This is a genomic window from Bradyrhizobium sp. RP6 (genome assembly GCF_003837805.1).
Classification (GTDB): Bacteria; Pseudomonadota; Alphaproteobacteria; order Rhizobiales; family Xanthobacteraceae; genus Bradyrhizobium.
The window spans coordinates 110,146-167,816 of the sequence record NZ_RQIT01000009.1 but is presented as its reverse complement, the minus strand read 5'-3'; the positions used below and the strand labels follow the sequence as shown (position 1 = coordinate 167,816).

General features: G+C 64.0%; 49 protein-coding genes and 1 tRNA gene (2 of these 50 only partly in view). 18 read left to right on the top strand and 32 right to left on the bottom strand.

Annotation, left to right across the window (positions count from 1 at the left end; all coding sequences use genetic code 11):
- The 3 genes from tssG to EHH60_RS18895 all read left to right on the top strand — a co-directional run.
- On the top strand, nt 1–758 hold the 3' portion of the coding sequence (gene tssG, locus EHH60_RS18905) for a type VI secretion system baseplate subunit TssG (protein WP_124160951.1). Its footprint begins 307 nt before the window's first position; only the last 758 of its 1,065 coding nucleotides appear in the window; its start codon lies off the left edge, out of view; its stop codon occupies nt 756–758.
- A 96-nt stretch (nt 759–854) separates the two neighbouring features.
- Nucleotides 855–3,494, top strand: a complete 2,640-nt coding sequence (gene tssH / locus EHH60_RS18900; RefSeq protein WP_124160950.1) for a type VI secretion system ATPase TssH — start codon at nt 855–857, stop codon at nt 3,492–3,494.
- Nucleotides 3,495–3,499: 5 nt separating this feature from the next.
- Nucleotides 3,500–5,086 carry a class I SAM-dependent methyltransferase gene (locus tag EHH60_RS18895; protein WP_199751564.1) on the top strand — a complete coding sequence of 529 codons (1,587 nt, stop codon included), beginning with the start codon at nt 3,500–3,502 and terminating at the stop codon, nt 5,084–5,086.
- A 120-nt stretch (nt 5,087–5,206) separates the two neighbouring features.
- On the opposite strand, the gene EHH60_RS18890 is transcribed toward EHH60_RS18895, so the two are convergent.
- From EHH60_RS18890 to EHH60_RS18850, 9 genes are all read right to left on the bottom strand, one after another.
- Nucleotides 5,207–6,343, bottom strand: coding sequence for a matrixin family metalloprotease (locus EHH60_RS18890; RefSeq protein ID WP_158626749.1), 1,137 nt, complete (start codon nt 6,341–6,343; stop codon nt 5,207–5,209).
- A gap of 256 nt (nt 6,344–6,599) precedes the next feature.
- Nucleotides 6,600–7,619 (bottom strand): OmpA family protein, encoded by a 1,020-nt coding sequence (locus EHH60_RS18885; RefSeq protein ID WP_124160947.1) that lies wholly within the window; start codon nt 7,617–7,619, stop codon nt 6,600–6,602.
- Nucleotides 7,620–7,927: 308 nt separating this feature from the next.
- Entirely contained in the window at nt 7,928–8,956 is a 1,029-nt protein-coding gene (locus tag EHH60_RS18880) for a hypothetical protein (RefSeq protein WP_124160946.1), read from the bottom strand.
- Between the two features lie 81 nt (nt 8,957–9,037).
- Nucleotides 9,038–9,601: an OmpA family protein gene (locus tag EHH60_RS18875; protein WP_124160945.1), complete on the bottom strand. Its 564-nt coding sequence runs from the start codon at nt 9,599–9,601 to the stop codon at nt 9,038–9,040.
- A 266-nt stretch (nt 9,602–9,867) separates the two neighbouring features.
- Entirely contained in the window at nt 9,868–10,683 is an 816-nt protein-coding gene (locus tag EHH60_RS18870; RefSeq protein WP_124160944.1) for a hypothetical protein, read from the bottom strand.
- An 88-nt stretch (nt 10,684–10,771) separates the two neighbouring features.
- Nucleotides 10,772–12,064, bottom strand: a complete 1,293-nt coding sequence (gene fsrB / locus EHH60_RS18865) for a siderophore utilization protein FsrB (RefSeq protein WP_124160943.1) — start codon at nt 12,062–12,064, stop codon at nt 10,772–10,774.
- Between the two features lie 58 nt (nt 12,065–12,122).
- Nucleotides 12,123–14,111 carry a TonB-dependent siderophore receptor gene (locus EHH60_RS18860; protein ID WP_199751596.1) on the bottom strand — a complete coding sequence of 663 codons (1,989 nt, stop codon included), beginning with the start codon at nt 14,109–14,111 and terminating at the stop codon, nt 12,123–12,125.
- Between the two features lie 577 nt (nt 14,112–14,688).
- Nucleotides 14,689–16,683, bottom strand: coding sequence for a primary-amine oxidase (locus tag EHH60_RS18855; RefSeq protein WP_124160942.1), 1,995 nt, complete (start codon nt 16,681–16,683; stop codon nt 14,689–14,691).
- 15 nt (nt 16,684–16,698) lie between these two features.
- Nucleotides 16,699–17,895, bottom strand: a complete 1,197-nt coding sequence (locus tag EHH60_RS18850; RefSeq protein ID WP_124160941.1) for a serine hydrolase domain-containing protein — start codon at nt 17,893–17,895, stop codon at nt 16,699–16,701.
- A gap of 356 nt (nt 17,896–18,251) precedes the next feature.
- Here EHH60_RS18850 and EHH60_RS18845 point away from each other — a divergent pair, with 356 nt between their 5' ends.
- Nucleotides 18,252–19,064, top strand: coding sequence for a helix-turn-helix domain-containing protein (locus EHH60_RS18845; RefSeq protein ID WP_502697412.1), 813 nt, complete (start codon nt 18,252–18,254; stop codon nt 19,062–19,064).
- Between the two features lie 6 nt (nt 19,065–19,070).
- Here EHH60_RS18845 and EHH60_RS18840 read toward each other — a convergent pair whose 3' ends face one another.
- The 3 genes from EHH60_RS18840 to EHH60_RS18830 form a co-directional block, all read right to left on the bottom strand.
- Nucleotides 19,071–19,736 (bottom strand): methionine ABC transporter permease, encoded by a 666-nt coding sequence (locus tag EHH60_RS18840; protein WP_124160939.1) that lies wholly within the window; start codon nt 19,734–19,736, stop codon nt 19,071–19,073.
- Nucleotides 19,726–20,877: a methionine ABC transporter ATP-binding protein gene (locus EHH60_RS18835; protein ID WP_199751562.1), complete on the bottom strand. Its 1,152-nt coding sequence runs from the start codon at nt 20,875–20,877 to the stop codon at nt 19,726–19,728. Before EHH60_RS18835 ends, EHH60_RS18840 begins: the two co-directional genes overlap by 11 nt.
- A gap of 242 nt (nt 20,878–21,119) precedes the next feature.
- Complete coding sequence (locus EHH60_RS18830) at nt 21,120–21,926, bottom strand: enoyl-CoA hydratase/isomerase family protein (RefSeq protein ID WP_124160938.1); 807 nt, start codon at nt 21,924–21,926, stop codon at nt 21,120–21,122.
- Nucleotides 21,927–22,045: 119 nt separating this feature from the next.
- On the opposite strand from EHH60_RS18830, the gene nthA reads away from it, so the two are divergent.
- Genes nthA through EHH60_RS18815 form a run of 3 tightly spaced genes read left to right on the top strand, consistent with a single transcriptional unit; the run spans nt 22,046 to nt 23,705 of the window.
- A complete protein-coding gene (gene nthA, locus EHH60_RS18825) occupies nt 22,046–22,669 on the top strand; it encodes a nitrile hydratase subunit alpha (RefSeq protein ID WP_124160937.1) in 624 nt (207 codons plus the stop codon).
- Nucleotides 22,666–23,325 (top strand): nitrile hydratase subunit beta, encoded by a 660-nt coding sequence (nthB, locus tag EHH60_RS18820; RefSeq protein ID WP_124160936.1) that lies wholly within the window; start codon nt 22,666–22,668, stop codon nt 23,323–23,325. Before nthA ends, nthB begins: the two co-directional genes overlap by 4 nt.
- Nucleotides 23,325–23,705 (top strand): nitrile hydratase accessory protein, encoded by a 381-nt coding sequence (locus EHH60_RS18815; RefSeq protein WP_199751560.1) that lies wholly within the window; start codon nt 23,325–23,327, stop codon nt 23,703–23,705. Before nthB ends, EHH60_RS18815 begins: the two co-directional genes overlap by 1 nt.
- Nucleotides 23,706–23,858: 153 nt before the next feature.
- Here the strand turns inward: EHH60_RS18815 and queC are convergent, their stop codons facing one another.
- Nucleotides 23,859–24,575 carry a 7-cyano-7-deazaguanine synthase QueC gene (gene queC, locus EHH60_RS18810; RefSeq protein WP_124160934.1) on the bottom strand — a complete coding sequence of 239 codons (717 nt, stop codon included), beginning with the start codon at nt 24,573–24,575 and terminating at the stop codon, nt 23,859–23,861.
- 126 nt (nt 24,576–24,701) lie between these two features.
- Here queC and mazG point away from each other — a divergent pair, with 126 nt between their 5' ends.
- The gene (gene mazG / locus EHH60_RS18805; RefSeq protein WP_124160933.1) at nt 24,702–25,556 is read left to right on the top strand and encodes a nucleoside triphosphate pyrophosphohydrolase; all 855 of its coding nucleotides are present in this window, start codon (nt 24,702–24,704) and stop codon (nt 25,554–25,556) included.
- A 38-nt stretch (nt 25,557–25,594) separates the two neighbouring features.
- Here the strand turns inward: mazG and hflX are convergent, their stop codons facing one another.
- The 4 genes from hflX to EHH60_RS18785 form a co-directional block, all read right to left on the bottom strand.
- Nucleotides 25,595–26,974: a GTPase HflX gene (gene hflX / locus EHH60_RS18800; protein ID WP_199751558.1), complete on the bottom strand. Its 1,380-nt coding sequence runs from the start codon at nt 26,972–26,974 to the stop codon at nt 25,595–25,597.
- 11 nt (nt 26,975–26,985) lie between these two features.
- Entirely contained in the window at nt 26,986–27,234 is a 249-nt protein-coding gene (hfq, locus tag EHH60_RS18795; protein ID WP_007591126.1) for an RNA chaperone Hfq, read from the bottom strand.
- Nucleotides 27,235–27,544: 310 nt separating this feature from the next.
- The gene (ntrX, locus tag EHH60_RS18790; RefSeq protein WP_124160932.1) at nt 27,545–28,915 is read right to left on the bottom strand and encodes a nitrogen assimilation response regulator NtrX; all 1,371 of its coding nucleotides are present in this window, start codon (nt 28,913–28,915) and stop codon (nt 27,545–27,547) included.
- Between the two features lie 17 nt (nt 28,916–28,932).
- Entirely contained in the window at nt 28,933–31,341 is a 2,409-nt protein-coding gene (locus EHH60_RS18785) for a sensor histidine kinase (RefSeq protein WP_124160931.1), read from the bottom strand.
- A gap of 173 nt (nt 31,342–31,514) precedes the next feature.
- Between EHH60_RS18785 and EHH60_RS37595 the strand changes: the two genes are divergently transcribed.
- Nucleotides 31,515–31,661, top strand: coding sequence for a hypothetical protein (locus tag EHH60_RS37595; RefSeq protein ID WP_199751557.1), 147 nt, complete (start codon nt 31,515–31,517; stop codon nt 31,659–31,661).
- Between the two features lie 168 nt (nt 31,662–31,829).
- Here EHH60_RS37595 and ntrC read toward each other — a convergent pair whose 3' ends face one another.
- From ntrC to dusB, 3 genes are read right to left on the bottom strand one after another with little or no spacing between them, the layout of a single operon-like run.
- Nucleotides 31,830–33,272 (bottom strand): nitrogen regulation protein NR(I), encoded by a 1,443-nt coding sequence (gene ntrC, locus EHH60_RS18780; protein WP_025036261.1) that lies wholly within the window; start codon nt 33,270–33,272, stop codon nt 31,830–31,832.
- 9 nt (nt 33,273–33,281) lie between these two features.
- Nucleotides 33,282–34,457: a two-component system sensor histidine kinase NtrB gene (locus EHH60_RS18775; RefSeq protein ID WP_028179545.1), complete on the bottom strand. Its 1,176-nt coding sequence runs from the start codon at nt 34,455–34,457 to the stop codon at nt 33,282–33,284.
- Nucleotides 34,454–35,455, bottom strand: a complete 1,002-nt coding sequence (dusB, locus tag EHH60_RS18770; protein WP_199751593.1) for a tRNA dihydrouridine synthase DusB — start codon at nt 35,453–35,455, stop codon at nt 34,454–34,456. Before dusB ends, EHH60_RS18775 begins: the two co-directional genes overlap by 4 nt.
- 278 nt (nt 35,456–35,733) lie before the next feature.
- Between dusB and EHH60_RS18765 the strand changes: the two genes are divergently transcribed.
- Both EHH60_RS18765 and EHH60_RS18760 read left to right on the top strand, forming a co-directional pair.
- Complete coding sequence (locus EHH60_RS18765) at nt 35,734–36,930, top strand: bifunctional 2-C-methyl-D-erythritol 4-phosphate cytidylyltransferase/2-C-methyl-D-erythritol 2,4-cyclodiphosphate synthase (protein WP_124160930.1); 1,197 nt, start codon at nt 35,734–35,736, stop codon at nt 36,928–36,930.
- Nucleotides 36,931–36,933: 3 nt separating this feature from the next.
- Nucleotides 36,934–37,542, top strand: coding sequence for a CinA family protein (locus EHH60_RS18760; protein ID WP_124160929.1), 609 nt, complete (start codon nt 36,934–36,936; stop codon nt 37,540–37,542).
- Between the two features lie 21 nt (nt 37,543–37,563).
- On the opposite strand, the gene EHH60_RS18755 is transcribed toward EHH60_RS18760, so the two are convergent.
- Both EHH60_RS18755 and EHH60_RS18750 read right to left on the bottom strand, forming a co-directional pair.
- A complete protein-coding gene (locus EHH60_RS18755; protein WP_124160928.1) occupies nt 37,564–38,343 on the bottom strand; it encodes a mechanosensitive ion channel family protein in 780 nt (259 codons plus the stop codon).
- A 164-nt stretch (nt 38,344–38,507) separates the two neighbouring features.
- Nucleotides 38,508–38,687 carry a hypothetical protein gene (locus tag EHH60_RS18750; protein WP_124160927.1) on the bottom strand — a complete coding sequence of 60 codons (180 nt, stop codon included), beginning with the start codon at nt 38,685–38,687 and terminating at the stop codon, nt 38,508–38,510.
- Nucleotides 38,688–39,662: 975 nt separating this feature from the next.
- Here EHH60_RS18750 and EHH60_RS18740 point away from each other — a divergent pair.
- The 6 genes from EHH60_RS18740 to EHH60_RS18715 are packed head-to-tail and all read left to right on the top strand — an operon-like array spanning nt 39,663 to nt 44,814.
- Nucleotides 39,663–40,364 (top strand): c-type cytochrome, encoded by a 702-nt coding sequence (locus tag EHH60_RS18740; protein WP_245454523.1) that lies wholly within the window; start codon nt 39,663–39,665, stop codon nt 40,362–40,364.
- Between the two features lie 46 nt (nt 40,365–40,410).
- The gene (locus EHH60_RS18735; RefSeq protein ID WP_245454522.1) at nt 40,411–41,628 is read left to right on the top strand and encodes a cytochrome c; all 1,218 of its coding nucleotides are present in this window, start codon (nt 40,411–40,413) and stop codon (nt 41,626–41,628) included.
- A gap of 19 nt (nt 41,629–41,647) precedes the next feature.
- Complete coding sequence (locus EHH60_RS18730; protein WP_124160925.1) at nt 41,648–41,827, top strand: hypothetical protein; 180 nt, start codon at nt 41,648–41,650, stop codon at nt 41,825–41,827.
- Nucleotides 41,824–42,390 carry a cupredoxin domain-containing protein gene (locus tag EHH60_RS18725; protein WP_124160924.1) on the top strand — a complete coding sequence of 189 codons (567 nt, stop codon included), beginning with the start codon at nt 41,824–41,826 and terminating at the stop codon, nt 42,388–42,390. The genes EHH60_RS18730 and EHH60_RS18725 overlap by 4 nt, the downstream gene beginning before the upstream one ends.
- Entirely contained in the window at nt 42,377–43,999 is a 1,623-nt protein-coding gene (locus tag EHH60_RS18720) for a b(o/a)3-type cytochrome-c oxidase subunit 1 (protein WP_124160923.1), read from the top strand. The genes EHH60_RS18725 and EHH60_RS18720 overlap by 14 nt, the downstream gene beginning before the upstream one ends.
- A complete protein-coding gene (locus EHH60_RS18715; RefSeq protein WP_199751556.1) occupies nt 43,999–44,814 on the top strand; it encodes a c-type cytochrome in 816 nt (271 codons plus the stop codon). The genes EHH60_RS18720 and EHH60_RS18715 overlap by 1 nt, the downstream gene beginning before the upstream one ends.
- A gap of 124 nt (nt 44,815–44,938) precedes the next feature.
- On the opposite strand, the gene EHH60_RS18710 is transcribed toward EHH60_RS18715, so the two are convergent.
- Both EHH60_RS18710 and lipA read right to left on the bottom strand, forming a co-directional pair.
- Nucleotides 44,939–45,421, bottom strand: a complete 483-nt coding sequence (locus EHH60_RS18710; protein WP_124160921.1) for a type II toxin-antitoxin system RatA family toxin — start codon at nt 45,419–45,421, stop codon at nt 44,939–44,941.
- A gap of 6 nt (nt 45,422–45,427) precedes the next feature.
- Entirely contained in the window at nt 45,428–46,384 is a 957-nt protein-coding gene (lipA, locus tag EHH60_RS18705; protein WP_124160920.1) for a lipoyl synthase, read from the bottom strand.
- A 130-nt stretch (nt 46,385–46,514) separates the two neighbouring features.
- On the opposite strand from lipA, the gene EHH60_RS18700 reads away from it, so the two are divergent.
- On the top strand, nt 46,515–47,117 hold the full coding sequence (locus tag EHH60_RS18700; protein WP_124160919.1) for a DNA-3-methyladenine glycosylase: 603 nt from the start codon (nt 46,515–46,517) through the stop codon (nt 47,115–47,117).
- 108 nt (nt 47,118–47,225) lie between these two features.
- Here EHH60_RS18700 and EHH60_RS18695 read toward each other — a convergent pair whose 3' ends face one another.
- The 8 genes from EHH60_RS18695 to EHH60_RS18650 form a co-directional block, all read right to left on the bottom strand.
- Entirely contained in the window at nt 47,226–50,102 is a 2,877-nt protein-coding gene (locus EHH60_RS18695) for a valine--tRNA ligase (protein WP_124160918.1), read from the bottom strand.
- A gap of 128 nt (nt 50,103–50,230) precedes the next feature.
- Nucleotides 50,231–51,010, bottom strand: coding sequence for a PopZ family protein (locus EHH60_RS18690; protein ID WP_199751555.1), 780 nt, complete (start codon nt 51,008–51,010; stop codon nt 50,231–50,233).
- Between the two features lie 303 nt (nt 51,011–51,313).
- Nucleotides 51,314–52,699, bottom strand: coding sequence for a TolC family outer membrane protein (locus EHH60_RS18685; protein WP_124161028.1), 1,386 nt, complete (start codon nt 52,697–52,699; stop codon nt 51,314–51,316).
- Nucleotides 52,700–52,904: 205 nt separating this feature from the next.
- Nucleotides 52,905–53,567, bottom strand: coding sequence for a protein-L-isoaspartate O-methyltransferase family protein (locus EHH60_RS18680; RefSeq protein WP_124160916.1), 663 nt, complete (start codon nt 53,565–53,567; stop codon nt 52,905–52,907).
- Between the two features lie 139 nt (nt 53,568–53,706).
- The gene (locus tag EHH60_RS18675; RefSeq protein ID WP_124160915.1) at nt 53,707–53,886 is read right to left on the bottom strand and encodes a hypothetical protein; all 180 of its coding nucleotides are present in this window, start codon (nt 53,884–53,886) and stop codon (nt 53,707–53,709) included.
- A 212-nt stretch (nt 53,887–54,098) separates the two neighbouring features.
- Nucleotides 54,099–54,173 (bottom strand) — tRNA-Asn (locus EHH60_RS18670).
- An 831-nt stretch (nt 54,174–55,004) separates the two neighbouring features.
- Nucleotides 55,005–55,388, bottom strand: coding sequence for a RidA family protein (locus EHH60_RS18655; RefSeq protein ID WP_124160914.1), 384 nt, complete (start codon nt 55,386–55,388; stop codon nt 55,005–55,007).
- Between the two features lie 13 nt (nt 55,389–55,401).
- Nucleotides 55,402–57,671, bottom strand: partial view of an acetamidase/formamidase family protein gene (locus EHH60_RS18650; RefSeq protein WP_199751591.1) — the 3' portion only. It continues 61 nt past the right edge of the window; only the last 2,270 of its 2,331 coding nucleotides appear in the window; the start codon falls outside the window, past its right edge; its stop codon occupies nt 55,402–55,404.

The following is a 57,671-nucleotide window of genomic DNA, read 5'->3' as shown; positions in this document are numbered from 1 at the left end:
AAAGTCTCAGCTGGTGGCTGATGCGGGATGATGCTTTCCCGCGATTTCTCGACCTGCTCAACGGGCGGTTCCTGCAGCTGTTCTTTCGCGCCTGGGCCGATGCGCGGCCGATCGCGCAGCACGATCGGCCGGCAGAGGATCGCTTCATCGCCTATGTCGGCTCCTTCGCGGGCCTAGGCTCCGACGTCTTCGCCAATCGGGACACGGTACCGGACATGGCGAAGCTCGGCTTCGCCGGGCTTATCGCCCCAAGGGCGAAATGCGCGTCACGGCTGACGCGGTTCCTGCAGGGGCTGTTCGATGTCAAAGTCGAGATCGACGAATTTGTCGGGACCTGGCTCGCGTTCGACCCAAGTCACTGCAGCCGGATCGGACAGGCCCATGCCAGCCTCGGTCGAGACGCTCTTCTCGGCTCACGGGTGTTCAGCGTCGAGGACAAGATCAGGGTTCGGGTCTTCGTCAAGAATTTTGCTCAATACGAGCAGTTCCTGCCGACCGAAAGCCGCAACTTGTCGGAGCCGCTGGCGGACGCCGTCTTCTTTTATATCGGCGACGAACTGGAGTGGGAGGTTGAACTCGCCATTCCAGCGGGAGAGGTCGTCCCGGTCAGACTCGGCCAGAGCGGACGACTTGGATGGACCACCTGGGTCTCGCCGAACTGGACGTCCACGGAAGAATATCGCCGCGATGCCCGCTTTCAGCTTGGCGAGCGCTTGAGAGCCCGTCGGAGCAGCGCAGCGGATGCAGCGGCGATTTGAACCTATCGGCCGCACCTGTTGTCCTAACATCATGGGATTCGAGGCAATTCCGCCAGGTGCGAGGCATCCGCGGAGCAATTGAGCAGGAGGGCCGCCGTGACCGACATCAGCCTTGAAGCGGTAACCGGCAAGCTGAACCGGGCTGGCTATGACGCCTTCATACAGGCCCTCCGCCACGCCAAGAGCGCTGGCAACCGCAACGTCGAGCTTGCGCACTGGCTCTTTCATATCCTGCAGCAAGACCGCACCGACCTCAGCCTCTCGGTCGACCACTACAAGCTCGACCGGTCACGGTTGCTGTCGGACCTTGCTGGCGTGATCAACGGCTTCCGCAAGAACGAAACCGATATGCCGGGCGTCGCCAATCCGGTCATCGATCTTCTCGATCGCGGCTGGCACTACGCCACGCTCTTCTTCGGCGAAACCCAGATCCGCACCGGCCATCTGCTGGTGGCCGGGCTCAAGTCGAATGACATCCGTCGCACGCTGAACAACCTCTCCCAGGAATTTGCAAAGGTGAACGTCGACGCATTGGCCGCGGAGCGCCGCGCCATCTGGGCCGGCTCCGACGAGGAATCCATGCGTCCGATGGACGGCTCGGGGCTAGTCGGCGCCGGCGCGGAGGGTGCGGATCAGGCAAGCCCCAAGGGCACGACGCCGCTCGACCGGTTCTCGCAGGATCTCACAGCCAAGGCCAAGTCGGGCGAGATGGACCCGATCCTGGGTCGGGACGAAGAGATCCGCCAGCTGGTCGACGTTCTGATGCGGCGGCGGCAGAACAATCCGATCCTCACGGGCGAAGCCGGCGTCGGCAAGACGGCCGTGGTCGAGGGATTCGCCCAACGAATTGCCGCCGGCGACGTGCCGCCACCGCTACGCGGTGTCAGGCTCTGCGCGCTCGACATCGGCCTGATGCAGGCCGGCGCCTCGATGAAGGGCGAATTCGAGCAGCGGCTGCGTTCGGTGATCGATGAGGTGCAGAGTTCACCGACCCCTATCATCCTGTTCATCGATGAAGCTCACACACTGATCGGCGCCGGCGGCGCGGCCGGCACCGGTGATGCAGCCAACCTCCTGAAGCCTCCCCTCGCCCGTGGCACGCTGCGCACGATCGCCGCCACCACGTGGGCTGAGTATCGCCAGTACATCGAGAAGGATCCCGCGCTCACGCGGCGCTTCCAGCCGATCCAGATCGACGAACCTGACGTCGAGACCTGCTGCGTGATGCTACGGGGTCTTCTCGGCCCGATGGAAAAGCACCACGGTGTTCGCATTTCCGATGCTGCAATCGTTGCAGCCGTCAACCTCTCGCACCGCTACATTCCCTCGAGACAGCTACCGGACAAGGCCGTCAGCCTGCTCGACACCGCTTCGGCCCGCGTGGCGATCAGCCAGAGCGCGACACCGGCCTTGATCGAGGATACGCGCGTCGCGATCACCGCTCGCGAAGCTGAGAAATCGGCGCTGGTCAACGACAGCGACCTGGGCATCGAGGACAACGAGCGCGCTGCCGCGATCGACAGCGATATCGCAGCACTGAAGGACAAGTTGACGAATCTCGAGGCCGACTGGGCCAAGGAGCAGGAGCTAGTCAAGGACATCCGCAGCATTCGTGACATCCTGTCCGAACCCAAGGAAGATCAGGATCCGGCCGCCAAGCGCGCTGAGCTGCGCGGCAAGTTCGAGACGCTGGAGGGCATCAATCCGGAAAAACGGATGGTCTACGCCCATGTGGACCAGCAGTCGGTGGCGTCCGTGGTGTCCGACTGGACCGGCATCCCGGTCGGCCGGATGATGCGGGACGAGATCGAAACCGTGCTGAAGCTGCCGGAGATCCTCAACCGCCGCGTGGTCGGCCAGTCCCACGGCTTGACGATGATCGCCAAGCGAGTTGAGACCAGCCGTGCCAAGCTGGACAACCCGTCGAAACCGATCGGCGTGTTCATGCTGGCCGGACCGTCCGGGGTTGGCAAAACCGAAACCGCCCTGGCGCTCGCCGAAACCCTCTACGGCGGCGAGCAGAACATGATTACGATCAACATGTCCGAGTTCCAGGAGGCGCATACGGTCTCGACCCTCAAGGGAGCGCCTCCCGGCTATGTCGGGTATGGCGAAGGCGGTCGCCTCACGGAGGCTGTCCGGCGCAAGCCCTACAGTGTCATCCTGCTCGACGAAGTGGAGAAGGCCCATCCCGACGTCCACGAGATCTTCTTCCAGGTGTTCGACAAAGGAGTCATGGAGGACGGCAACGGGCGACGGATCGACTTCAAGAACACCTTGATCATCCTGACCACCAACGTCGGCACCGATCTGATCATGGGGCTTTCGCGCGATCCGAAGTATCGTAGTGAGCCGGAAGAACTCGCCAGGATGCTGAGGCCGGAATTGCTCAAGGTATTTCCTGCCGCACTGCTCGGGCGCATCGTTTCGATCCCCTACTTCCCACTCTCGGACGAGATGCTCGCCGGCATCGCCCGGCTGCAGCTCGACCGCATCGGACGGCGACTGCGCGACAATCACAACGCGGCCTTCAGCTACGACGATGCAGTCGTGGAGCACATCGTGTCACGCTGCAACGATCCGGACTCCGGCGGACGCATGATCGACAACATCATCACCAATACCCTGCTGCCGGAGCTGTCGCGCGAATTTCTCAGCAAATCGCTTGCCAAGGAAGAGATCAGGCAGACACGCGTCTCGATCGCGGACGACAAGTTCGCATATTCGTGGAGCTGAGCGCGATGAACATTCAGTCGCAGCATCGCCATCCGGTTACCGGCCCCACACCGTATGATGAGGTCTACTACCCGGGCCACGTCTACGGGCTCACCCACCCCAATCATCTCGCAACGATCGCCACCGTTTACGGCATGCAGCCTGCTCCGGTCGAGCATTGTCGGGTACTGGAGCTCGGCTGCGGCGTTGGCGGCAACCTGTTGCCGATGGCCTTTCAATACCCGGACAGTGAATTCGTCGGCGTCGACCTGAGCGGCGTGACGATCGAGCGCGGCCAGCAGAATATCGCGACCTTGGGTCTGAACAACATCAAGCTTCTGCACTGCGACATCATGAATGTCGACGCAAGCTTCGGGAAGTTCGACTACATCATTGCGCACGGCGTTTACTCCTGGGTACCGCCCCACGTGCGCGAGAAGATCATGGCGATCTTCAAGCAGAATCTGGCGCCGCGCGGGGTCTGCTATGTCAGCTACAATGCGCACCCATTCTCCCATCTTCGCGACATGGTCCGCGACATGATGCGGTATCACACCCGCCGCCTCACCGGCATGAAGGAGAAGGTCGGACAGGCCCGCGCGATCCTGAAGTTCCTGAGCGAGGGCTCCAAGGCCAACACGGTGCATGGTGCGATCATGCGGGACCAGTACAATCGTGTCCTCAAGGCTCCGGACGAATTGTTGTTTCACGACGACCTCGACGACGACGCAACCGCCTTCCTGCTGCACGAGGTCGCCGAGGATGCCGCCCGCCACGGCCTGCAGTATCTCGGCGATTCCCATTTCGCGCGCCGCTATCTCGCCGGCCATTCCGAGGAGGTCCGCGCCACGCTGCAGCGCTTCCCGGAGAGCGAGTTCATGGCGCGCGACCAGTATCAGGACTTTGTCGACGGCAACGGCTTCCGTCGTACCTTGTTCTGCCACGACGACGTTTCCCTCAACCGGCAGATCGACGTGGATTTCGTCAAGCGATATCACCTCCTGAGCACGACCAGCCCGCTCGATCCCCAGGCGTGCCTGACCGACGATTCCCCGATGGAGTTCGAGAACCACGATGGCAGCAGGATTACGGTGACCAATCCGATTCTGAAGGCCGCGCATTTGTGCCTCGGACGGGCCTGGCCGCGGGCGCTGTCATTCAGCGAGTTGCTGGATGGTGCGCGCGCGCTGCTGGACGGCCGCCGAGCCGATGATGACGAACGGGTACTGACGGATGCGATGTACATCCTGGCCTGCAGCGGCGAGGTCTCCTTCCTGGTCTCGCCGCCCTTCCTCTTGACGGAGGTTACCGACCGCCCGCAGGCGAGCTTGCTGGCCCGCAAGCAGTCGCAGACAGGTCCGCTGGTCACCAACCTGCTCCATCAAACGGTACAGCTGGAGGACGACCGTACGCGGCATTTCCTGCAACTGCTCGATGGCGCTCGTACCATCGACCAGATCACGGCCGAAATGGCCGCAGCATTCGGGTCGACCGTCCGGGTCGAACAAAAGGACAAGGACGGAAATCCGGCCGAACCGCTGTTGCTGTCAACCCGAGAGAGCGTCGAACGCTCGCTCGCGATGGTTGGCAAGCTGGGCTTGCTGGTCGCGTGATGCGATAGCGATCCAACTCAAGACGACGGCGCCAGACCACCGCCGGGGACGACGAGATACGCGCCTGACCTTCCGAGCTTGGAATTTTGCTATTGCTACATCAAAGGTAGGCGTGCGTTGTCACGACGGGAGCTGGACCAGCGTCTCGCATGGGATGATTATGTTGTTCAACTGCACGGTCGGGTTCATCAGGAAGCCCGTGTTGTTCTTTGTCGTGATGTGGCCCAGACCGAGGGCATGCCCGATCTCGTGCGCGGGCACAATATTGGTGTTCACGCTTCCGGGCGTTGCGGGATTGAACCATAGCATCCGATTGCCGGGATCGCCGCGCCCGGCAACGTTCGAGTCCTCGTCATCGATGATTTGGGTTGAAATGAACATGGTGATCGCCGCACGATTAGTGACGAGCGACTTGAGATCGTCAAATCGGAAATCCTGTGCCGTGGTCAGTGGGCCGAAGCCGGAGCGGATGCTGAGCTTCTTGTTCGGATCGATCGGCACTAGCCGGCCTTCGGCGGTCACGGCATCGACGATTCGGCTTGTGCCAGATGTGAACGTCAGGTTTGCCTGATTGTCGTAGATCCGACTGACGACGGTGGTAACGGCGCGCTGCGTAGCGATCATGAGACCGTTGGCGAGCGTCGCCCGACCGAGATGGACCACGTCGATCGGAATCGAAGACGCCTTGCGCACCTGGAGGCGAACCGGGATCGGACCCCTCTGGCCTTCGACGATGACGCTCAAGGCGGCATCACCCTCCAGACGTCCGATGACCGTGACGGTGTCGCTCGTTCGTTCGAGGATTTCCACCTTAGGACTCTCGAGGGCAAATCCCACCGCGGCGCCATTTGTCCCTTTCAACTTCAGCTTCCGCGTCTTGCCGATCGGAACCATCTGGCGAACCGGCGCAAGGCCGTCGAATGCCGACCATTCGCCGCCGACCAGTCTGAGCCTTGCGGCGCTGAAGCCGCGCGCATCGCATGGTCCGAATATCGGACCGTCCGGCGTGATCGTCACGTTCACGTCGAGCCCGCCGCCCTTGCGACGGTTGAACATCAGACGCATGCGCTTGATCGTATTCTTTTCAGGGTCGACGCGACCGTCGTGCAGCAGGCCAGTTTGGGCATTCTGAAACACGAGTATCGCGTCGATCACCGGCTCCATGGCGTCCGGCGTGTTGGTCAGATCGTTGATATCGAGCGTTCCGTCGGCCCCGCCGTCCTGGGGCGCGATGCCGTTCAACAGCGTCTTGATCACGAAGATATCGTCCGGCTGGTTCGAACCCTTCAAGCCAACGGATTCCGCGATGGAGAAGCCGACCAAGTTGACGGGTTTCAGGTTGATCACCATGGTCCGCTCCGTCCGATGATCTCCGCGTTTTCCGATGGGTCTCATCGGGGCTTATGAGGTTCAAAGGATACGGCGGCGATCGCGACGACTTCCCATTCTACCGTACCTTTCCCGCCTCTGACCAAACCTGCGACATGAACAGCATCGCATGCTGCCCGAGCCTTCAACTCGGTCCAGTCCAATGGGAAGGATTCGAGACGTACATCTTTCCTCGCGTCACGAAAGCGGACAATTCAAGTCCAACACCCAAAAGCGGCAAGTCAAGCACAATGACGCCCGAGCCCTTGGCTGCCTCGAGTCCTCCGTACAGCGTGTGAAGTGCATTTCTCACGTTCTGAAGTATTCCAACAGCCGTAAAGGCGTTTCGCGCATTTAGCGTGGGCGCGACGTATTTACCGTTTTTCAAGCCATCGACGAAGTACTTGCTGTGATGGATGGATTGCAGTGCCGATTTCGAGATCAGCTTTTCGGTAAATGCGACATTGACGCCCCAGTCATTCAAGGATTCATGGTCCAACTCATATGGAACCCTGAACCCAAAGCCGATGACAGCAACGGCCCCTCCGCTGCCTCCAAGACCCAGTCCCCACCGACTGCTAACAATCTGGAGATCAAAGGTCTCCAAATCTCCCAAGTTCACGACGTACGCGGTCGTGCTCTCGACGCCGCCGATCAACAACTGCCCACCAGACTTGACGCCGAAACCGAGCCAACGCTTGAAGAATTTGCGTTCCGCCGGATAGTATTGAGGTCTCGTTTGAGGCGGCGGTGGCGGCGGTGGCGGCGGTGGGTTTGGTCTATTCCAAACTGAGATGATGACACCACGCCAGGTCTCGTTTTCCACCCCATCCATTTCACCTGCATACATGGCCGCGCGTTCCCCTTTCGCCACCTCGGACGCGACTTTGAAATTGTTGGGCACTTGCTTGCGAAGCAAATCAACTACGGCCCGTAACCTGTTATGCGACAATAGCATGTTGAACTCGTCGCTACCGGTACGACTTGCAAGTCCTATGATTGTAAGGCTTCCTCCGTCCCTTAATTTCGGAGCGACGACATTATTCAGCCAATTGGAATGTTCCGGCTTTATGGCGAACTTGCCGACGTCAAAGTTGAACAACTTCGCCGCAATCGTATCCGATGCCTGAGATCCGTACTCCTGGATTTTTCCGGGTGATGCCATGTTGTTTATCTCCCAACGGAGAGACCGACTGCGAACGGGTAGAACTCAGATTGAAAGATCCGCCTATCAATTAATGGGTCGCTCCGGACGTTTTGGCGGTTCATCGTCGCCCTCAGATATCCCGTCGGGTACTTGGAGGTGCCATCGACGCCGTCGAGGTAGGTGAAGGCGAAGCCATAGGACACTCCGTGGTTTTGAGCGGAATGAGCGTACGCGGCGCTGGCTTCATCGCGATGTCGTAGCGAAGCCGTTCGGTACCGTCTGCAATCGCGAGAGGACCCTGCAGCTTCCATGCGATCTTCCGAGTGTTAGCCGGGGAAGTCGCGGAACTCCTTGACGAGATTGAACGGAATTTTCCACCCGGCGCCTCCCGCGCGCATCAGCATCTTGATGTCTTCCGCCCTGTTTTCTTTTCTGGTGTTCGGATCGGTCTCCAACGTGTGGCCTTGGCTGTCCCAAGGTTTGCTCGCGCTCTTCGAGTAGTAGCCGAGAAAATGCCCGGCTTCATGGGCAGACGTGTTGGGCCCGCGTTGTGAGCTGATGAAGGCAAGGTCTAACGATCGAGCAAACGATCCATTGGGGAACGAGCCATTGGATCGAAGCTTATCGACGCAGAAAATGGTTAGATGGGCGCCCTTTACTTTGTGTTGGACGAAGAAGCTCTTCAGTTTCTCGACCTCGATCACATCGGGAAAAGCTGCCAGGCTCGCATCCTTCATGCCAGTGGCATTGGCGAGCTCCCGTTTGACGGCAGCCTGCGAGTCGTCGATGACCAGCCAGTCGCTTGGCACTCGCTCGAAACGGATGTTGGCCTGTGGCCTCCATATACTGTTCATCGTCTGCAATTCATCTTGCTCGTTGCAGGGCTTCTTGGCGTGAAACGCCGGAGCGCCGCCGATCCCCGGAACCATGACGTTGCGGAACGCCACCTTGATCTTGATTTCCGGCAGCACGGCCACATGGAGCCTGGCTTCGATCTTCCGGCCAGCCGACCGAGCCACCACCTCCAGGCCGGGAAAGCCAATCGGCTTGATCCGGCCATTGATTTCGAAGAACCGTGCATCGCCGTTGAAGGTGGCAGGAAGTGACGCCGCCCTGAGCTGCGGATCGATATCGGGTCCGGAGAAGGTGTCTCTGGCTTGCACTATGCGTCTAAGGGTATCGGCGCCATCGATCTCCTTGATCCCGAGGGCATGGGGATTGGGATCGACTTTGAGCTTTCTTCCGGGGTCGATCAGCGCCACGATGTTGGAGCCTCCGAACGGCACAACCATGCCCGGCGGGCTGCGGCGCTCATCGACGCCGGAGCGGCGGAAGACCTCTTGAAAGGCGGCCATGTCTAGTTCTCCTGTCCTCGTCCGGTCCGACAACGGGAAACTCGGGCCCGAAAATGAGAGCCTCCGTCCTGTAGGAAGTGGCTAGATCGTCCCGCCGCCGGCGAAGATTTCGACGACCACGGCGCGATTGGCGGCCCTGTTCATCACGGTCGTGTTGTCCTTCAGATACTCGTAGTGTGAAGCGGGCTTGACGGAGAAGACGCGCGAGCGGGCGCTTGGGCCGAACAGGTGAAAGACGTTCCTGGCCCGGCCCGTGCGCAGGAAGACGTTGTTCCGTTCGCCCCCGGCGCTGTCGCTGTATCCGATGATCTGAAACTGCAACGACTTGTCGGTCTCGAAGCGGACGAGCTGCGCTGCCAACAGCGCATCGCGCTTGGCAATGTTCTTGAGATGCCGCCAGTCGACGCCGAAATCCCAGATGACGAGATACTGGCAGATGCCGGTCGGCGGGACCAGACTGACGTCCACACCGAGATGGCCGACCTCAGTGCGGGACGTTGCGACTTCATTGGCCACGTAGGGAAAGACGGCGGCGCTGTGAACCTTGGCAAGCGGCGAGCACTGCGGTTGCATCGCCATATTCGGCATCTGTTCCACCGGGCCCGGCGGCGTGTATTGCGGCAGTGGTTGCGGCGCGCGTCCCATGGCCATTTCTCCCGTTACTGGCGTGTCCTGCGCAAAGCCGAGCACTGGAGGGAGCCTCGGTTCCCACCACGGCTATGACTAGTAGTGACGCGAGCGGTCGGGAAAGTTCAAAGGCGAGGTGTGAGGCCCTCAACAGTCATTTCGGGGCGATGCGCAGCATCGAGCTATTGTTCCGGGCCAGCCCGGCTCGCCCACAGCGGCTGAGCCGGCCGCCTTGCCTGTGAAGGTCCAGGCGGAGGATTCGCCAGACGCTCGGGCTGCGGCGCCTAGCGCAATGGCAGCAGATCCAGCTGGCTCTGCGCCTTCTTGACGGCGGCCGTGTACCAGCTCTGGCTTGGTGCTTCCTTGGCGAAGCACTTCGTGTAGGCGTCCATCGCCTGATCTTCACGGGCCATGGCGTCCTGCGGGGTCTTCCTGGCCATCATCTGCTTCCAGACCTTCTGGCAGGCCGGGATCTCGGCCGTCTTCACGGCGTCAGATGTGACGATGAAATAGACCTTGTCGTCCTTTATGGCGACGACGTCGATCTCGTCCGGCGGGCCCTTGAGATCGCCATTGCCGCGCAGGCCGAGCACGGCGGCTGCCGCGCCGGCGGGTGCGGGTTTTGTGACCGGCAGCTCGGCATATTTGGCGAAGGCGGCGTCCTCGATCGCATGGTAGTAAAAGCGGTCCGCCTTGATCGCCGCGCCGCTCTCCTGCGGCACGCCGTCATCGCGGTGCTCGCGCAGCCAGTGCTTGAGCAAGGCCGTGGTCGTCACCACGGCCCGCGTCTTGCCGTCTTCGGACGCGAAAGCGAGCCCGTCGAGATGGCCGAAGCCAATGTCGCTCTTGAACAACGTATCGACGTTCGACCTGCCCTCGGCCGGGAGCCCCTTGATCGCGACTGGACCGACCAGGCCGCGCAGCACGCCGGCCAGCTCCTTCAGGGCCGCATCGTGCTGCTTGTAGATCTCGTCGCTCTCCTTGGCTTTCGAGAACTTTGCGATGTAGCGATCGCGCAGACCGAGATAGTTCTGCTCCGGCGCGGCAGCACGGGCAGGCGTGGCCAGGACGAGCAGGCAGAGCAAGGCGAGCAATCTCATTGCAGTTCCGGAAAGACTGGAGAGCGATCTCCCATCTTTGTGCCGATGCCGGGCGGGAAGGTTCATCCCTCGGTGGAATGCGGAAGTCCTACTCTGCCGGCGTGAGTTGCTGCCGGGTCAGGCGCATCGCAGCGGTCTCGCGCACGCGAACACGGGCGCGGCGCTTGCGCCACCAGATCACGACGCCGGTCACCGAGAGCGCCGCCACCACCAGCCCCATGACCGAGATCAGAATACGGCCGAACAGCCCGACGATACGGCCCGAATGCAGCGGAAACTGCGCCTGCACGAAGATGTCGGCGGCAGTGCCGACCCAGGGCAGCCGCTCGCCGATGGGGCGGCCGTCCTCGCTGTCGTAATAGAGCTGCGCCGGGCCGACGCCGCCGGCGCCGTGGTCGTCCCCGGGATGGAAGAAGGCGGCGGCATAGACGCCATGGGCCGGACCGTAATTGATCGAGCCGACCGGGATCGTCCAGCCGCGCGCCTTACCGTCCGCCGCCGCGCGCGCAGCGATATCGGCGAAGGTGACCTTGGGCTCGATGGGATTGTCGAGATCGCGATAGGGCCGTTGCTCATATGGCGTCGGCGTATAGTTCGACACCATCTTCATCAGCGGCGAGAATACCTCGAAATAGAGATTCAGCGAAAACGCAGTGAAGGCGATGACAAAGAGCACGCCCCAGGTCCACAGGCTGAAGGCACGATGGATGTCGAAATTGATCCGGTAGGCGCTGCCCGAGGTCTTGATGGTCCAGGCCGGCGCCCAGCGCGCCCAGAAGCCGCGCTCGAGCTGTCGCGCGACCTCAGGCGCCCGCGCCGCCTTGGCGCGCCGGCGTGAGGGCAGCGTCAGGTAGAAACCGACGAAGCAATCGATGGTCCAGATGATGGCGATCACGCCGAGCACGCGCATGCCCCAGCGGTCGCTGCCCCAGAACTCCGGGATGTGCATCGTGTAGTGCAGCTTGTAGAGGAACGAGACGAAGTTCTCACGCGTGACAGGCCAGACCGCGCCCCAATAGCGGCGGCCAAGCTCGGCACCGGTGTTGGGATCGAGGAAGACCTGGTTATAGTCGAGCGGGTAACGCTTGCCGGTCGCGGGGTCGATCCGCGGCATGACGAAGAACCACAGCGAGTGGTCCTCTTCCGGTGTCATGAAGAGGTAAACGACGCGTGCACGGGGATCGCGCTGTTCGATCATCTTGGCCAGTTCGATCGATGGAATGGCCGGGCCCTTGCTGCTGACGTCGAACAGATGGCTGTTCAGGACGTCGTCGAGCTCGTGATCCCACGAGATGATCGCGCCGGTAACGCCGGAGAAGAACAGGAACCCAGCCGTGAGCAGTCCCGCCCAACGATGCAACCTGCCGAATACCGCTCTCATCGCCTTCCACTCTCATCCAGCGGTCGGGCCTCGGAGCCGGACCGTCTCGCGTTCGAATTCACCAACGGTAGGTCAGCTTGCCGATGGCCTTGCGCCCTTCCGCATAGAAGCAGCCCGACAGGCTGTAGCACGCAGCGACATAGCGCGTGTCGGCCAGATTGGTGACGTTCAGCGACAGGCGCCAATTGTCCTTGGTGTAAGCGAGCAACGCATCCAGCACGGTCGAGGCTCCCACCTTGAACGTATTGGCGTCGTCGCCCCAGGTTGCGCCGACGTAGCGGATGCCGCCGCCGAACTGCAAGCCCGCCAGTGGGCCGTTCTGGAGCGTATAGTCGCTCCACAGCGAGGCGCGGTTGAGCGGCACGGTGACCGGCGCCTTGCCGACGTTCACGGGATCCTGCGTGACCATGGCGTCGACATAGGCATAGGCCGCGCGCAGGTTCCAGCCGTCGGCAAGCGACATCGTGCCTTCGAGCTCAATGCCGCGTGATTTCACCTGTCCGATTTGTTCGTAAAAGGTGGCTGCAGGCACGTACACCGCAAGGTTGTCGCGCGTCAGGTCGAAGGCGGCGAAGGTGAACAGCGCGTTCCAGCCGATCGGCTGGTACTTGACGCCGACCTCGTACTGGACGCCGGTCTCGGGATTGAGCATTCGTCCGCCGAATCCGGTCGCGAGCAACGGCAGGAAGGATTCCGAATAGCTGAAATAGGGCGCGATGCCGTTGTCGAAATTGTACATCACGGCGGCCCGGCCGGTGAAGGCCGACGCGTCCTTCGCGACCGAGGTGTTGGAGAGACCGTTATCGACTTGCGTCGTCACGAAATCCTGGCGGCCGCCAAGCTGGAACGAGAGCCGGCCGAGCTTGATCTGATCCTGCGCGTAAAGCCCGACCTGCGACTGCTTGACCCCGGTGTTGTCGCTCATGGCGCCGATGGTCCAGTCGTAGCTGTAGACCGGATTGAAGACGTTGATCTCGGGGGCTGACGTCGTGACGCTATACGCGGTATCGCGGAACGTGGTGTTGCGGTAGTCGATCCCGACCAGAGTGGTGTGGCTGAGGAAGCCCGTGGTGAACTTGCCCTGGAGCTGATTGTCCACCGCGAAGGAGTTGATGTAGGAGTTGCTGTAGCTGCCATAACGTGCGAGCTGTCCCGCGGCCTCGTTAGTATAGCCACCGCCGTAAAACACTTTCTCCTCGTTGTGCTGATAGGCGTAGCGCAGGTTCTGGCGGAATGTGAGGTTGTCGGTGAAGTTGTGCGCCAGCTGGTAGCCGGCGGTCGCGATCTCGGTGTTGAAGGCATCGAAGCTCGGCACGCCCGCGAAGAACGAGACCGGAATGGTGCGGCCGTTGTTCGGCCACACCGTACCCGAGGCCGGCAGGAACTGGAGACCCCACCCTGCTCGATCGCGCTGGTAGTTGGCGAGCAAGGTGATGGTGGTGTCCTCGTTCGGCTTGAAGGTGACGGCGGGCGCGATGAAGACGCGATTATCCTTGCTGAAGTCGACCTGCGTCTCGCCGTCGCGAACCACGCCGGTGAGACGCCACAGCACGGTGCCTTCCTTGTTGGCGGGGCCGCCCATGTCGAACTGGCCCTGATAGCGGTTGAAACTGCCGCCGGAAATCGAGACCTCGCCGAACTGCTGTGCGGTCGGCAGCTTGGTCACGTAGTTGAGGATGCCGCCGGTGCCGCTGCCGCCATACATCGCGGAGGACGGTCCCTTGAGCACCTCGATGCGCTCGGCGCCATAGGGATCGAGGCCGTTGAAATGGACGTAGTTGCTGGAGGGAATCCGCAAGCCGTCGATGTAGAGGCCCGGCATGGTCATGTCGAAGCCGCGGATCTGGAGTCCGCCGAAGCGGGTGTCCGAGCCCCCATTGACGTCGCCGCTCACGCCGGCGGTGTAGCGCAGGGCCTCGCCGATCGAGACTGCGCCCTGGTTCCTGATCTGATCGGTCGTGATGACGGATACCGACTGTGGCGTCTCGATCAAGGGCGTATCGGTCTTGGTGGCGGTGCCGCTCCTTGTCGCGACGAAACCGCGCACGGGTCCATTGGCGCGTTCGCCCGTGGCGCCGTTCGACGATGCCGACTGAGTCGGGGTGGCCTGCTGCGCGGGAGTGCGACGATTGGCGCGTGCGGTGCGAGTTGCCGCCGCCCTTCGCGACGAAGCAATCGCGGCCGGACGGGCGCGTTCCGCCGGCGCTTCCACGGTGACTGCGGGAATTTGCGTCTGCGCCTCCACGGAACCGAAGGGAACGACGAGGGACAATGTGCTGACTGCCCCGAGGAAAAACAACTTAATCTGCAGACGACGCGTGTTGTCACGCGATGAGAGTTGGAAGTCAGTCACGTCTCTTGAGACCCCACGCACCGCCGGCCCCGCCGGTATCATTTTTGATGTCCCGCCCTAACGCAGGCCGGTCCAGAGTGCGAGCGATGCGGTGTTAGAATTTATCGAGACTGGGGAATAGACTCTGCGACCAATGCGCCCAACGTCGCTTATTTGGAATTGGAATATTTCTAGACTGAACTCGGCGCTCCGCTCGGAATGCGACTCATGCGATGGCTGCATCGCGCGATCAGCGCGGCGAGCCGAAGCCGAAGGCATAACCCGCCGAACGTTATCCCGGGTCCGCATGACAACAGGTTGCGGCGGCGCTCTTCTCGCCCGCCAGCACGCTGCGGCTGTTGCGGTCCGGTGGAATATCTCCGGCGGCATTGGCCGCGAAGAATCCGGTCGGCTTGAGCATGAAGCCAGCATATTCGACCGGCATGATCGGAAAGTCCTCAGGTTTGCAGATATGGGTATGGCCGAAGGAGTGCCAGACCACGATGTCGGCATTCTCGATGTTGCGGTTCTGCGCGACGTAGCGCGGCAGGCCGTCGCCGCCGGCGTGAACGTTGGGATAGTCGCCGCTGGCGTATTTCTCGGCGGCATCGAACGCAGTCACCCAGACATGCCTGGTGGCAAAGCCGCCGCGCTTGCGCACATAGCTCCCCTCCTGCGCCAGCATCAGCGGGCTTGGATTGACCACGAGCTTGTAGGCCGGCGCGCTACCGACCGAATTGGATTCATTCGGATTGCTGATCTTCCAGAACCGGCCGGTCTCGCCATTGGCGATCGCCGCCGCGTCGCGCTCGCGTGACAGCACGCGCGTCGTGGTGGTGAAAGCGTTGCCATGGGGATTGTCGTGCCCCCATGGCCGCGGCACGAACTCGTGCTCGGTGACGGTGTTGCCACCGCCATCGAGATCCATGTGCAGGCGCACATTGAAGAAGTGCTGGTGCGTCGGCCCGCCCAGATTGTCGTCGACCATGCCACCCCATTTGTAGGTTTCGCCTGAGGGCACGGCAGCGGTCTGGATGATGCCGGTGAGCTTGGTCTCTAGCTGGATCGTACCGTCCTGGTAGAGATACCAATAGAAGCCGTAGTCGTAATTGCCGACCGTCGCGAAGAACGAGATCACGAGGCGCCGCGAGCGGCGGACCTCGAACAGGCCGTTGCGAAATTCATAGTGTTTCCAGGCGATTCCGTAATCTTCTTCATGCATGCAGATGGCGTTCTGCATGACGAAGGGCTCGCCCTTGTTGTCGGCCGCCGGCACGTCAAAATAATGGATGTTGCCGAGGCAGTCGCAACCAAGTTCGAGTGCGTTCGCGAGCATGCCGAGGCCATATTCGCCGGCATCGAACGCCGATTTCCAGAAATGGTTTTCGGTCGGATCGGCGTAAGGCACGACCATCTCAGTGACGCTGGCGCGGTGGATCAGCGAGCGTTTGCGCGCGCCATCCTGGTAGGCGAGTTGATGCAGCACCAGACCCTCGCGCGGCGTAAAGCCGACGCGAAAGCTCCATTTCTGCCAGTCGACCTTCCAGCCATCGACCTTGAAGCTCGCGCCCTCCGGCTGCTCGATATGCAGCGGCTTGATGTCGGTGCGCGGGTTGGTAACCTCGTGAGCGCCGTAATTTCGCTTCTTGCGCGGGATCGGTACGATCGGATCTGCATCCGTGAGATCGATGACCTTGCCGCCGATCAGATCGACGACGGCGACGACGCCCTCGATCGGGTGCGCATAACCGTTGTCCTGCAGATGCTCGCGGAAAAAGCTGACGGCCCGTACGATGCGCGCGCCGCGTTCGAATTCCATGTCGAAGAAGCCCGAGGAGAACGGATCGACCTGGACCAGCTCTATGTCCTTGTCGGTAAGCCCGCGCCGATGCATCGCAGCGCGCCAGCCGGGATCGGCCTTCACCACCGCCTCGCACTTGAAGAACTCTTCCAGCATCACCGGCGGCTGCCCATAAGGCATGTCGCGGTTGGGGAGAAGCTTCCGATCGACGATCTCGGCGCGGCCAAGATCGACGACGTGCTCGATGGCCTCGCCGGTGGTGATGTCAAGTGTCAGCACGAAGGCACGGCGCCCTGCTCCGCCCGCGGCCAGCTCCTGCTTGGTCGGCTCTTCCAGCCGTACCGTTGGGAAGCGGCAGTTCTCCGGCGAGGTTGCGGCCGCACGTACCAGCGTGCAGGCCGCCGTGATCTCTTCAGTCGTCAGAGGATCGAGCGCATGCGCGTTGGCGGCCTGGGCGGGCGATCGGGCTTTGGCGTGGTCGAGCATGATGATGTCCAGAAGTCAGTGCGGGGCGAGATGTGCGGTGATGGCGCGGAAGGCGGCGAGCCAGCGATGGTCAAGCGGAACGTCCATCGCCTTCGGCTGCGTCGCGAGCTTGACGATCACGGTGTCGGAAGCCGCGTCGATGTAGAGCCACTGGCCGTGGATGCCGATTGCGGCGAGATCGTACCGCGAGGGATCGATCGTGTACCATTTGCTGCGGTAGCGCGCGCCCGGGAAGATATCGGCGAGGTCGCCCTCGGCCCAGGCCTTGGCATCGCCATTCTCGTGGATGTCGTCGATCCACCAGCCCGGCACCACCTGCCGTCCCTCGACCACGCCGCGGCAGCGGATCATCTCGCCGAAGCGGATGAGATCGCAGGCAGTGACGGACAGACCGCCAGCGATGCGGCCCATGCCGTGGCTGTCGAGCGTCAGGGAACCGTCCTCCTCCGCGCCCATCGGCTGCCAGAGATATTCGGAGAGGATGCGTGGGTAAGGCATGCCACAGGCGCGCTCATACACCCAGCCGAGAACTTCCGTGTTGGTCGAGACATAGTGGAACACCTTGCCGTGCGGCTTGCCGGTGCCGCGCAGCGTGGCGAGATAGGCGCGCTGATGGCTCGGCTCGACGCCTGGGGGCGGCACATCCCAGCCCGAGGCGAAGCGGTAGCGCGCGACGTCGCCGGCAGGGTCCTCGTAATCTTCATCGAACTTGATGGCGACGGCCATGTCGAGCACGTTGCGGACCGTGCAGCTGCCGTAGACGGAATTCTCCAACTCCGGCACGTAACGCACCACCCTCGCCTCCGGATCGAGCAGCCCGCGCGCGGACAGCACGCCGCCGAGCGTGCCGGCAATCGACTTGCTGATCGAGCAGATCAGATGCGGCGTTGTCGCGCTCATGCCGTCGCCATACCATTCGTGGATCAGCGTGCCCCGATGCATGACCAGCAGTGCATCGCCAAAGGTCTCACGCAGCGTGGCCGAGATCGTCGTCGGCTGGCCGTCCGGCCCCTTGAAGCCGAGCTGAGACAATTCGCGCGGCGCCTTTTGCATCGGCGTCGGATGCGCCGAGCGGCGGACCTCTGCGGTCGGCAGCACTTCCCGGGTGTGGGTAAAGCCCCAGCGTATCGCGGGATAGCTGCGCCAATTGGCGCGCGTCACCTGGGCCTCGGGCGCGGGTGGACTGCCGCGCATGACGTCGGTCGGTCGCATCTCGATCCTCCGCAAGGGCCATCCCGACTGCGATGCCGGAACGGCTGGAAGCAAGCCTGCACCGCGGCGCTATCGGCCGTTATCGAGATCCGGCAATATTTTGCTGGACTCCGTCGTGGGCCGTGCCAGGCTTGGCGCACTTATTGCTTGCTTTGGCGAAACAATTCCGACGCATTATCATGGTCTTGAGCGCAACTCCTCCAGTATAGGACTCGGTTGCCGGCCTGCTTGAGGCGAGCAGTACGGACGTTGACGAGCACTGTGCCGCGCTCGGCCGCTGGCGGCTGCGTTACGACCAGATCAGCGCCGGCGCGTTTCGAGGCAGCTTCACCCAGCTCTCTCTGCCCCGTGTCGAGGTGTTCCGCGAAATCACCAGCCAGCAGGTCCGCCAATACGGTCAGCTTGGCGCCGACAGCTTTGGCATCGGTCTCCCCTGGCGCGGTGACAGCGAGGTCAATTGCAACGGCGCCAGCGTTGCAGGCACCCGGGTCATTGCCTGCGTCGACGCCGAGGTCGATATGTGCACGCCGAAGTCATTCGAGCTGCGCGGTGTCGTCGCCAGTGCAGCGCTGATCCGGGATCTCGCCGCCCGGCTCGAGATCGATCTGCCGCGCACGGTCTGGCACCAATTGCGGGTGATCGAGATGGCGCAGGCGCCGGTCGCACCATTGCGAGCCCATCTTGAGGCCATTCACGAGGCCATCGCGACCGCGCCCGAACGGTTCGAAGACCCGGCCCTCCGGCAGGCGCTCGAAGACGCCCTCCTCGTCGAGATCATGGACATGCTGCCGACCGCACGCCCCATCGATGCCGGCCGCAGCGCGGACGCGCGCAAGCGTACCGTCGATCGCGCCCGCGAGCTGATGCACGGCAACGGTGACCATTCGCTGTCGCTGCTGGAGGTCTGCAAGGCGGCCGGCGCCAGTCCGCGCAAGCTCGGCTATTGCTTCCAGGCTGTTTTGGGCACGAGCCCGATGCACTATTGGCGGGCGATGCGGCTGAACCGGGTACGGCGCGATCTGAAACGCGCCGGCGGCGCTGGCACATCCATTTACGACGTCGCCGTGCAGCACGGATTCTGGCACTTCAGCCAGTTCTCGCTCGACTACAAGCGCCACTTCGCCGAGCTGCGCTCGGAGACGCTGCGGCGGGCGAGGCGTGCCGCGTGATCCGGTTCAGCGATGCCGCAGGCGGCGGTTGACCCGGCGCGCCAGAAAATCCCCGGCGCTCTGGACGAGCTGCACCAGCGCGATCAGCACGACCACGACGGCGAGCATCATCTCCGGCATGAAGCGCTGGTAGCCGTAGCGGATGCCGAGATCGCCAAGCCCTCCGCCGCCGACCGCGCCGACCATGGCCGAGTAACCGAGCAAGCTCACGACGGCGAGCGTCAGCGCCAGCAACAGGCCAGGCAGCGCCTCGGGGATCAGCACCTTGAGCACGATCTGAAGCGGCGAAGCGCCGAACGAGGATGCGGTCTCGATCAGACCGCCATCGACCTCGCGGATCGCAGCTTCGACCAGGCGCGCGATGAACGGCGTCGATGCAATCGTCAGTGGCACGATCGCTGCGGTCGATCCAATCGAGGTGCCGGCAATCAGGCGCGTGAACGGGATGATGGCGACGACGAGGATGATGAACGGCGTGGAACGCGTCGCGTTGACGACGATGCCGAGCACGCGATTGACGATGGGGGCCGCGAACAACTCGCCTTTGCGGCTGGTCGCGAGGAAGACGCCGAGCGGCAGGCCGAAGGCGGTGCCGAGCAGCGCGGCGATTCCGACCATGTACAGACTCTCGAAGGTCGCCTGGATGATCAGGTTGACGAGTTCAGGCGACATAGCCGAGATGCTCCGCCGAGAATTGATGTTGAGAGAGAAAGGCCAGCGTCCGCGTCACCGCGTCCGCGGCGCTGGAAACACCGAGAGGAATGCCGAGAACGAGCGAGCCGACATGCTGGCCGCCGATCTCGTCGATGCGCGCCGACAGCAGCGACACGTCGCGGCCGAGTTCGCGCGCGAGCCGCGCCACCAGCGTCTCGCCGGCCCCTGCCCCACGCACCTCGATGCGGATCACGGCGTGGCCGCCGGCCGATGGCCCAGGCACGATCCGGCTCGCCAGCGACACTGGCAGGCTGTCGCCGATGACCTCCGCCAGGAACGACTGTGTGATGGGATGCTTCGGGTGGGTGAAGATGTCGGCGACATGGCCGCTCTCGACCACGTGTCCGGCGTCGAGCACGACGACCTCCTTGGCGAGTTGGCGCACCACGGACATTTCGTGGGTGATCAGCACGATGGTCACGCCGAGCTCGCGGTTGATGTTCGCGAGCAGATCGAGGATCGCACGCGTGGTCTGCGGGTCGAGCGCGGAGGTCGCCTCGTCCGACAGCAGCACGCTCGGCCGCGTCGCCAGCGCGCGGGCAATTCCGACGCGCTGTTTCTGGCCGCCGGAGAGTTCCGAAGGATAGCGGTCGTGCTTGTCCGCGATGCCGACGAGCGCGAGCAGCTCAGTGACGCGGGCCTTGATGTCGGCCTTGGCCCAGCCCGCGATCTCGAGCGGCAGCGCGATGTTGTCGGCAGCGGTGCGCGACGACAACAGGTTGAAGTGCTGGAAGATCATGCCGATCGAGCGCTGCGCCAACCGCAGCGCTCGGCCAGTCAGCGCCGAGATGTCGCGGCCGTCGACAATCACGCGGCCCGTGGTCGGTTTCTCCAGCCCGTTGATCAGCCGAACCAGGCTGGACTTGCCCGCGCCGGAGCGGCCGATCACGCCGGCAACGGAACCGCGCGGAATTGCAAAGTCGATATTGTGCAGCGCGTTGACGCCGGGCTTGCCGCGATAGGCCGGATAGGTTTTCGAGATGCCTTCGAAACGGACCATCGCGTCCGGCTCAGTCACAGGAGGTGAAATCGCGTCAAACGTTTCGATCGGCTGTCCGATCGCGAGCGATTGGTGGGCGTTCATGGAGACGACCTTCATGCACAATGGTTCGCTGGCCCGCGCCGCTCGCGGGCGTACGGGAATCAGGTCGCATGGAGCGACGGAGGTGAAATTGCGATGCCGGCCGGGTGAAGCGCGCTGCGCCGCAGCATGCACAATCGCTGTTTCCAGTCTTTCTTGCAATTTCAGATATTTGCGAGGAGTTGGACGAAGTTTTCCCAATCCGTCACGTGCGAAGAAGATTCATCTCCCAACGGGATCATCCTCCTGCCGCGCCTGATCTACCGCCCCCTGAAGCGTGGCTTGCGGCGGGCCAGGAAGGCCTCGACGCCCTCCTTATGGTCCTCGGTCAGGCTTGCAAGCGCGAACTGATCGACATCCATGTGGCTCGCGAGATCATCCAGCGCGTACGCAAGCCGGTTGACGGTCAGCTTTGTCATGGCCACCGAGAGCGGCGGCTGCGCGGCGACCTTCCGGGCAAGCTCCATGGCTGCATCGAACGCATGGCCTGGGTCGGTCACCTGCTCCACCAAGCCCCATTCATAGGCCTCGTCCGCGCTGATGCGCTGGTCAGCCAAGATGACCGCCTGCTTGGTGCGTGCCGGCCCGATCAGATGCAGCATACGCGGGATGCTCTGCCAGCTCATGTTCATGCCGAGCCCGATTTCCGGTACGCGCAAATGCGCGTTGCGGCCCATGATGCGGAAGTCGAGCGCGACGGCGAGGGCCACGCCGCCGCCGACGCAAAAGCCCTCGATCGCCGCGATCGTGATTTGCTCCATCTCCTGCCAGGCGCGCGTCAGGCGCGGCCCGAGCTTGAGATGCCGCCGGAGCGTGCCGAGATCCATCTCCTTGCGCGAACCTCCCTCCGCATCCTTGAGGTCGAAGCCGGCGCTGAACGCGCCCGAGCTGCCGGTCAAGACCACGACCGACGTCGCGGCGTCATCCTCGAAACTGCGCGCCGCTGCGGTCAGCTGCCGCATTGCCTCCGGCGAGAGCGCGTTGATGCCGTCGCCGCGGTCGAAGCGGACCACAGCAATCCGGCCCTCAGGCCCAAGGCCCTTTTCGATCTTCACGTAGTCCGTCACCATCATCTCCAGGCTGCTTTCGGCGATGTTAGCGCACAAATGTCGTCACGAATACGGGACCCGATCACGATGCAGGGAATACTCGACAGGTCCGGGCCATTGCGGATATCTTTACGGCCATGAGCCACGATCACGACCATCACCACGATCATTCCGAGCTGTCGGAGACCGAGCTGCGCGTGCGCGCGCTCGAGACGATCCTGACCGAAAAGGGCTATGTCGAGCCGGCCGCGCTCGATGCCATTATCCAGGCGTACGAGACAAGGATCGGCCCTCACAACGGCGCGCGCGTCGTTGCCAAGGCCTGGACTGATCCGGCGTTCAAGAAGGCGCTGCTGGAGGACGGCAGCAAGGCGATCGGCACGCTCGGCCATGTGAGCCGCGTCGGCGACCATCTCGTCGTGGTCGAGAACACCAAGGAGCGGCACAACATGGTGGTGTGCACTCTGTGCTCCTGCTACCCTTGGGAAATGCTGGGACTGCCGCCGGTCTGGTACAAGGCTGCGCCCTACCGCTCCCGCGCCGTAAAGGACCCGCGCGGCGTGCTCGCCGATTTCGACGTCGCATTGCCCAAGGACACGGAAATCCGGGTGTGGGATTCGACCGCCGAGACGCGCTTCCTGGTGCTGCCGATGCGGCCCGAGGGCACAGAGGGCTGGAGCGAGGAGCAGCTCGCCGAGCTCGTCACCCGCGATTCCATGATCGGCACCGGATTTCCGCGGAAGCCGGGAGAGCCGGCATGAACGGCGTGCACGACATGGGCGGCATGGACGGGTTCGGCAAGGTCGAGCCCGAAGCCAATGAACCGATGTTCCACGCGGATTGGGAAGCGCGTGTCCTTGCCATGGTGCGCGCGATGGGCGCGGCCGGCGCTTTCAACATCGACACGTCGCGCTTCTACCGCGAGACCCTGCCGCCGCACGTCTATCTGTCGAGCTCCTATTACAAAAAGTGGTTCCTCGGGCTCGAGGAGATGCTGATCGAGAAGGGCTACCTCACCCGGGAGGAGGTCGCCGCCGGGCGCGCGATCCAGCCGGCCAAGGCGCTCAAGCACGGCAAGTTCGACCTTGCCAACGTCGAGCGCGTGATGGTGCGCGGCAAGTTCGACCGCCCTGCCCCGCAGCCTGCGAAGTTCGAGATCGGCGAACGTGTGCGCGCCAAGAACATCCATCCGGCTACACACACCAGGCTGCCGCGCTATGTGCGCGGCCATGTCGGTGTCGTCGAGCTGAACCATGGCTGCCACGTGTTTCCTGACACGGCGGCGATGGAGCTCGGCGAACATCCACAATGGCTCTACACCGTGGTGTTCGAGGGCAGCGAACTCTGGGGTCCCGATGGCGATCCGACCACAAAAGTCTCGATCGACGCGTTCGAGCCCTATCTGGACCCGGCGTGATGAGCACGACGCTTGCTGCGGCCGCCACCGCGGCCATCCCGAGCATCCCCCGCGATGACGATGGCCCGGTGTTCCGGGCGCCATGGGAGGCGCATGCCTTTGCCATGGCGCTGACCTTGCACGAGCGCGGCGTGTTCACCTGGCCCGAATGGGCCGCCGCGCTCGCCGACGAGATCAAGCGCGCGCAAGCAGCCGGCGATCCCGACACGGGTGAGACCTACTACCTGCACTGGCTCGCCACGCTCGAAGGATTGGTTGCGCGCAAGGGCGTCGCATCCATGGCAACCCTGCACCGCTACCGCGATGCCTGGGACCACGCCGCCGATCGCACGCCACACGGCAAGCCGATCGAGCTGCGGCCGGAGGATTTTGCGGGGTAATCTTCCGTGCGTGGTGCGTGCTCCGTTTCCCCAAACACAGCTGTCATCACCCGCGAAGGCGGGTGATATTCCAGAGACGTCTGTGAGATACGGAGAACCTGCGGCGTACTGGATTCCCCGCCTTCGCGGGGAATGACAGCGAAGATCTGAGCGCTATTTGCGCCCTGCCACATACTCCGCCCATCCCTTTGCGCGCAGGCTGCACGCCGGGCACTCGCCGCAGCCATAGCCCCAATCGTGCTGCGCGCCGCGTTCGCCGAGATAGCACGTGTGGGAGTGCTCGCGGATGAGATCGACGAGGCCGTCGCCGCCAAGATCACGCGCGAGCTTCCAGGTCGCGGCCTTGTCGATCCACATCAAGGGCGTATGCAGCTCGAACTTGCGCGCCATGCCGAGCGAGAGCGCGGCCTGCGTGGCGCGGATGGTCTCGTCGCGGCAATCCGGATAGCCGGAATAGTCGGTCTCGCACATGCCGCCGACGATGTGGCTGATCCCGCGTCGATAGGCCAGCGCCGCGGCGAAGGTCAGGAAGACGAGGTTGCGGCCCGGCACGAAAGTGTTGGGCAGGCCATCGGCCCCCATCGCGATCGCGACGTCGCGCGTCAGCGCCGTCTCGGAGACGGCCGCAAGCGTCGGGATCGATAGCGTGTGGCTCTCGCCAATCTTTGCGGCCCATTCCGCGCGCAGGCCCTTGATGCCGTCGAGCAGGCGGTCGCGGCAGGCGAGCTCGATGGCGTGGCGCTGGCCGTATTCGAACCCCAGTGTCTCGACGCGGGCGAAGCGGCTCAAGGCCCAGGCGAGGCAGGTGGTGGAATCCTGGCCGCCGGAGAACAGCACCAGCGCGGTTTCGGAGGAAAATGCGTCACTCATACCCCGCGCTTTAGCATTGCGTGAGGTGCCCGCCAATCGGTGGAAATCGGCCTGTTCCGCCTGCTTGCACTGGGATCGGCGGCCCGCCTTTGGCATAAGGCTCTGGACCTAGGAGACCGCCCCGCAATGACCCCTTCCCGCGACATTTCCCGCCTGATCGAGATCATGGCGGCGTTGCGCACGCCGGTGACCGGCTGCCCTTGGGACCTCGAGCAGGATTTTGCGACGATCGCGCCCTATACGGTCGAGGAAGCCTATGAGGTGGTGGACGCCATCGCCCGCGGCGATCTCGACGATCTGCGCGAGGAGCTCGGCGATCTCCTGCTCCAGGTCGTGTATCACGCCCAGATGGCCTCGGAGCAGAACGCGTTCGATTTTGGTGACGTCGTCGAAGCCATCACCCGCAAGATGATCCGCCGCCATCCCCATGTCTTCGCCGATAAGGACGGCAATCTCGCCTCCTCCCATGTCAAGGAGGTCTGGGACCGCATCAAGGCCGAGGAGAAGGCCGAGCGCGCCGCGCGCCGGCCGCCGGAGGACTCGCCGACGCACAAATCCCTGCTGTCAGGCGTGAAGGCCGGCCAGCCCGCGCTCATCCGGGCCATGGAGCTGCAGCGGAAGGCCTCCACCGTCGGCTTCGACTGGAACGACCCACGCGCAGTGTTGCAAAAGATCCGCGAGGAGGCCGATGAGATCGAAGCGGCATTGGACCGCAACGACAAGCGGGAGATTGCGGAAGAGACCGGCGACCTGATGTTCGCCCTCGTTAACCTCGCCCGCCATGTCGGCGCCGATCCGGAAAGCGCACTACGCGTGACCAATGCGAAATTCGAGCGGCGCTTCGCCTATATCGAGCGGACGCTGGAGGCGCAGGGTCGGACGCTTGAGCAGGCGTCGCTGGCGGAGATGGACGCGCTGTGGAATGCGGCGAAGGGTAAGGAGAAGCTGGCCTCAGAGGGAGGCAAGGACGTGCGCCGCTAGCTCCGCTGCCGTCCCGGCGTTCGCCGGGACGACAGCGGCTATGTAGCGTGGTGCGGCACGGCGTCGAACCTGGACACCACGATGTCCCGCTTGGTCTCGTCCACCCGTACGGTCATGTCGAAGCGGCCGTCGTGCAGCTCCTTCGACAGGACCTCGGCATTGCGGTGCAGCCAGCTGATGCCGGCACCGTCCGAGGCGTCGATGGAGAGATCGAGCGTGGTGCGTTTGGCGGCGAGGCGTTCCTCGATCGCGGCGAGCAGTGCGTCGACCCCCTCGCCTGTCACGGCTGAAACCAGCATCGCCGGATGATCCTCCGGCCTGCGCGCGGCGATGTTCAGGAGCTCTTCGCGTTGCTCGGCATCGTACCGATCGATCTTGTTCCAGACTTCGATAATGCGGCCACTGTCATCGGGGTTGATGCCGAGCTGACGTAGAACGGCATCGACGTCGCTCTGCTGCGCCTCGGCGTCTTCATGCGAGATGTCGCGGACATGCAGGATGACGTCGGCCTCCAGCACCTCCTCCAGCGTGGCGCGGAAGGCGGCGACGAGCTGGGTCGGCAGATTGGAGATGAAGCCGACAGTGTCCGACAGCATCGCCTTGCCGCCATGCGGCAGGTTGAGCGCGCGCAAGGTGGGATCGAGCGTCGCAAACAGCATGTCGGCCGCCTGCACGTCCGCGCGGGTCAGGCGGTTGAACAGCGTCGACTTGCCGGCATTGGTGTAGCCGACCAGCGCGACGACGCGGTACGGCACGCGTTGGCGGCCGGCGCGATGCAGACGTCGCGTCGCCTGCACCTTCTTCAGTTCGCTCTCCAGCTTGGAGATGCGCTCCTGGATCAGGCGGCGGTCGGCCTCGATCTGCGTCTCGCCCGGACCGCCCATAAAGCCGAAGCCGCCGCGCTGGCGTTCGAGATGGGTCCAGGAGCGCACCAGGCGCGAGCGCTGATAGTTGAGGTGCGCAAGCTCGACCTGGAGCGAGCCTTCTCTGGTCTTGGCACGGCGGCCGAAGATTTCCAGAATGAGCCCGGTGCGGTCGAGCACTTTGGCGTGCAGCTCCTTTTCGAGATTGCGCTGCTGGATCGGTGCCAGCGCGCAATCCATCACCACGAGCTCGACATCAAGGCTCTTGACCAGCCCGGCGATCTCCTCGACCTTACCCTTGCCGATATAGGTCGCCGGCCGGATCTGGCTGATCGGCGTGATGATGGCGTCGGCAACAACGAGATCGATCGCACGCGCGAGGCCCGTGGCTTCATCAAGCCGGGCCTCGGCGTCGCGTTGGACATGACCTTCCGATTGCGCGTCGGCACTGCCCGCGCGCACTCGCAAATAGGGGCCGATGACCAGCACCCGCCCCGTATTGGCCCCTGCCGACCGCGGACGGTCGGCATCCCCGTCGAAACTCCGGGGTTCCAATCAGATCACTCTCAAGCCGGCTGATCCTCGCCGCCTTCGAACAACTGGATGGGTGCGCCCGGCATGATGGTCGAGATCGCATGCTTGTAGACCAGCTGCGAGTGACCGTCGCGCCGCAGCAGCAAACAGAAATTGTCGAACCAGGTCACGATGCCCTGGAGCTTCACTCCGTTGACCAGAAAGATCGTCAGTGGCGTCTTGGTTTTGCGAACGTGATTAAGGAATGTGTCCTGTAGGTTTTGTGCGCGGTCTGCCGCCATTGTTTTTTTCTCGCTTTGAGTTTCTTTTTATTGCGCCGGTTTCGGCCCTCTTGTGACGTTCGGGGCCTCTCCCGGTTGCTGTCCCTCATGAGATCCCCCTCGGAAGGAACAGCGGTTCGATTAGAGGACAGGTCGGGATATTAGGCAAGCCGCTTCACGCGGCAGGCCACGCCCGATTGTCCCGGCAAACTACGGAAATCGATGATCTTACTCGCTTACTCCTGACGCCTGGCCGCAAGGTCGCGGGCTAGATTGTTGTTTTGACGCGCTTTCTTGACGCGAACCGGTCTCCACTCCGCTCGAAACCGCGCTAGCCGACACCGAGCGCTTTCAGCTTCCGATGCAGCGCCGAGCGTTCCATGCCAACGAACTCTGCCGTACGGGAAATATTTCCTGAGAAACGGCTGATCTGCGCAATTAAATAGTCGCGCTCGAACACTTCGCGCGCCTCACGCAGCGGCAAGCCCATGATGTGCTCGCCATTGTTGCTGGTCGGCATCGCCGGCACCATGGAGCCGACGTCCTGCGGCAACATGTCGGCCGTGATGATGACCTCCGGCCCGCCTGCCGCGAGAATCATCACCCTCTCGACGTTGTTGCGGAGCTGACGCACATTGCCGGGCCAAACATGGGATTGCAGCACCGCCATCGCGTCCTGCCCGATCTGGCGCTTGGGAAGGCCGCTGCCGGCGGAAATCTGTTCCATGAAATAGTCGATCAATTCCGGAATGTCCTCGCGCCGCTCCGACAGCGCGGGCACGCGGATCGGCACCACCGAGAGCCGGTGATAGAGGTCCTCGCGGAAACGGCCGGCCGCGATCTCCTCTTCCAGGTTGCGCGCGGTCGAGGAGATGATGCGCACGTCGACCTGCACCCTGGCGGTACCGCCGACGCGCTGGAACGACTGCTCCACCAGCACGCGCAAGATCTTGTTCTGGGTCTCGCGCGGCATGTCGGCGATTTCGTCGATGAACAGCGTGCCGCCATGGGCTTCCTCGAGCGCACCGGGCTTTCGCGCCTGCTCGCCATTGGACTGCTCGATGCCGAACAGCTCGTGCTCCATGCGCTCGGGCGTGATCGCCGCTGCGTTGATCACCACGAAGGGACCGTCGGCACGGCCCGAGGCCGTATGCAGCGTGCGTGCGGTCAACTCCTTGCCGGCGCCGGCGGGGCCGACGATCAGGATGCGGCTGTTGGCCTTCGCCGCACGCTCGATGGTCTGGCGCAGCTGGTTCATGCTCGGCGAACGACCGACGAGCTGACTGGCGCTCGGCGCGAGCTGCTTCAGCTCCTTGACCTCGCGCTTGAGTCGCGAGTTCTCGAGCGCTCTGGTCGCGACCAGGATCAGCCGGTCGGCCTTGAACGGCTTCTCGATGAAGTCGTAGGCGCCGCGCTTGATCGCGGCGACCGCGGTCTCGATGTTGCCGTGGCCGGAGATCATCACGACGGGCAGATCGGCATTATCCTTCTTGACCTGCTCCAGCAGCTGCAAGCCGTCGAGCTTGGAGCCTTGCAGCCAGATGTCGAGAAACACCAGATGCGGCCGCCGGTTGGCGATCTCGGCCAATGCCGTATCGCTGTCGCGTGCGGTCCGGGTCACGAACCCCTCGTCTTCGAGAATGCCCGCAACGAGATCCCGAATATCGGCCTCATCATCGACAATCAGAATTTCACTTGCCATGGATCGCGCCTGTGTTGTCAGCTGCCTGTTGAGGCTTCGATTTTCGTTGAATCATTGGTCTTTTCAGCCGGCTCTTTGGTTCCGGCGGCCGGCTCTTTTGTTTCCAGCTCGTTGCTGGATTTCTCGACGGATTCCGTGACCGCCGCCTTGTTGTCCGGCTTGGTTGCTTCGTTGGCCGCGGGCGCTGGCTCGGCGCCCCCAGCTTTCGCAGGTTGGCCCGAGACCGCAAAGCGCATCCGCATCCAGGCGCCGCGCTGGCCTTCGCGGAAGTCGGAGGCGTCCTTCAGCTCGATCCGCCCGCCATGGTCTTCCAGCACGCGGCCGACGATGGCCAGCCCCAGGCCCGTGCCCTTGGCGCGCGTGGTGACATAGGGCTCGAGCAGGCGCGAGCGCGCGACCTTGGGCAGGCCGATGCCGTTGTCGATGACGTCGATCAGCACGTCGTCGCCCTCGCGCGACACCACGACGTCGATGCGGCCCTTGCCGAGCTCCTCGGGGGGGACCTGCTCGATCGCCTCGGTAGCGTTCTTGACGATGTTGGTGACCGCCTGGGAGATCAGCCGCCGGTCGAACTGGGCGCGGAGCGGATCCTCCTTGAACTCGGCTTCGATGTCGATCTCGGGATGGGCGACCTTCATCAGGAACACCGCCTGCCGCACGGTATCGGCGACGTCCTCGCCCTCCATCACCGGTTTAGGCATCCGCGCAAAACGTGAGAACTCGTCGACCATGCGCCTGATGTCGTCGACCTGGCGCACGATGGTGTCGGTGCACTGGTCGAAGATCTGCTTGTCCTTGACCTCGGTGATGGACTTGCCGAACTTGCGGCGGATGCGCTCGGCGGAGAGCTGGATCGGCGTCAGCGGGTTCTTGATCTCGTGAGCGATGCGGCGCGCCACGTCGCCCCAGGCCGAGGTGCGCTGGGCCGAGACCAGCTCGGTGATGTCGTCGAGGGTGATGATGTAGCTGTCGTGCGGCTGGTTCTTCTCGGCGCTGACGCGGACCGATAGATTGCGTTCGGCACCGTCCCGGTTGATCGTGATCTGACCCTGCACCAGACGCTGGGTCCCCTCCCGCGCCGTCTTCATCATGTCGTCGAGCTCGGGCAGCACGTCCGAGAGCGGATGGCCGAGCGTCTCCGCTTCGGAGTGGCCGATCAGCTTCTCGGCCGAGCGGTTGAGGATGCCGACGCTGCCGGAAGTATCGACGCCGATGATGCCGGCGCTCGCCGAGGACAGCACGGCCTCGATGAAGCGGCGGCGGCTGTCGATCAGGTCGCTGGCATTGACGAGCTCGTCGCGCTGGCTGCGCAATTCCTGCGTCATCTTGTTGAAGGTCTCGCCCAGCTGGGCGAGATCGCCTTCCGACTGATGCACGGGCACCTGGACATGGAGGTCGCCGGTTGAGACCGTTTGCGCCGCGTTCATCAGCCGCCGGATCGGCGAGACCAGCGAGTTGGCGAAGTTGAGCCCGATCAGCACCGAGGCCATCAAAATGGTCAGCGCGATCACTGCGAACATCAGCGCGAAGGCGACCTGAATGCCGAGGCGGCGTGACTCGATCTGGGCGTATTCGGCGACGCTCACTTCGGTCTGCTTGAGCTGATTGACGACATTCGGATCGAGCGGACGGGCGACATAGAGGAAGGTATCGTTGAAGGCACGCAACCGGATCACCGCGGCAACGAAGCTCGCGTCGGGGAGCACTGCGATCTCGGGCTCGTTCTCGTTGACATTGCTGAGGAAGTCCGGCGCCGGTGGCGAATAGGCGAGCCGCATGCCGGTGTCGGCGGACTCCAGGATGTTGGTGTTCTTGTCGATGATCATCGCGCCGGGCAAATTGCGAGAGCCGGCACTGGCCGTCAGCATCTCCCGGAACGAGCGGCGGTCCTGATCGTAGAGCGGCCTCGCATGGGCGATGTCGTTGGCCATGCCGAGAATGTCGCCGCGGATCAGCTGCGCGTGGTCCTGCATATAGGCCCGCGCGATCGTCAGCGAATTCTGGATCACCTCCTTGGTCGGGCCGGAGAACAGCCGGTCGAGGCCGCGCTCGATGGTAACGTTGGCGACGACGGCGACCAGCACCGCCGGCAGCACCGCGACGATCGAGAACAGGCTGACGATCTGGACATGGAGGCGCGCCGCCGCTCTGCCCCGCCGCCGCGCCAGGATCAGCTGCCAGAGTTCCCTGACGATGATCCCCACCAGGAGCAGGATCGTCGCAGCGTTGATCAGGTAGAACGAGCGGACGACCTCGGGCGTCGGCTCGATCCTGGTAAGTCCGGTCAGGACCAGGAAGGTCAGGAGGGCCGACAGCAGCGCCAGCGCCACGGCAAAGGGTGCGAGCCAGCGCCGCACCGACCAACGCCGGGGCTCTTCGGCTGGGGCCGTGTCAAAATGTGCGGCCGAGGTATCTGCGCTGGTCATTCCGGCAATGATGCTGAAGACGGGTCCGCGGACGCGCGGATACTGATGTATTCGTACCACATTGTTGCCGAATTGCGACAATTCCGCGGCGTTAACCTCGCGGCCGGCAGGTGCAATCCACAGGCAGATGCCGCCGAGGCGGAACGGATTCCCACCATTCCGGCTTGATCCGCATGGATAGGATCTTCCTCGCGACGATGGTTTCCGCCGTTCTGCTGCTGATCGTAGCCGCCGACCTCCTCGTCAACGGCCTCGGCCTTCAGCAGCCGCCCCTTAATGTCGCGAGCGTGGTGCCAGCCTCCGGCGAACTGGTCAGATAGATGTGACGGCCGCGTTGCAGCCCGAATGACTAATTTGAATGTGCCGGCGGAACATCAGAGTCCCGTCAGGACTTCTGCTCATCGCGTCAGCCACAACGGCCAGCGCGATCCGGACAGGCTCAGCTCTGCCTTGGTAGGCGGAGCTGAGCCACCGTCCGCTTCGAAAGACTAACCCCCGCTCCGATAAACCTGGATGTCGAGATCCCGGATCTTTTTGCGCAACGTGTTGCGGTTGAGGCCGAGCAGGTCGGCGGCGCGGATCTGGTTGCCGCGGGTGGCAGCCAGCGCGGCCGTGAGCAGCGGCACCTCGATCTCCTTGAGGATGCGGTGATAGAGGCCGGGCGGCGGCACGCCGTTCGGAAAGCCCTGAAAGTGCGAGGACAGATATGCCTCCACCGCGCCGCCGAGATTGTCGACGCCCTGCTGGACCGCGGCGCCCGGGCTGACCGAGGGCGGCGCGAGCTCGCCGTCGATGACGGAGGCCGTGATCACGTCCTGCGGATAGAGCGCGGCAAGGCGCCGGGCCAGATTTTCCAGCTCGCGCACGTTGCCGGGCCAGCGGTGCTGCTTCAGCCGCTCCAGCGCCAGCGTGTCGAGCTTCTTCGGCGGCAGCCCGTCCTTCTCGGCCAGTGTGAAGAAGTGCCGCACGAGATCCGGCAGGTCCTCGATGCGCTCGCGCAAGGGCGGCAGCCGCAGCGGAACCACGTTGAGGCGGAAGAACAGATCTTCCCGGAACAGGCCCTGCTGGATCAGGACACGCAAATCCTTGTTGGAGGCCGCGACGATGCGTACGTCGGTCTTGATCGGGGTGCGGCCGCCGACCGTCGTGTATTCGCCCTGCTGCAACACGCGCAGCAGGCGGGTCTGCGCCTCCATCGGCATGTCGCCGATCTCATCCAGGAACAGCGTGCCGCCCTCGGCCTGCTCGAACCGCCCGGAGGCGCGGGTGTTGGCGCCGGTGAAGGCACCGCGCTCATGGCCGAACAGCTCGGACTCGATGAGATCGCGCGGGATCGCCGCCATGTTGACCGCGACGAACGGACCGTTGCGGCGCTTGCCATAATCATGCAGCGCCCGCGCCACCAGTTCCTTGCCGGTGCCGGACTCGCCCGTGATCATCACGGTGAGGTCGGTCTGCATCAGGCGCGCCAGCACGCGGTAGATTTCCTGCATCGCCGGCGAGCGGCCGACCAGCGGAATCGCCTCCATCTCGGCATCTTCGTCCGGCGTCGAGGTCCGCTCCTTCGGCTCGGCGAGCGCGCGCCCGACGATGGCGATCAGCTCCTTCAGATCGAAGGGTTTCGGCAGATATTCGTAAGCGCCGCGCTCGGAGGCGCGGATCGCCGTCATAAAGGTGTTCTGCGCGCTCATCACGATGACGGGCAGATTCGGCCGCATCTTCTTGATTCGCGGCAGCAGGTCGAAGGCGTTTTCGTCCGGCATCACCACGTCGGTGATGACGAGATCGCCCTCGCCCTGGCTCACCCAGCGCCACAGCGTTGCGGCATTGCCGGTCAGCCGCACTTCGTAACCGGCGCGGGACAGTGCCTGATTGAGAACGGTGCGGATGGCGGTATCGTCATCGGCTACGAGAATGCTACCTGCGGGCATCGTTGATCCTCATTTTGCCCCCTGTGACGCAGGCGACGACTTCCCGGCAGAGTCGGCGCGACTGCTTTGATCGGCATGTTTCACCGATGTGGAATACATCGGCATCAGTACGCGGAAGGTGGTCTTGCGCGGCTGAGATTCGCATTCGATGATGCCCCCGTGATCGCCGACGATCTTGGCGACCAGCGCCAGGCCGAGACCCGAGCCGGTCTGCTTGGTGGTCACGAAGGGATCGAACAGGTTGGGCAGAAGATCGTCCGGCACGCCTGGTCCGTTGTCCTTCACGCAGAATTCCAGCGGCAGGGATACCCTGGATTTTTGACCGGGGACTGACAGGCGCACGCCGGGGCGAAACGCGGTGGTGAGCTGGATCTCGGCGTCCGGCACGTCGATCAGGGCTTCGGCGGCGTTCTTCACGAGGTTGAGGAACACCTGAATCAGCTGATCCTGGTTCGCCAGCACCGGCGGCAGCGAGGGATCGTAGTCCTCGACGAAGCGGATGTTGCGGGCAAAGCCGGACTGCGCCAGCCGCTTCACGTGGTCGAGCACCGAATGGATGTTGACGGGGCCGCGCACCACGGGACGCTCGTCTCCGAACACCTCCATGCGGTCGACCAGCGTCACGATGCGGTCGGCCTCGTCGCAGATCAGCCGCGTCAGCATGCGGTCCTCGGACGAGGCCTGCTGCTCCAGAAGCTGGGCCGCGCCGCGGATGCCGGACAGCGGGTTCTTGATCTCGTGCGCCAGCATCGCTGCGAGCGCGATCACCGAGCGAGCGGCGCTGCGATGGGTGAGCTGGCGGTCCATCTTGTCGGCAATGCTGCGCTCCTGGAGCATCACCACGATGTGGCCGGGCCGCTCCGTGAGAGGGGCCACGTGCAGATCGACCTGTCGGTCGCCGCCCATGCGCGGCGTGCCGAGATCGACCTTGTATTCGTTGACCGGCGAATTCGACGAGCGCACCTGGTCGATCAGCGCCAGCAAGGGGCTGCCGAATGGCACCAGCTCCTTCAACGACTGCCGCTTCAGGAACTGCGTCGAGATCTCGAAGAAGGCTTCGGTCGCGATATTGGCGGCGACAATCTTGCCGTCCGGTCCGATCATGAGCACGGGGTTGGGCAAGGCGTCCAGGATTGCGTCGCTGTCGGACTGAAGCGGCCGACGATGTTCAGCGGCTGAGCTCATGCAGCAGCGCTCCATGCGAAGTCGTCGAAGGCGTCTTGCAGTGAATTGTGAACGAGGCGCGGATCCTCCGAGACCAGGATCTTCTGTCGCCAGGATGTCAATTTCTCCGACGGCGCACGGCTCACCTGCGCGGCGACATCGAGTGCCCAGCTCAGATGCTTGCGGGCATGCCTCAGTCCGACGCGCAGGCCATAAAGCGCGCAGACGCCATCATACAGCGTGCGGACATAATGCAGCTGCGTTTCGAGCGAGGGCATCGCTTCCTCGGCCCCGCCCTGCAGACGGCGGCCGATCTGACCGGGCAGCCAGGGCTGGCCCTGCGCGCCGCGGCCGATCATCACGGCATCGGCGCCTGAGGCTTGCAATGCTGCGAGCGCCTTCTCGTAGGACGTGATGTCGCCATTGACGACGAGCGGGATCGAGATGGCCTCGCGCACGGCGCGGATCGCGTCCCAATCGGCCTCGCCCTTGTAGAACTGGCAGCGGGTGCGACCATGGACCGTGACGAGCTTGACGCCTGCGGCTTCCGCGCGCCGCGCCAGCTCCGGCGCGTTGCGCGTGCGATCGTCCCAGCCGAGCCGCATCTTCAGCGTCACCGGCACCTTCACCGCTGCGATGGTCGCATCGATCAGGGCGAGGGCATGGTCGAGGTCGCGCATCAAGGCCGAACCGGACTGACCCCCGGTGACGTGGCGGGCCGGACAGCCCATGTTGATGTCGATAATATCGGCGCCATCGGCTTCGGCGATCCGGGCGCCTTCGGCTATCCAGTGCGTCTCGCACCCTGCGAGCTGGACCACATGCGGACCGATGCCGGTGGCTTCGCAGCGCAACCGGGACATCCGATGGCCATTTGCAAGCTCATCGCTCGCGGTCATTTCAGACACGACCAGACCGGCTCCAAGCTCGGCTGCGAGCCGGCGGACGGGCGAGTCAGTCACACCCGACATCGGCGCCAGGAAGACCGGGGTGGCGATATCAATATCGCCTATTTTCAACGGCTTAGAGCCGGATACTGCCGAGCCGGTCACAGGGGTCTCGTTGACTGGGCAGGGCCTCATCGCGCCTGCCATGATCTATCTTGCGCACAATTCTTGTGCAGTCAAGCGTCATGCCTACAGTTTAGACAGTTCTGCAAATCTTTCAAGTGCAGTGCAGCAAAATGCTGTTTCCCACAATCAGGGGAAACCCCCTTTTTTTGCGGGCCTGCCGTGCTAGAGGCATGCCGGCAATCCCCTCCCCGACTCCTTGATGAGCAACTGAGTAATTGAGTCCTATGGCGAAATCACAGCGCACCGCAGTCGTCCTCGTCGCAGCCGGGCGTGGACTGCGTGCAGGCGCCGGCGGGCCGAAGCAATACCGCGAGATCGGCGGCGTGCCGGTGATCTATCGCGCCATGGAGGCATTCAGCCATCACCCGGAGGTATCAGCGGTGCAGCCGGTGGTGAACCCCGACGACAACGTCATGTTCACCGCAGCGGTCACAGGGCTGAGGCACGAGCCGCCGACCAATGGCGGCGCCACCCGTCAGGCATCGGTGCTCGCCGGCCTCGAAGCGCTGGCGAAGCACGAGCCGGACATCGTGCTGATCCACGATGCCGCCCGCCCCTTCGTCTCGGCAGGCGTGATCTCGCGCGCGATCGAAGCGGCGGGCCGCACTGGCGCTGCGATCCCGGTCGTTCCCGTCACTGACACCATCAAGCTCACCGGCGAGGACGGCAATGTCGAGGACACGCCGGAGCGGGCGCGCCTCAGAATCGCGCAGACGCCGCAATCCTTTCGTTTCGACGTCATCCTCGAGGCGCATCGTCGCGCGGCGAAGGACGGGCGCTCTGATTTCACCGACGATGCCGCGATTGCCGAATGGGCGGGATTGACGGTCGCAACCTTTGAAGGCGATGTTGCCAACATGAAGCTCACCACTCCCGAGGATTTCGTGCGCGAGGAAGCGCGCCTGGCCGCCCTGCTCGGCGACATCAGGACCGGCACCGGCTATGACGTGCACGCCTTCGGCGAAGGCGACCATGTCATGATCTGCGGCGTGCGCGTGCCGCACACCAAGGGGTTCCTGGCCCATTCCGACGGCGATGTCGGCCTGCATGCGCTGGTCGACGCCATTCTCGGCGCATTGGCCGACGGCGACATCGGCTCGCACTTCCCGCCGAGCGATGCGAAATGGAAGGGTGCCTCCTCCGACCAGTTCCTGAAATACGCCATCGAGCGCGTCGCCCAGCGCGGCGGCCGCGTCGCCAATCTCGAGGTGACGCTGATCTGCGAGCGGCCGAAGATCGGCCCCTTGCGGGACGCCATGCGCGCGCGCATCGCTGAGATCTCCGGCGTCGATATCTCCCGCGTCGCGGTGAAGGCGACGACCAGCGAGCGCCTCGGCTTCACCGGGCGTGAGGAGGGCATCGCGGCCACCGCGAGCGCCACCATCCGCCTGCCGTTTAGCGAAAAGACCTGGAGCGTCTAGGCCATGGGCGGCAGCGATGCACGCGCCCTCTCCCGCTCGCTGCTCGATCTATGCCGGATGCGCAAGCTGACGATCGCGACTGCGGAATCCTGCACCGGCGGCCTCGTTGCCGGCGCGCTGACCGACATCCCCGGCTCGTCTGACGTCATTGACCGCGGCTTTGTCACCTATTCCAACGACGCCAAGCGCGCGATGCTTGGCGTCGAAGCGAGCACGTTGACGAATTTCGGCGCGGTCAGCAAGGAGACCGCGACCGCGATGGCCATCGGCGCACTGGAGCGTGCCGATGTCGATCTCGCCGTCGCCATCACCGGCATCGCCGGCCCCGGCGGCGCCACGCCCGGCAAGCCGGTCGGTCTCGTGCACTTCGCCGCCGCCGCGCGCGACGGTCGCATCATCCATCGCGAGCACCGCTTCGGCGCCATCGGCCGCAGCGCAGTTCGCGCCCGCTCGGTGGTCGAAGCGCTGCGCATGCTGATGGAGCTCGCCCGCGGGCCGCAAGTCGCAGCCAAGCCGCAGCGCACCGCCGCCAGCCGCCTGCGACCGCGCGTGACCCGCTCTCCGCGCCGGCATGCGGTGAAGCGCAGGCCGCCGCGGGCGCCGCGAGGCTGAACGACAGCGCCGCCGAAACGCCTACGCCGCCGCGAGCAGCGCGCTGGCGTGGTCGAGCACGCACTGCCTGACCGCGTCCGCCTGTGACGGCTTGGCCTTCGCACTAACCGTCAATTCCAGGATCGGCGACGCCGGATTGGCGACATCGACCACTCTGGAGATGTTGACGGCAGGCGCAGCCTGATCGTCCATGCGGGAGTCATTGCGCAGCTCCTCCAGCATGCGATCGGCCAGCGCCGCAGCGGCACCGGCCGGGACCGGAAACGCCACCTTGACCTCGCCCGTGCCGGGATAGGCGCTGTGGTTGACGATCGCTGCACCCCACACCTGCCCGTTCGGCAGCAGGATCTGCGTGTTATCGGCCGCGACGAGCTCGGTCATGAACAGCGACAGCGATCTCACCTTGCCCGCCTTGCCGGCGACCTCGACGTCGTCGCCGATGCGAAAGGGCCGAAACAACAGCAGCATCACGCCGGCGGCGAGGTTGGAGAGCGTGCCCTGTAGCGCCAGGCCAATGGCGAGAGATGTCGCGCCCAGCACGGCGACGAGGCTTGCGGTCTGGATGCCAAAGAGCTGCAGCACGGCGATGCCGACCACCGCGAGCACGCCATAGCGCGCGAGGCTACCCACGAACAACGTCACCAGCGGATCGACGCGGTGCGTGACGCTCAAGACGCGCGTGACGAAACGCTGCATCGCGCCGGACAGATACCAGCCGACCGCAAGCAGCAGGATCGCATAGATCGCGTTCAGCCCATAGAGAACGAGCGAAGCTTTCAGCGTGTCGAAATTGATGGTCATGGCGGCTCCAGTCGGGCAATCGGTTGAGAACTCGCCGTCGCGGAAAATGATCCGGTTTGGGAGCTTGCCAATCGTCAAGGGCCTGCCGCGGGATCGCATAGGTGGAAGCGACGTGAAACCCGGCGCTGACCGGCTGGAATATTCCAGGTGGGCCGCGAGTCCCGTTATTGTGCCGCTCGCCCGATACGATAGATGATTGGGAGCTTTTGCTCGATCGCCTTCGCGAGAACCGTCCCCGTGGTCCGTCCGAGCTCTTTCGCGATCGTCGCAATCGGCTTGGTGCCTGCAAGCTCCCTGAGCCGGTTGAGGTCCTCCTCGGTCCACGATTGCTTCCAGCGCGCCATCTGTCCAGTCCAGCTCCAAGCCCCCGCGCCCGACTCGGATTGTAGTTGAACATGTCATGAAATACACCCCTTACATCTGTACCGGTCGCGGCAAGGGGTGTTCCGTCGCTGCTCCACGTCTGGCGCAGCCGACAGGCGTCACATTCGCGCCGCAGGCAGTATAACTCCTTGATTGTGGGCGGCGGCCTGCGCGTAACAGCCGTGCCTACCAGTCCTTGTGCTGCCTGTCGGCCAAAACACGCAATCGCCGGGTCAATCGGCGCGCGCGAATATATTCCACTTAACCGAAATTCGGCTTCCGCGTATTCCTGCGCCACCTCATCCCGGTCAGAGGGGCGTATCGCGATCGTCACGACACGCGGGGTGAGCTGCGGTGGACGCTAGTCACATCGGCGCGAGAGACATCGCAGGGCGGGCAACCGTGAGCGACAGGTCTTCGCGCACACGACCGGTGTGATCTGCGTATGGCAAAACCGTGTCGTCCTGGCGCCCGGGGTCTGTGCGCCAAGTCTTGCGGTGATGTGGCGGCCCGACCGGGCGCGCGCATCAGCCATCCGCAAGGCGACGGGGGCAATAGTGCATCGCTCCCCGGGGAGAACTCGGCATCAAACCACTGCGCAGGGAAGGCCGGATGTTTGGCTTCACCTGTATGCCGCTGTGCAGCTTCTCGTAGCGCAGACTTCGCACAGTGGACCGTGGGTGCCCGGCCGGCACCCGGTCTTCCCTGCGCCCCCTGACATCGGAGGGCCATGACCGCGCGAGAACTTGGGCAGGAACTGTCGCGAGAGCGCAGCGTCATGTCCAATTTTCAAAAAACACGCAAGTTTTGTCGAATTCGATCGTGATCGCACCTGCGAAGGCCGCAACCAAACGTATCGCGTGTGCTCGATCTTGCGCGGGACCATATTGGCGCAATAATGCTTCGCTACGTTGTGATCCGGAATCAACCGGTCCTGTTCTTGGAGTGTGACGAGAGTGTTCGCTCGCACCACTGCTCTGGCCATTGCCACGCTGGCCGCGTTCGATGATGCGGCCGCACAAACGGTCAATCAGCCGCCGGACACGATGGCGGCACGAGTCGAGGCCTGCACGCCCTGTCACGGCAATCAAGGCGAAGGCACCAGCGACGTCTATTTCCCGCGGCTTGCCGGCAAGCCGGCCGGCTATCTCTACAACCAGCTTCTTGCCTTCAAGAATGGCCGGCGAAAATATCCGCCGATGAACTATTTGCTGGAATTCCTCCCCGATCCGTACCTGCAGCAGATGGCGGACTATTTCGCGGATCAGCATCCGCCTCTGCCGCCCGTCACGGCAAGCGATGCAAGCAAGGAGGTGCTGCAGCACGGCCAGTCTCTGGTGTCACGCGGCGATCCGCAGCGCCAGATTCCGGCGTGCGGAAGCTGCCATGGCCCCACTTTGACGGGAATGGAACCAGGGATTCCGGGCCTGCTCGGACTGCGCCCGAGCTACATTAGCGCGCAGTTGGGCGCGTGGCGTTATGGCACGCGCACCGCGAAAGCGCCGGACTGCATGCAGCAGGTTGCCGCCCGGCTCACCGAGGAAGACGTGACGGCGGTCGCGGCATGGCTCGCGAGCCGCCCTGCGCCGGTGAACATCGCGCCGGCGCCGAAAGGCACGTACGTGCTGCCGTTCGCCTGCGGCAGTGAACCGGATTGAGGAGACGGAATTGCGATCGTGGTCACGACTCCTTGCCTTAGGGCTGTTGCTCTTCACTGGTCCGTCCGCTGAGGCGCAGCCAAAGCTCGGCCCCGATGGCGACAGCCTCGTCGCGCGCGGCGAATATCTGGCGCGGGCCGGCGACTGCATTGCCTGCCACACGGCGCCCGAGGGGCGCATCTTTGCCGGCGGACGCGCCATGCCGACGCCTTTCGGCACCTTGTATTCCTCCAACATCACGTCGGATCGCGACACCGGGATCGGCAAATGGACTGCCGAAGACTTCTACAAGGCGATGCACTATGGCCGCTTTCCGGACGGCGGATTGATGTATCCGGCGATGCCGTTCGCGTCCTACACCAAGGTCACGAGAACCGATACTGACGCGATCTTCGCCTATCTGAAGTCAATCCCGCCGGTGAACCAGCGGAATCGTGAGCACGATCTCCGCTTCCCCTATTCCAACCGCCAGCTGATCCTCGGCTGGCGCACGTTGTACTTTTCAGAGGGCGAGTTCAAACCTGACCCGACCAAATCCGCGGAGTGGAATCGCGGCGCTTACCTTGTGGAAGGCCTCGGCCATTGCGGCATGTGCCATTCGCCCATCAACGCGCTCGGCGGCACCTCGCAATCGGAAGCCTTCAAGGGCGGCCTGATCCCGATGCAAAACTGGTACGCGCCCTCGCTCACGTCAAATCGCGAAGCGGGGCTCGGCGACTGGAGCATCAAGGACATCACCGATCTGCTCCAGACCGGCGTTTCCATGCGCGGCGTGGTCTACGGCCCTATGGCGGAGGTCGTGCACAACAGCCTGCAATATCTGAACGACGAGGATACCAGGGCGATGGCAGTGTACCTCAAGAGCATTGCGGAGCCCTCGCCTCCGCCGCCGGCAAGCTCGAGGCTGCCGACGGCCGAGAGCAGCCTGCTGATCAGCCTCGGCAAGACCGTTTACGACAAGCACTGCGCGAACTGTCACGGCACTCAGGGCGAAGGCAAGCCGCCGCACTGGCCGCCGCTCGCCAACAACCAGTCGATCGAGATGCAGTCGGCGGTCAATCCGATCCGCATGGTGCTCAATGGCGGCTATCCGCCGGGCACCAAGGGCAATCCGATGCCCTACGGCATGCCGCCCTTCGCCGGACTTCTGTCCGACAATGAGATCGCAGCCGTCGTCTCCTACATCCGCACCGCCTGGGGCAATCGCGGCACGCCGGTCTCGGCGCGCGAGGCCAACGAGCTGCGTTCCGCACCGCTGAACTGAGAGGCGCCAGAGATCCGTCATGATCAATTCCGATCCGCCGACCACCAGCCCAGCCGCCGCCGACCAGGCGGTCGACGAGGTCGTCGCGCAAGGCCCGACCGGCGCGATCCTGCTCGCCGGCATCGCCACGGCCTGTGTGGTCGCGATGTGGCTTGCGTTCTATCTGTTCGTCTTCCTGCCCCGTGGTCCGCTGCAATGAGCGCAGAGGAAGCCCATCGCGACAGCGCCGAGGTCGCGGCCCGCGTCGAGCGGCGCTGGGCGACCTTTGCCGTGATCATCATCGTCGGCATGGCGCTGCTCGCGGCATTCGCCGGCATCCACAGCGCGACGATGCCGCAGCCGCGCGTCGAGACCACCGATCCTTCGCGGTTGCATCTCTCCGGCGAATTCGTCGAAAGCAATCTCGGCAGCGTGCTGGAAACCAATGGCAATGTGACCGTGCGTGCGATCGGCCAGCAATATTCCTTCACGCCGGCCTGCATCCTGGTGCCCGCGGACACCCCGATCACGCTGCGCGCCACCAGCGCCGATGTCGTGCACGGCATCCTGATCCAGGGTACCAACGTCAACACGATGCTGGTGCCGGGCTACATCTCCGAGCAGCTCATGCACTTTGCGAAGACCGGCGACTATCTGATGCCTTGCCAGGAGTTTTGCAGTTTCGGCCACGAGGGAATGTGGGGCAAGGTCAAGGTGATCGACAAGACCGAATTCGCCGATCGTGCGAAGAGTGGCGGGAGGCTGAGCTGTGTTGGCCAATAGGAAGCTCATCCTCGCCCATTTCTGGCTGGCCTTTGCCGTATTCGGCGTCGCGCTCACGCTCGGCGCCTGGCAGATGTTCATCCGCAGCCCGATCGGTACCTGGCTCTCCAATCCGGAGCTCTATTACCGTTCGCTGACCGCGCACGGCACGGTAATGGGCTACGTCTTCCCGACCCTGGTCGCGATGGGTTTCGGCTATGCCATCAGCGAGTCAGCGCTGAAGCAGCGTCTGGTCGGCGTGCGCTGGGCCTGGGCCGGATTCTGGCTCATCGTTGCCGGCAGCATCATGGCGATTATCCCGATCGCGCTCGGCCGCGCCTCGGTGCTCTACACCTTCTATCCGCCGCTGATCGGCAACGTCTTCTACTATCTCGGCGTGGTGCTGGTCGTGGTCGGCTCCTGGATCTGGGTCGCGCTGATGTCGATCAACCTGCGGCTCTGGCGCAAGGCCCATCCCGGCGCGCCGGTGCCGCTGGCGATGTTCGCCAATGTCGCCGGCTCGTATTTGTGGGCTTGGACCGCAGTCGGTGCCGCGCTCGAGCTGCTCCTGCAGATCATTCCCGTCGCAGCGGGGCTGAAGACCACGATCGATGCTGGCCTCGCCCGCGTGTTCTTCTCCTGGACGCTGCACGCCATCGTCTATTTCTGGCTGATGCCGACCTACATCGCCTATTACACCATCGTGCCGCGCGCGATCGGCGGCCGCGTCTATTCCGACACCATGGCGCGGATATCCTTCACCCTGTTCCTGGTGGTGGCGATGCCGATCGGCATGCACCACACCTTTGCCGATCCGCAAGTCGGCGCCGGCTTCAAGTTCATCCACTCGGCCTTCACGGCGCTGGTGGCGCTGCCGACCCTGCTGACCGTGTTCACGATCTGCGCGTCCGTCGAGATCGCGGCGCGCCTGCGTGGTGGCCGCGGTATGTTCGGTTGGATCAGGGCCCTGCCCTGGGACAATCCGATGATGCTGGCGCTGGCGTTCTCGTTCGTCATGCTCGGCTTCGGCGGCGCCGGCGGCCTCATCAACATGAGCTATCAGCTCGATGCATCGATCCACAACACGCAGTGGATCACCGGCCATTTCCACCTGATCTTCGGCGGCGCCATCGTGATCATGTATTTCGCGATCGCCTATGACCTGTGGCCGCATCTGACCGGCCGCGAGTTGCTCGATCTCCGGCTGATCCGCATCCAGCTCTGGCTGTGGTTCGTCGGCATGATGGTCACCACTTTCCCGTGGCACTGGGTCGGCATTTTGGGCATGCCGCGCCGCATGGCCTATTTCGACTTCGGCGATCCCGCGATCGCGCCGCAGGCGCTCTCCGTCACCCTTTCGGCGATCGGCGGCTTCATTCTGCTGGCATCGGGCATTCTCTTCCTGGTCATCCTGGCGCGCGGCATGCGCGCACCGCAGGCTGACGCCGGCCCCTACTGCTTTGCGGTGGCCGTGCACGAGCCGGCGACCGTGCCGGTCGCGCTCAACACGCATGCGCTGTGGGTGGCGCTGATGATAGGGCTCACCGTGACCAATTACGGCTACCCGATCCTGACGCTGGCGCTGAACGAAGGCACCTCGGTGCCGGCCGTCTATGTGGGAGCGCAGTGATGAGCGCGCGCGACCTCTTCACCTTCCGCAACAGGCATTTCAGGGCAGCCGTCGGCGTCACCGCCGCGATCCTTATCGTGACCGTGATCGGCGGCTTCATCGTACTGCCCTTCGCACAGCCCTGGGTCCAGTTCGCCAATGCCTGGGATGCGATCTGCAGCGCCGCCGGCCTGCCACAGCGCACGGCGATCGTGGCGGCGCCGGAGCAGACCGGGCGCCTGTCCGAGGTCGTGCTCACCTCGAGCACGCTGTCACGATCGAGCCAGGAGGCGATCGGCCGCGGCGCGACGCTGGCGCAGCGCTGCGCGATCTGCCACGGCCCCACCGGCATCAGCCGTGCGGACTCCCCCAATCTCGCTGGCCAGTATTCCGCCGTGATCTACAAGGAACTGCACGATTTCCGCTCGGGCGCGCGCACCAACGCCGTGATGTCGCCGTTTGCGGTCAACCTGACCGACCAGGAGATCGCCGATCTCTCCAATTATTACGCTTATCTGCCGCGGCTGCCGGCCTATCACCCGACGCCGCAGTTGCCGAAGCCGAACATCGTCATCTATGGCGCGCCGATGCGCGGAATCGCCCCCTGCGGTTCCTGCCATGGCAGCCTCGACAACAAGATCGGCAGCCCGTGGCTGGAGGGACAGTCCGAGGCCTACATGAAGGCCCAGCTCCAGGCCTTCGCCTCCGGTGAACGGCGCAACGATATCAGCCAACAGATGCGCAACATCGCGCGCGCGATGACACCACAGGAGATCGAGCAGGCCGCCGCGTACTATGCCTCACAGCCGGCGGACGTGGTGAAGGCGGTGGATTGAGGATGGCTCACCTGTCTCACCATCGTCATTGCGAGCGAAGCGAAGCGAAGCAATCCAGAATCCTCCGCGGAAAGACTCTGGATTGCTTCGTCGCTTCGCTCCTCGCAATGATGGAGAATGCGCCTTACGACGACGCCAGCTTCGGCCGGCCGTAGATCGCGTCCGCCCGTTTCTCGAAGGCCGTGGAAAACCGCGCGAAGGCGGCGTCGAACATCGAGCCCATCAGCATCGCAAGCATGCGGCTCCTGAACTCGTAGGAGAGGAAGAAGGCGACGTCGCAGACGCCTTCACCCCCCTCTTGGCCCTTGGGCTCGAAGGTCCAGCGATTTTCGAGGTTGCTGAAAGGACCTTGCAGATATTCGACCAGGATCTTCAGATTGGCCCGGTCGAGCGTCACCCGGCTGGTGAAGGACTCCCTGACCAGCTTGAACGACACCGTCATGTCGGCAACCAGAACCTCTGTGCCGTCGGGCTTTGCCATGCGCTGACGAACCTTCAGCGCGCTGCACAGCGGCACGAACTCCGGGTAGCGCTCGACGTCGGCGACCAGATCGAACATCTCGGATGCGCTGTGATTGACACGGCGCTTGCTCGAAAAACGGGGCATATCGGTTCAGCGGGCAGTAGCGGCCCGCGCTGCCTTCAGTCTCGCGAAGTCATCGCCGGCATGATGCGAGGAGCGGGTCAGCGGGCTCGCCGACACCATCAGGAAGCCCTTGGTGTAGGCGACCTTCTCGTAAGACGAAAACTCGTCCGGCGGCACATAGCGCATCACGGCGTGGTGCTTGCGGGTCGGCTGGAGATATTGCCCGATGGTCAGGAAATCGACCTCGGCCGAGCGCAGATCGTCCATCACCTGGAGCACCTCGTGGCGCTCCTCACCAAGGCCCACCATGATGCCGGACTTGGTGAAGATGGTGGGATCGAGTTCCTTGACCCGCTGCAACAGCCGGATCGAGTGGAAGTAGCGCGCGCCGGGCCGCACCGTGAGATAGCGCGACGGCACTGTCTCGAGATTGTGGTTGAACACGTCGGGCTTCGCCGCAACGACGATTTCGAGTGCCCGCTCCTTGCGCAGGAAGTCGGGCGTCAGGATCTCGATCGTGGTCGAAGGACACGCGGCTCGAATCTCACGAATGGTCTCTGCGAAATGCTGGGCGCCGCCATCCGCGAGATCGTCGCGGTCGACGGAGGTGATGACGACGTGGGAAAGGCCCAGCTTGGCGGTGGCCTCGGCGACGTTTTGCGGCTCGGCCCCATCCAGTGCATTCGGCAGGCCGGTCTTGACGTTGCAGAAGGCACAGGCACGGGTGCAGGTGTCACCCATGATCATGAAGGTCGCGTGCTTTTTGTCCCAGCACTCGCCAATATTCGGGCAGCCCGCCTCCTCGCACACCGTGTGCAGGCCGTTCGCCCGCACGATGTTGCGGGTGTCTGCATAGCCGCGGGTGTTGGGCGCACGCACGCGAATCCAGTCCGGCTTCGGCGGCGAAGCGGAATCGGGCCGGTTCACCTTTTCGGGGTGGCGCGGGCGCAGCGGGTTCGAGATGGTATCGACAATAACGACCATGGGGTGTCCGGTCTGTTCAGGTCCTACCTAGTCGGTCTGGCTGCCTGCCGCAACCCGGCTCGCCCCGCTTCAGGGAACATGGCAGATATGGGCAATATCCTGCTCTGTTCTCTGGCGATTCTCACCTCGAATGGCTCCAATTCCGAAGACTTCAACGCCCCGGCTCGGCAAAGCCTTGAAGCGCGCCTTTTTCGACCGCAGCGTCCACGAGGTCGCGCCCGACTTGATCGGCGCCACCATGCTCGTCGATGGCGTCGGCGGGATCATCGTCGAGGTCGAGGCCTATCACCATACCGACCCGGCCGCGCACTCTTATCGCGGGCCGACGCCGCGGAACCAGGTGATGTTCGGCCCGCCCGGGTTTTCCTATGTCTACCGCTCCTACGGCATCCACTGGTGCGTCAACTTCGTTTGCGAGGAGGAAGGCTCGGCAAGCGCCGTGCTGATCCGCGCGCTGGAGCCGACGCATGGCTTGGCTGCGATGCGCCGACGCCGGCATCTGCAGGACGTGCATGCGCTGTGCTCGGGCCCCGGCAAGCTGACCGAAGCGCTCGGCATCACCATGGCGCACAACACGCTGCCGCTGGACCGCCCGCCCATCGCGCTGCATGCGCGGACGGAGGATGTGGAGGTCGCAACGGGCATCCGGATCGGCATCACCAAGGCGGTCGAGTTGCCCTGGCGCTATGGCGTCAGGGGCTCGAAGTTCTTGAGCAAGCCGTTTCCGAAATAACCGTCATCCCGGGATGGTCCGAAGGACCAGACCAGATGCGCAATTGCGCCCCGGGGAATCTCGAGATTCCGGGTTCGGCTCCTCGAGCCGCCCCGGAATGACGCGACCTCACGACGCCTGCTTCAGCCGCTCCAGCGCCTCGAGCAGCTTGGCCTTGCGCGCCAGCGCGGCCTCGCGCTTTTCGCGCTCCTCCTCGACGACCTCCTCGGCCGCGTTGGCAACGAATTTCTCGTTCGCCAGCTTGGACTCGGCACGCTTGATGTCGGCGTCGGCCTTGGCGATTTCCTTGTCGAGGCGCGTGCGCTCGGCAGCGACGTCGATCACGCCCTTGAGCGGCAGCGCTGCGACCTCGCCGCGCACGAGCAGCTGTACGGCCCCGTCGGGCGCGCGGTCGGCGAAGGAGATATCGGACAGCCGCGCCATGCGCTTGATGACGTCGGTCCAGCGCGGCGCGCGCTCCCTGGTCTCGGCCGAGGCGCCCGCAAGCACCAGCGCCGTCAGTGTCGCCGGCGGGATGTTCATCTCTGCGCGCACCGAGCGGATCTGGGTGACGAGATCGATCACCCACCCAATCTCGGCCTCGGCCGCGGGATCGGTGAAGTCGGCATGATCGAAGATCGGCAGCACCCAGGCCGGCGAGACGAGCGGATCGACCGGCCCCGTCGTCGCCGCGAGCATCGCGAGTTGCTCCGGCGTCGGCTCGACCGGTTTGAGCGGCCACGGCGCCAGCGCGAGCAGACCGTCGCGCCTGGCAGTCACCTCCCACAGCTCTTCGGTGATGAAGGGCATGAACGGATGCAGCAGCTTGAGGATCTCGTCGCGCGCCCAGGCAACCATGGCGCGGGTTTCGTCCTTGGCGGGATTGTCCGGGCCGAGCAGCACGGGCTTTGCGAGCTCGACATACCAGTCGCAATAGACGTTCCAGACGAAGCGATAGATGCTGCCCGCGGCATCATTGAAGCGATAGGCCTCGATCGCCTCGGTCACCTCGCGCGTGGTGTGCGCGGTCTCATGCGCGATCCAGCGGTTCAGCGTCTCCTTTGCCTTCGCCGGCTCGAAGCCTTCAGGCACGGCGCAGTGGTTCATCTCGGCGAAACGGCAGGCGTTCCAGAGCTTCGTCGCGAAATTGCGATAGCCCTCGACGCGGCTGGTGGCGAGCTTGATGTCGCGCCCCTGCGCCGCCATCGCGGCCAGCGTGAAGCGCAGCGCGTCGGCGCCGTATTCGTCGATCAGGTGCAAGGGATCGATGACGTTGCCCTTCGACTTCGACATCTTGGCGCCCTTCTCGTCGCGGACGAGGGCGTGGATGTAGATGGTCGAGAACGGCACCTCCTTCATGAAGTGCAGGCCCATCATCATCATGCGGGCGACCCAGAAGAAGATGATGTCGAAGCCGGTCACCAGCGCAGTGGTCGGGTAGTAGCGCTGCACCTCGGGTGTCTCGTCGGGCCAGCCGAGCGTCGAGAACGGCCACAGCGCCGACGAGAACCAGGTGTCGAGAACGTCCTCGTCGCGGGTGATGAAGCCTTCGCGCCTGTTGCGGTCGAGCGCCATCTCGCGCCCCTGCTCCGGCGTGATGACTTCCTGCTCGACATAGTAGCCGAGCGCGTGGCTGACGGCCTCCTCCTCGGTCTCGGCGACGAACACCTTGCCATCAGGTCCGTACCAGGCCGGGATCTGGTGACCCCACCAGAGCTGACGCGAGATGCACCAGGGCTGGATGTTCTCCATCCAGTCGAAATAGGTCTTTTCCCAGTTCTTCGGCACGAAAGTGGTTTCGCCGGAGCGCACCGCAGCGATCGCGGGCCTGGCCAGCGTCTTGGCGTCGACATACCACTGGTCGGTCAGGTAGGGCTCGATCACGCTGTTCGAGCGGTCACCGTGCGGCACCATGTGGGTGTGCGGCTCGATCCGCTCGACGAAGCCGAACGATTCCAGCCGCTCGACGATGCGCTTGCGTGCCGCGAAGCGGTCGACCTTGTGGAATTCCTCGGCGAATTGCGCGGCCCCTTCGGGGAGGTCGCGCAGATAGTCCTCGTTGCCGACGAGGTCGAGACACCCTTCCCTGTCGAGCACGCTGATCCGGTGCAGGCCGTGGCGATTGCCGACCTCGAAATCGTTGAAGTCGTGCGCAGGCGTCACCTTCACCGCGCCGGAGCCTTTCTCCGGATCGGAGTACTCATCGGCGACGATCGCGATCTTGCGGCCGACTAGCGGCAGGACGACGTTCTTGCCGATCAGCTTCTGATAGCGCTCATCCTCGGGATGCACGGCCACGCCGGTGTCGCCGAGCATGGTCTCGGGGCGCGTGGTGGCAACGACGATGAAGCTCGAGGGATCCTCCGGGCTGAACGTCTTGCCCTCGATCGGGTAGCGCAGATACCAGAGGTGACCCTTGACCTCGATCTGCTGCACTTCGAGATCGGAAATCGCGGTGAGCAGCTTGGTGTCCCAGTTCACCAGCCGCTTGTCCTTGTAGATCAGCCCCTCGCGGTGCAGCTCGACGAACACCTTGACGACGGCTTTCGACAGGCCCTCGTCCATGGTGAAGCGCTCGCGCGACCAGTCGCAGGAGGCGCCGAGCCGCTTGAGCTGGTTGATGATGGTGTCGCCGCTCTCGGCCTTCCACTGCCAGACCCTTTCGAGAAACTTCTCGCGGCCCATCTCGCGGCGGCCGGGCTGCTGACGCTCCATCAATTGCCGCTCGACCACCATCTGGGTGGCGATGCCGGCATGGTCGGTGCCGGGCTGCCACAGCACGTCGCGGCCGCGCATGCGCTCGAACCGGCACAGGATGTCCTGCAACGTGTTGTTGAGGGCGTGGCCCATATGCAGCGAACCCGTGACGTTCGGCGGCGGGATCACGATGGTGAAGGGCACGGCATCACGCCGGTCGGGGCGACCAGCCTTGAAGGCAAGGCTGTCCTCCCACACGACGGACATGCGGGCTTCGATATCGGCGGGCTGGTAATTTTTCTCGATCATGGGGCTGCTAGAAAGCCGCGCGAGGGGGCCAAGTCAACGAAAAGGTCAGCGCAGACGGGCTTTCCTGTCCGATCGACGGGCCTAATATGGCGTACAAGCGCGGCTATATCGGGGCCGAACCGCCCTTCTCAGCGGCCGCCGCGCGAGACTCGCTCGATTTCGGCCTTCACGATGCGTTCAACGAGGCCCGGCAGGTTGTCGTCCAACCAGGACTTCAGCATCGGCCGCAGCATCTCCTTGACCAAATCCTCCAGCGTCCGTGCATTGCTGCTGAGCACCGTATGGGCCAGGGAATTGAAGGCGGATTCGACCGCGGAGACCGTCGATTGCGCAAGGATCGGCTGCTGCGGCGGCAGGGGCGGCGCGTCGAAGTCCACCGGGGCATAAGACGGCGGCGGCGGCGCGGAGCGCACCTGCGGCGGCTCCGCGAATTCGAGATCGTCGCGCGGCTCGACCTTGCGGAAGCTCGGCGGCGGCGGTGGCGGTGTCGGGTCCACTGCCATCTCGTCAGTCAGTTCGAGCACGTCGGGTTCTGGCTCCGGCTCAGGTTCGGGAGCGCGGACCTCGGGCGCCGACGTGGCCGCATCGAGTCCCGCCAGCAGCGCGTCGATATCGTCTTGGCTGTTGGCTGCATCGGCCGCGGGAGCTGGAGGTGGTGGCGCCGGAGCCGGAGCGGGCTTCGCAGCTGACGGCGCGGGCTTCTCGGCAGCAGGCTTTGCGGGAGCGACCTTGGATGGCGGAATATCGTTCATTGCCTGCGGCTTCGGCGTCGCCGCGGGCGCCGCAGTCTTCTCGGGTTTGGCGGCATCAGCCGGCGGGGGCTTTGCCTCATCGTCGGCAATGATGCGCCGGATCGAGGCCAGAATCTCCTCCATCGAGGGTTCTGTGACCTTTGCAGGCTGCGTCATCTCCGACTCCACATCATCAACGCCCTCGCATGCGTTGTTTTACACCAAGCACGACAGGATTGGCCGGTTCCGGACGGGAGGCCCCTCATTTTCGTCGCGGCAGCCCGACTTGTCCCCAGATCACGGCTCAACGTGCAGCGGTGCGCCCCTGCCCCCGGCACTCAAGCGTTACGCACACGACATCAACGCGGGGCGAATCGACCCGCATCTTCTTGGCAAGGCTATGTCAGGGATTTCGACGATTGCAAGCAAAGCACCGGTCGACCCCGGCTGTTCGCGAGGTCGACCGGATGATCGCGAGAATCAGCGCCCGTCGGGGGTGCGCACGCCGGCCCAGCTGTCGCGGACCTGATGATAGTGAACACTGGGGTCGTAGGTTGTGGTCCGCAGACCAAGCACCTGCGGCGACAGGCGGCCGATGGTATTGAGGACCCTGTAGGAATTCACAACGCGATCATGCTGCGCGTTCACGAGATTGATGCGGGCGTTGACCAGCGCCTGCTGCGCATTGAGAACGTCGAGCGTGGTGCGCTGCCCGGCCTTTGCCTCCTCGCGCACACCGTTCAGCGCGATCTCGGATGCTGTCACCTGGGCTTGTGCGGACGTCACCTGCGCTTTGGAGGCCTGGAGCAGACCCCAGGCAGACGCGGTGTCAGCGCGGGCCTGGTCACGAGTCTGATCAAGCGTGAGACGCTGCTGGGCCAGCGACTCCTTGGACTGCCGGATCAGGGAATATTCGGAACCGCCCGCATAGAGTTGCCATGAAGCTTGCGCGACGGCGGAGGCGCTGAACGCCCTGTTTTGAATCAAGGACTGTTCGTTGAGCTGCTGGGCGGTCGCCTGCAAGGTGACCGTCGGCAGCAGCGCGCCTTCATTGATCTTCACGTTCATATAAGCGACATCGATGCCGAACATCGCTGCCGTGACTGTCGGGTTCTCAATAAGCGCAAGCTCGACCGCTTTTGCCAGCGACGGCGGCAGCAAACGATCCACCGGCGAGCCGGGCGCAAGGTTGACAGGGTCGTTGCCGATCACACGGCGATAGGTCGCGCGCGTCGCCGTCAGCGTGGCCTCGGACTGCTGCTCCAGCGTTCGCCCTGCAGCCAACTGCGCTTCCGATTGCGCGACGTCAGTGCGAGTGACTTCGCCGACGTTGAAGCGGTCGCGGGTCTGCTTCAACGTCTGCTCGAGCACCCGGACGTTGCTCTTGTTGACTTCGACCGTCGCCGAATCGCGCAGATAATCCATGTACGTCTGCGCCGCCAAGAACAGAACACTTTGCTCGAGATTGCGTAACCCCTCGCGTGCGCCGGAGACCTGATGCTCTGCGCCCCGAACCCGGTTGGCGGTTTGGTTGCCGTTGTACAGAGACTGCTGAATGGTAAGGGCGGAACTGCGGGGGACGGTGGTCCCGTTGATTGGGACCGACCCGGGCGCGGTCAGCGTGTCCTGATATTGATAGCCGGCGCTCGCAGTCAGCGAAACTCTCGGGCGATATCCGGACAATGCCTGAGGCACGTTTTCGTCGGTCACACGCACCTGGGCGCGCTGCGCGTTGAGTTGCGGATTGTCCTGATAGGCACGCACCAGCGCGCCTTCCATCGTCTCCGCCAAGGCAGGCGTCGGCCCGGCAAGCGCCAGCAGCAGGACCGAAACCGCAGCTCCGGTGAAGAGCTTCACCCCATGCATCCCTGAAATTCCGTTCATTCTAACGCCCACCTCGTGCCCGCGAGCTGGGTTACCGTCTACGAGTGGAGTCGTTGCCCCGCCGCAACATAGGACGCGGTCAAGCGCAACGGAACTACCCGAGGGTGGTTCTCAGTGGAAACTCTTCACGTGCAGCATCCCGGCCACACTTCTGATTCAGAACGGAATTTAAGCGGGTTTTAGGCCGTCAGAAGACGAAGGCGGCGGCCCGTTCCAGACCGGGAAGGACCGGGGCTGCGGCATCGAACAGGGCCCGATGGCCGAATTCACCATGGGTACGGGTCATGATCATGGCGCGCGGCGGCCTCGATTCGGCCGAAACGCCCACCAGACGCCCCCCTTCCTTCAGCTGCCCGAGCAGGGCCTCCGGCATCACCTCGGCCGCTCCGTTGAGGACGATGACGTCATAGGGAGCGGTAGAAGGTTCCCCCTCGGAGCACGCCGCCGCCCGGCAGGTGACATTGGCAAGCCCCAGGGCGGTGAAGGCGTCCCTGGCCTTAGCGGCCAAGGCCGAATCGCACTCGGTCGCAGCGACCTGCCGCGCGAGCTTGGCGGTCAGCGCGGCGAGGTAGCCCGTGGCGCACCCGACGACCAGCACGGCATCATCCTCGCCGATTTCGGCGGCCTGGAGCAGCTTGCCGGTCAGCGCCGGCTTGATCAGGAACCGCTTGGCGGCGCCTTCGCTCACGTCGAGGTCGAGATCGAGGTAAGCCAGCGCCTGCCGGTCGGCCGGCACGAAGGCCTCGCGCGGAACCGTGAGCATCGCATCGAGAATACGGCGATCGGTGACGTCACTGGTGCGCACCTGGCCATCGACCATTTTCTGGCGCGCGGTCGAAAAACCGGACATTTGCGGACCCTGCAATGCGGACGATGCCGCGGAGGAAATTCGCGGCATCTTTGGAGCATGCCCGGTCAAAACGCAACATGGCCGTTCGCCTCGAGGGACAGGGCTTCCGCAACTCCCCCGATCGAGGGGCCGACCAGCCTTACTCGATCGCCACCGCGAGGCGGCCGATCAGGGCGGCGACCTCGTCCAGCCGTGCCGGATCCGGGGTCTCGACCGCGCGCGCCAGAAAGGCGATGCATTCATCGTCGCTGAGCTCGGGAACGTCGGCCGGCAGAATCGAGGGGGCCATGAGCGAACGGTCGACCTGGATGTCTGGCATGGGAATCAGCTCCGTAAATTGTCCGGCTGGTCGATGCTCGATTCGAATTGAGTCGATTTGGCGCCGCCTGCATGGCGCGACAGCGCCCGCGCGCGCATCTGTTCGAGCGCGATTGCGCGCTGAATCGTGGAGATCGTCTTCCAAAGTCAGGCAAAGAAGGTCATGCTCCGCATGAGAGCACGAGCGCAAATTATTGAATTGTCGACGAAATTTGGCTCCCCGGGCTGGATTCGAACCAGCGACCATCCGATTAACAGTCGGATGCTCTACCGCTGAGCTACCGAGGAAAAGGCGAACCGTTCGTTCGCACGCGGCTGCGTATAACAAAGCCGCTTGCGCTTGCAAAGGACGAATTCGTCATCATCCGCAACGCGTCCTGAGCAGGGCCTGGGCTGCGAGGGCCGGTCCGCCATCGGCCGGGCCAAACTCGCAACGACGGAGCTGGGCGGAACGACTCTCCCCACCGACGCAAACCTCTGTCGCAGACACACGTGCACATCCTCGCGGCTTGTCTCGCCCGAGCTTTGCTCCATCTCGACACCCCCTTTGTCAGGGGGCGCAGGGAAGACCGGGTGCCGGCCGGGCACCCACGGTCCACTGTGCGAAGTCTGCGCTACGAGAAGCTGCACAGCGGCATACAGGTGAAGCCAAACATCCGGCCTTCCCTGCGCAGTGGTTTGACGGCTTATGCCGAGTTCTCCCCGGGGAGCGATGCACTATTGCCCCCGTCGCCTTGCGGATGGCTGATGCGCGCGCCCGGTCGGGCCGCCACATCACCGCAAGACTTGGCGCACAGACCCCGGGCGCCAGGACGACACGGTTTTGCCGTACGCAGATCACACCGGTCGTGTGCGCGAAGACCTGTCGCTCACGGTTGCCCGCCCTGCGATGTCTCTCGCGCCGATGTGACTAGCGTCCACCGCAGCTCACCCCGCGTGTCGTGACGATCGCGATACGCCCCTCTGACCGGGATGAGGTGGCGCAGGAATACGCGGAAGCCGAATTTCGGTAAAGTAGAATATTTTCGCGAGCGCGGATTGACCTGCCGGCCGGGTGTTTTGCCCGACAGGCAGCGCAAGGTCTTGTAGCCCTGTTGGCTCCATCCAGGCTGCGAACGATCACGGCCGCCGGCACACCAGATCGATCTCGATCAACGCATCGTAGGCAAGCCCGGTGACGCCGACACAGGTGCGGGCCGGCAGGCGATCCGGCGCGAAGAATGTGCGGTAGGTCTCGTTCATCGCGGCATAGTCCTCCTTGAAGCGGGTGAGATACACGCGCGTCATCACGACATGCTCGAGGCCGAGATCGAGGCCGGCGAGCACCACCTTCAGGTTCTCCATCACGGCGCGGGTCTGCGCGACGATGCCCTTGGGCAGCACGCCCGGCGCCTGCGGCGTGTCCGGCATCTGGCCCGTGACGAAGACAAATCCGTCGGTTTCCACCGCATGGCTGAAAGGCGCGACCGGTTTCGGTCCGCCGCTGATCATATGGAATTTCACTTGAGTGTCCTTGTTAAGATGCGTCCTGAAACAGGCGCTTGCTGAGGATGGCGTGCACGCCCCAATTGCCGTCGACGACCTGCGTGACGCCGAAATCGACGGCGGCCGACATCAGCGCGATCGCCTCGTCCTCGCTGAGGCCTTTGACGTTCATCAGGAAGCGCCGCATCTTGCGGAACGCATCCTTCATCGCGAGGTCGAGCGAGGACTTGGCGTAGACCTCGCTCTGCCCTTGGGCGCCGAACTCCGCGAGATAGTTCGGGTGGCTGAAGCCGGTCAGCACCCAATCGGTCGCGGTCTCGATCAGGGGGTAAGAGAGATCGGCGAAGGGCTGGCCGGCGAGATCGGCCTTCTTGTGCAGGATCACCTCGAAGGTGCCGGTCATCGAGCACTCGATTGCGGTGCCGCTGAGTTCGCCGTCGCCCTGCGCGGCATGGGGATCGCCGACCGACAGCAGCGCACCGGGAACCGAGACCGGAAGATACACGGTCGCCCCCTTCCCTAGCCGCCAATTGTCGAGATTGCCGCCGAAATAGGACGGCGGCACGGAGTCGACGAAATCGACCTCGCGCGGCGCCACCGCGATCACGCCGAAATGCGGACGCAAGGGAATCCTGATGCCGTCGAGTACGCCATGGCGGCGCTTGATCGTGGCAGGTGCGACGGGAACGCCGGGATAGTCGTAGGTGGTGTGCACGACGCCAAACGGATCGGTCTGCGGCTCCCAGCGGTAGGAATAGAGGGCGCGGGCATGCGGCACCTCGGCGTCGTCGAAGATTTCATAGATGGTAACCGCTTCGCGCGGCTTGGGACCGCCGAGAAACTCGCTGTAGTGATAACCCCACCACGCTGCGACCGAGGAGCCGAACACACGGCCCGCATGGTTCGGATCGCGGCTCGCTCGCGGCACGATGTCGAGGATGCGCACCTCCAGCACATCGCCGGGCTGGGCGTCCTTCACCGCGACGGGCCCGGTGCAGATGTGCACGCCAAACCCCTCGCCGGCACCGCGGCCGAACACACTGGCATCCATGGGCCCTGCGCCGCGGCGGTCGACGTTCTTCTTGTCGCGCGTCCAGCCGAACACGCTTTCGGCGGCGGCATCGCCGGCGATCATCAACTCCGGATCGTCGGAGGCATGCTGGGTCAGCGTCTCGATGGTGATGGTGTCGCCCGAGGAAATCTCGATCTGCGGCGGCAGCGAACGGCTGAAATAGCCCCAATGGACGCGGCTGGCCTCGACCGGGAGATGGTGATGACGGCGTTCGGCCGTCGTCCGCGCCGCGGCGCCGGCACAGGCGACACTGCTGCGCGTCTCTACGTTCTGATGGGCGCGAAGCTGCGCCAGTGCCTCCTGCGGCCAGCCGCGCTGGCCGGCGACGCCGTGCTGTGCAGTCGCGCGCTCCGCCTCCTGCTGGCGAAACTCGCGCGGTGACAGGCCGAAGCGATGTCGGAAGGCGCGGCTGAAATGCGCGGAGTCGCCAAAACCATAGGCGTAGGCGATCTCCGAGATCGAGCGATGAGCCTCGGTTGGGTTGGAGAGATCCGCCCAGGCGCGCTGGAGGCGGCGCTCGCGAACATAGTGGGTGAAATTGTCCCCGACGGTCTCGAACAGCTTTTGCAGGTAGCGTTCGGAGATCCCCTCGGCCTGCGCGACGCGCGCCGGCACCAGATCGGGATCGTCGAGACGGCGCTCGATGGTCTGGCAGATCCGGTGCAGCAGCGCAGCCTGCGTCGCGCTCGATCCAGCATCGGAGCTCGATGCCGCCAGCTGATGCGCGAGCGTCAGCAGCAGATCGACGAGGGATTGCACGATCGAATTCCATTCGGGATCGCTCAGGGTGTCGAGGGTCCGTGCAGTGGCATCGAGCAGGCGGGAGAATACGTCGGCAAAGCCGCTGGGTGGAACGACGCGGGGCCCGCCAAGGCGCGGCTTGCTCGAGAGGCGCCCGTGCAGCGCCTCCGATGTCACCGACAGCACGATGGCGCGCATATCGCGCTGGAACACGATGCTCCAGTCGCCGCTGCGCGGCAGCAGCACGAGATGACCGACGGGAACGATACGATGACTGCCGGCGCTCTTCAGCACCATGCCGTCCTCGACAGGCATCAGCGCGATGGGAAGGTCTTCGCTTGCTCGTGAGAGCGGGCCGACGCTCTGCGCGCCCGCAGCCATGCGCGTCAGCGCGACGCCTGCGGCGTTCCGGTGCGATGCGGTCGCGTGTCCGTCGAATATGCTGTGACCACCCGCCGGTTGCAGGCCGACCGCAGCCAGCACGTCCC

Bases quoted from the DNA above. Each gene is read 5' to 3' on its own strand.
- EHH60_RS18895 (WP_199751564.1), top strand. From the start codon at position 3,500: ATGAACATTCAGTCGCAGCATCGCCATCCGGTTACCGGCCCCACACCG.
- EHH60_RS18885 (WP_124160947.1), bottom strand. From the start codon at position 7,619: ATGGCATCACCCGGAAAAATCCAGGAGTACGGATCTCAGGCATCGGAT.
- EHH60_RS18880 (WP_124160946.1), bottom strand. From the start codon at position 8,956: ATGGCCGCCTTTCAAGAGGTCTTCCGCCGCTCCGGCGTCGATGAGCGC.
- EHH60_RS18875 (WP_124160945.1), bottom strand. From the start codon at position 9,601: ATGGGACGCGCGCCGCAACCACTGCCGCAATACACGCCGCCGGGCCCG.
- EHH60_RS18870 (WP_124160944.1), bottom strand. From the start codon at position 10,683: ATGAGATTGCTCGCCTTGCTCTGCCTGCTCGTCCTGGCCACGCCTGCC.
- fsrB (WP_124160943.1), bottom strand. From the start codon at position 12,064: ATGAGAGCGGTATTCGGCAGGTTGCATCGTTGGGCGGGACTGCTCACG.
- EHH60_RS18855 (WP_124160942.1), bottom strand. From the start codon at position 16,683: ATGCTCGACCACGCCAAAGCCCGATCGCCCGCCCAGGCCGCCAACGCG.
- EHH60_RS18850 (WP_124160941.1), bottom strand. From the start codon at position 17,895: ATGCGACCGACCGACGTCATGCGCGGCAGTCCACCCGCGCCCGAGGCC.
- EHH60_RS18840 (WP_124160939.1), bottom strand. From the start codon at position 19,736: ATGTCGCCTGAACTCGTCAACCTGATCATCCAGGCGACCTTCGAGAGT.
- EHH60_RS18835 (WP_199751562.1), bottom strand. From the start codon at position 20,877: ATGAAGGTCGTCTCCATGAACGCCCACCAATCGCTCGCGATCGGACAG.
- nthA (WP_124160937.1), top strand. From the start codon at position 22,046: ATGAGCCACGATCACGACCATCACCACGATCATTCCGAGCTGTCGGAG.
- nthB (WP_124160936.1), top strand. From the start codon at position 22,666: ATGAACGGCGTGCACGACATGGGCGGCATGGACGGGTTCGGCAAGGTC.
- EHH60_RS18815 (WP_199751560.1), top strand. From the start codon at position 23,325: ATGAGCACGACGCTTGCTGCGGCCGCCACCGCGGCCATCCCGAGCATC.
- queC (WP_124160934.1), bottom strand. From the start codon at position 24,575: ATGAGTGACGCATTTTCCTCCGAAACCGCGCTGGTGCTGTTCTCCGGC.
- mazG (WP_124160933.1), top strand. From the start codon at position 24,702: ATGACCCCTTCCCGCGACATTTCCCGCCTGATCGAGATCATGGCGGCG.
- hfq (WP_007591126.1), bottom strand. From the start codon at position 27,234: ATGGCGGCAGACCGCGCACAAAACCTACAGGACACATTCCTTAATCAC.
- ntrX (WP_124160932.1), bottom strand. From the start codon at position 28,915: ATGGCAAGTGAAATTCTGATTGTCGATGATGAGGCCGATATTCGGGAT.
- EHH60_RS18785 (WP_124160931.1), bottom strand. From the start codon at position 31,341: ATGACCAGCGCAGATACCTCGGCCGCACATTTTGACACGGCCCCAGCC.
- EHH60_RS37595 (WP_199751557.1), top strand. From the start codon at position 31,515: ATGGATAGGATCTTCCTCGCGACGATGGTTTCCGCCGTTCTGCTGCTG.
- ntrC (WP_025036261.1), bottom strand. From the start codon at position 33,272: ATGCCCGCAGGTAGCATTCTCGTAGCCGATGACGATACCGCCATCCGC.
- EHH60_RS18775 (WP_028179545.1), bottom strand. From the start codon at position 34,457: ATGAGCTCAGCCGCTGAACATCGTCGGCCGCTTCAGTCCGACAGCGAC.
- EHH60_RS18765 (WP_124160930.1), top strand. From the start codon at position 35,734: ATGGCGAAATCACAGCGCACCGCAGTCGTCCTCGTCGCAGCCGGGCGT.
- EHH60_RS18760 (WP_124160929.1), top strand. From the start codon at position 36,934: ATGGGCGGCAGCGATGCACGCGCCCTCTCCCGCTCGCTGCTCGATCTA.
- EHH60_RS18755 (WP_124160928.1), bottom strand. From the start codon at position 38,343: ATGACCATCAATTTCGACACGCTGAAAGCTTCGCTCGTTCTCTATGGG.
- EHH60_RS18750 (WP_124160927.1), bottom strand. From the start codon at position 38,687: ATGGCGCGCTGGAAGCAATCGTGGACCGAGGAGGACCTCAACCGGCTC.
- EHH60_RS18730 (WP_124160925.1), top strand. From the start codon at position 41,648: ATGATCAATTCCGATCCGCCGACCACCAGCCCAGCCGCCGCCGACCAG.
- EHH60_RS18725 (WP_124160924.1), top strand. From the start codon at position 41,824: ATGAGCGCAGAGGAAGCCCATCGCGACAGCGCCGAGGTCGCGGCCCGC.
- EHH60_RS18715 (WP_199751556.1), top strand. From the start codon at position 43,999: ATGAGCGCGCGCGACCTCTTCACCTTCCGCAACAGGCATTTCAGGGCA.
- EHH60_RS18710 (WP_124160921.1), bottom strand. From the start codon at position 45,421: ATGCCCCGTTTTTCGAGCAAGCGCCGTGTCAATCACAGCGCATCCGAG.
- lipA (WP_124160920.1), bottom strand. From the start codon at position 46,384: ATGGTCGTTATTGTCGATACCATCTCGAACCCGCTGCGCCCGCGCCAC.
- EHH60_RS18700 (WP_124160919.1), top strand. From the start codon at position 46,515: ATGGCTCCAATTCCGAAGACTTCAACGCCCCGGCTCGGCAAAGCCTTG.
- EHH60_RS18695 (WP_124160918.1), bottom strand. From the start codon at position 50,102: ATGATCGAGAAAAATTACCAGCCCGCCGATATCGAAGCCCGCATGTCC.
- EHH60_RS18690 (WP_199751555.1), bottom strand. From the start codon at position 51,010: ATGACGCAGCCTGCAAAGGTCACAGAACCCTCGATGGAGGAGATTCTG.
- EHH60_RS18685 (WP_124161028.1), bottom strand. From the start codon at position 52,699: ATGCATGGGGTGAAGCTCTTCACCGGAGCTGCGGTTTCGGTCCTGCTG.
- EHH60_RS18680 (WP_124160916.1), bottom strand. From the start codon at position 53,567: ATGTCCGGTTTTTCGACCGCGCGCCAGAAAATGGTCGATGGCCAGGTG.
- EHH60_RS18675 (WP_124160915.1), bottom strand. From the start codon at position 53,886: ATGCCAGACATCCAGGTCGACCGTTCGCTCATGGCCCCCTCGATTCTG.